This is a genomic window from uncultured Clostridium sp. (genome assembly GCF_947039605.1).
Taxonomy (GTDB): Bacteria; Bacillota; Clostridia; order Clostridiales; family Clostridiaceae; genus Sarcina.
The window spans coordinates 1-57,671 of sequence record NZ_CAMQZG010000022.1; the positions used below are offsets into that span (position 1 = coordinate 1).

At 30.2% G+C, this 57,671-nt stretch carries 58 protein-coding genes (1 of these 58 running past the window's edge); 52 read left to right on the forward strand and 6 right to left on the reverse strand.

Annotated elements, in window-relative coordinates:
• Positions 1 to 373 precede the first annotated feature (373 nt).
• The 5 genes from Q0V24_RS09580 to Q0V24_RS09600 all read left to right on the forward strand — a co-directional run bounded on the left by Q0V24_RS09580 (position 374) and on the right by Q0V24_RS09600 (position 5,593).
• Positions 374 to 1,054: a response regulator transcription factor gene (locus tag Q0V24_RS09580; RefSeq protein WP_297520860.1), complete on the forward strand. Its 681-nt coding sequence runs from the start codon at positions 374 to 376 to the stop codon at positions 1,052 to 1,054.
• A 10-nt stretch (positions 1,055 to 1,064) separates the two neighbouring features.
• Positions 1,065 to 2,459 carry a HAMP domain-containing sensor histidine kinase gene (locus Q0V24_RS09585; RefSeq protein ID WP_297520861.1) on the forward strand — a complete coding sequence of 465 codons (1,395 nt, stop codon included), beginning with the start codon at positions 1,065 to 1,067 and terminating at the stop codon, positions 2,457 to 2,459.
• Between the two features lie 19 nt (positions 2,460 to 2,478).
• Positions 2,479 to 3,933, forward strand: coding sequence for a hypothetical protein (locus Q0V24_RS09590; RefSeq protein WP_297520863.1), 1,455 nt, complete (start codon positions 2,479 to 2,481; stop codon positions 3,931 to 3,933).
• Positions 3,934 to 4,015: 82 nt separating this feature from the next.
• Positions 4,016 to 4,591 carry a sulfurtransferase-like selenium metabolism protein YedF gene (gene yedF, locus Q0V24_RS09595; protein WP_297520865.1) on the forward strand — a complete coding sequence of 192 codons (576 nt, stop codon included), beginning with the start codon at positions 4,016 to 4,018 and terminating at the stop codon, positions 4,589 to 4,591.
• A gap of 21 nt (positions 4,592 to 4,612) precedes the next feature.
• Positions 4,613 to 5,593: an NAD(P)/FAD-dependent oxidoreductase gene (locus tag Q0V24_RS09600; protein WP_297520970.1), complete on the forward strand. Its 981-nt coding sequence runs from the start codon at positions 4,613 to 4,615 to the stop codon at positions 5,591 to 5,593.
• A gap of 144 nt (positions 5,594 to 5,737) precedes the next feature.
• On the opposite strand, the gene Q0V24_RS09605 is transcribed toward Q0V24_RS09600, so the two are convergent.
• On the reverse strand, positions 5,738 to 6,295 hold the full coding sequence (locus Q0V24_RS09605; protein ID WP_297520867.1) for a GDSL-type esterase/lipase family protein: 558 nt from the start codon (positions 6,293 to 6,295) through the stop codon (positions 5,738 to 5,740).
• Positions 6,296 to 6,316: 21 nt separating this feature from the next.
• Positions 6,317 to 6,949 carry a RusA family crossover junction endodeoxyribonuclease gene (locus Q0V24_RS09610; protein ID WP_297520869.1) on the reverse strand — a complete coding sequence of 211 codons (633 nt, stop codon included), beginning with the start codon at positions 6,947 to 6,949 and terminating at the stop codon, positions 6,317 to 6,319.
• A gap of 167 nt (positions 6,950 to 7,116) precedes the next feature.
• On the opposite strand from Q0V24_RS09610, the gene tsaD reads away from it, so the two are divergent.
• The 10 genes from tsaD (at position 7,117) to eutH (ending at position 17,235) form a co-directional block, all read left to right on the forward strand.
• The gene (tsaD, locus tag Q0V24_RS09615; protein ID WP_297520871.1) at positions 7,117 to 8,136 is read left to right on the forward strand and encodes a tRNA (adenosine(37)-N6)-threonylcarbamoyltransferase complex transferase subunit TsaD; all 1,020 of its coding nucleotides are present in this window, start codon (positions 7,117 to 7,119) and stop codon (positions 8,134 to 8,136) included.
• A 68-nt stretch (positions 8,137 to 8,204) separates the two neighbouring features.
• Positions 8,205 to 9,227, forward strand: coding sequence for an alpha/beta hydrolase (locus Q0V24_RS09620; RefSeq protein ID WP_297520872.1), 1,023 nt, complete (start codon positions 8,205 to 8,207; stop codon positions 9,225 to 9,227).
• 82 nt (positions 9,228 to 9,309) lie between these two features.
• On the forward strand, positions 9,310 to 10,599 hold the full coding sequence (locus Q0V24_RS09625) for a trypsin-like peptidase domain-containing protein (protein WP_297520874.1): 1,290 nt from the start codon (positions 9,310 to 9,312) through the stop codon (positions 10,597 to 10,599).
• Positions 10,600 to 11,215: 616 nt separating this feature from the next.
• Positions 11,216 to 11,530 carry a PTS sugar transporter subunit IIB gene (locus tag Q0V24_RS09630; protein ID WP_297520876.1) on the forward strand — a complete coding sequence of 105 codons (315 nt, stop codon included), beginning with the start codon at positions 11,216 to 11,218 and terminating at the stop codon, positions 11,528 to 11,530.
• 28 nt (positions 11,531 to 11,558) lie between these two features.
• Positions 11,559 to 11,858 (forward strand): PTS lactose/cellobiose transporter subunit IIA, encoded by a 300-nt coding sequence (locus Q0V24_RS09635; protein ID WP_297520878.1) that lies wholly within the window; start codon positions 11,559 to 11,561, stop codon positions 11,856 to 11,858.
• Positions 11,859 to 11,951: 93 nt separating this feature from the next.
• Positions 11,952 to 12,851 carry an N-acetylglucosamine kinase gene (locus Q0V24_RS09640; RefSeq protein WP_297520879.1) on the forward strand — a complete coding sequence of 300 codons (900 nt, stop codon included), beginning with the start codon at positions 11,952 to 11,954 and terminating at the stop codon, positions 12,849 to 12,851.
• Positions 12,852 to 12,887: 36 nt separating this feature from the next.
• Complete coding sequence (locus Q0V24_RS09645) at positions 12,888 to 13,979, forward strand: MupG family TIM beta-alpha barrel fold protein (RefSeq protein WP_297520881.1); 1,092 nt, start codon at positions 12,888 to 12,890, stop codon at positions 13,977 to 13,979.
• A gap of 13 nt (positions 13,980 to 13,992) precedes the next feature.
• Positions 13,993 to 15,330, forward strand: a complete 1,338-nt coding sequence (locus Q0V24_RS09650) for a 6-phospho-beta-glucosidase (protein WP_297520883.1) — start codon at positions 13,993 to 13,995, stop codon at positions 15,328 to 15,330.
• Positions 15,331 to 15,525: 195 nt separating this feature from the next.
• Positions 15,526 to 16,134 carry a GNAT family N-acetyltransferase gene (locus Q0V24_RS09655; RefSeq protein WP_297520885.1) on the forward strand — a complete coding sequence of 203 codons (609 nt, stop codon included), beginning with the start codon at positions 15,526 to 15,528 and terminating at the stop codon, positions 16,132 to 16,134.
• Between the two features lie 18 nt (positions 16,135 to 16,152).
• The gene (eutH, locus tag Q0V24_RS09660; protein WP_297520887.1) at positions 16,153 to 17,235 is read left to right on the forward strand and encodes an ethanolamine utilization protein EutH; all 1,083 of its coding nucleotides are present in this window, start codon (positions 16,153 to 16,155) and stop codon (positions 17,233 to 17,235) included.
• Between the two features lie 54 nt (positions 17,236 to 17,289).
• On the opposite strand, the gene Q0V24_RS09665 is transcribed toward eutH, so the two are convergent.
• Positions 17,290 to 18,420, reverse strand: a complete 1,131-nt coding sequence (locus Q0V24_RS09665; RefSeq protein ID WP_297520889.1) for a glycosyltransferase family 1 protein — start codon at positions 18,418 to 18,420, stop codon at positions 17,290 to 17,292.
• A gap of 153 nt (positions 18,421 to 18,573) precedes the next feature.
• Between Q0V24_RS09665 and Q0V24_RS09670 the strand changes: the two genes are divergently transcribed.
• The 3 genes from Q0V24_RS09670 to Q0V24_RS09680 are packed head-to-tail and all read left to right on the forward strand — an operon-like array spanning position 18,574 to position 21,332.
• Entirely contained in the window at positions 18,574 to 19,584 is a 1,011-nt protein-coding gene (locus Q0V24_RS09670; RefSeq protein WP_297520891.1) for a CotS family spore coat protein, read from the forward strand.
• 5 nt (positions 19,585 to 19,589) lie between these two features.
• Complete coding sequence (locus Q0V24_RS09675; RefSeq protein WP_297520893.1) at positions 19,590 to 20,270, forward strand: hypothetical protein; 681 nt, start codon at positions 19,590 to 19,592, stop codon at positions 20,268 to 20,270.
• 9 nt (positions 20,271 to 20,279) lie between these two features.
• Positions 20,280 to 21,332 (forward strand): CotS family spore coat protein, encoded by a 1,053-nt coding sequence (locus Q0V24_RS09680; RefSeq protein WP_297520895.1) that lies wholly within the window; start codon positions 20,280 to 20,282, stop codon positions 21,330 to 21,332.
• Positions 21,333 to 21,381: 49 nt separating this feature from the next.
• Here Q0V24_RS09680 and Q0V24_RS09685 read toward each other — a convergent pair whose 3' ends face one another.
• A complete protein-coding gene (locus tag Q0V24_RS09685) occupies positions 21,382 to 22,506 on the reverse strand; it encodes a glycosyltransferase family 1 protein (protein ID WP_297520897.1) in 1,125 nt (374 codons plus the stop codon).
• Positions 22,507 to 22,612: 106 nt separating this feature from the next.
• On the opposite strand from Q0V24_RS09685, the gene Q0V24_RS09690 reads away from it, so the two are divergent.
• The 10 genes from Q0V24_RS09690 (at position 22,613) to rho (ending at position 34,470) form a co-directional block, all read left to right on the forward strand.
• The gene (locus Q0V24_RS09690; RefSeq protein WP_297520899.1) at positions 22,613 to 23,617 is read left to right on the forward strand and encodes a CotS family spore coat protein; all 1,005 of its coding nucleotides are present in this window, start codon (positions 22,613 to 22,615) and stop codon (positions 23,615 to 23,617) included.
• Between the two features lie 191 nt (positions 23,618 to 23,808).
• Positions 23,809 to 24,741 (forward strand): sporulation peptidase YabG, encoded by a 933-nt coding sequence (gene yabG / locus Q0V24_RS09695; protein WP_297520901.1) that lies wholly within the window; start codon positions 23,809 to 23,811, stop codon positions 24,739 to 24,741.
• Positions 24,742 to 24,906: 165 nt separating this feature from the next.
• On the forward strand, positions 24,907 to 25,143 hold the full coding sequence (locus Q0V24_RS09700) for a Veg family protein (protein ID WP_297520903.1): 237 nt from the start codon (positions 24,907 to 24,909) through the stop codon (positions 25,141 to 25,143).
• Positions 25,144 to 25,475: 332 nt separating this feature from the next.
• On the forward strand, positions 25,476 to 27,038 hold the full coding sequence (locus Q0V24_RS09705) for an SPOCS domain-containing protein (RefSeq protein WP_297520905.1): 1,563 nt from the start codon (positions 25,476 to 25,478) through the stop codon (positions 27,036 to 27,038).
• A 110-nt stretch (positions 27,039 to 27,148) separates the two neighbouring features.
• Positions 27,149 to 27,964, forward strand: a complete 816-nt coding sequence (locus tag Q0V24_RS09710; RefSeq protein WP_297520907.1) for a cyanophycinase — start codon at positions 27,149 to 27,151, stop codon at positions 27,962 to 27,964.
• Positions 27,965 to 27,968: 4 nt separating this feature from the next.
• Positions 27,969 to 30,581: a cyanophycin synthetase gene (cphA, locus tag Q0V24_RS09715; protein WP_297520909.1), complete on the forward strand. Its 2,613-nt coding sequence runs from the start codon at positions 27,969 to 27,971 to the stop codon at positions 30,579 to 30,581.
• Positions 30,582 to 30,697: 116 nt separating this feature from the next.
• Positions 30,698 to 31,549, forward strand: a complete 852-nt coding sequence (gene ispE / locus Q0V24_RS09720; protein ID WP_297520911.1) for a 4-(cytidine 5'-diphospho)-2-C-methyl-D-erythritol kinase — start codon at positions 30,698 to 30,700, stop codon at positions 31,547 to 31,549.
• Between the two features lie 75 nt (positions 31,550 to 31,624).
• Positions 31,625 to 32,245, forward strand: coding sequence for a stage II sporulation protein R (gene spoIIR, locus Q0V24_RS09725; protein ID WP_297520913.1), 621 nt, complete (start codon positions 31,625 to 31,627; stop codon positions 32,243 to 32,245).
• A 41-nt stretch (positions 32,246 to 32,286) separates the two neighbouring features.
• Positions 32,287 to 32,703: a DUF1934 domain-containing protein gene (locus Q0V24_RS09730; RefSeq protein ID WP_297520915.1), complete on the forward strand. Its 417-nt coding sequence runs from the start codon at positions 32,287 to 32,289 to the stop codon at positions 32,701 to 32,703.
• 198 nt (positions 32,704 to 32,901) lie between these two features.
• Complete coding sequence (gene rho, locus Q0V24_RS09735) at positions 32,902 to 34,470, forward strand: transcription termination factor Rho (RefSeq protein WP_297520917.1); 1,569 nt, start codon at positions 32,902 to 32,904, stop codon at positions 34,468 to 34,470.
• A gap of 28 nt (positions 34,471 to 34,498) precedes the next feature.
• Here rho and Q0V24_RS09740 read toward each other — a convergent pair whose 3' ends face one another.
• Together Q0V24_RS09740 and rpmE are read right to left on the reverse strand one after the other, a co-directional pair.
• On the reverse strand, positions 34,499 to 35,596 hold the full coding sequence (locus Q0V24_RS09740) for a glycosyltransferase (protein ID WP_297520919.1): 1,098 nt from the start codon (positions 35,594 to 35,596) through the stop codon (positions 34,499 to 34,501).
• Between the two features lie 138 nt (positions 35,597 to 35,734).
• Entirely contained in the window at positions 35,735 to 35,941 is a 207-nt protein-coding gene (rpmE, locus tag Q0V24_RS09745) for a 50S ribosomal protein L31 (protein ID WP_297520921.1), read from the reverse strand.
• 172 nt (positions 35,942 to 36,113) lie between these two features.
• On the opposite strand from rpmE, the gene Q0V24_RS09750 reads away from it, so the two are divergent.
• The 24 genes from Q0V24_RS09750 to mreB form a co-directional block, all read left to right on the forward strand.
• Positions 36,114 to 36,695 (forward strand): thymidine kinase, encoded by a 582-nt coding sequence (locus tag Q0V24_RS09750; RefSeq protein WP_297520923.1) that lies wholly within the window; start codon positions 36,114 to 36,116, stop codon positions 36,693 to 36,695.
• Positions 36,696 to 36,725: 30 nt separating this feature from the next.
• Positions 36,726 to 38,477 (forward strand): peptide chain release factor N(5)-glutamine methyltransferase, encoded by a 1,752-nt coding sequence (prmC, locus tag Q0V24_RS09755; RefSeq protein WP_297520925.1) that lies wholly within the window; start codon positions 36,726 to 36,728, stop codon positions 38,475 to 38,477.
• Positions 38,478 to 38,545: 68 nt separating this feature from the next.
• A complete protein-coding gene (gene prfA / locus Q0V24_RS09760; protein ID WP_297520927.1) occupies positions 38,546 to 39,628 on the forward strand; it encodes a peptide chain release factor 1 in 1,083 nt (360 codons plus the stop codon).
• A gap of 63 nt (positions 39,629 to 39,691) precedes the next feature.
• Positions 39,692 to 40,279, forward strand: coding sequence for a hypothetical protein (locus Q0V24_RS09765; RefSeq protein WP_297520929.1), 588 nt, complete (start codon positions 39,692 to 39,694; stop codon positions 40,277 to 40,279).
• A gap of 29 nt (positions 40,280 to 40,308) precedes the next feature.
• Positions 40,309 to 41,361 carry an L-threonylcarbamoyladenylate synthase gene (locus Q0V24_RS09770; RefSeq protein WP_297520930.1) on the forward strand — a complete coding sequence of 351 codons (1,053 nt, stop codon included), beginning with the start codon at positions 40,309 to 40,311 and terminating at the stop codon, positions 41,359 to 41,361.
• Between the two features lie 100 nt (positions 41,362 to 41,461).
• Entirely contained in the window at positions 41,462 to 41,911 is a 450-nt protein-coding gene (rpiB, locus tag Q0V24_RS09775; RefSeq protein WP_297520932.1) for a ribose 5-phosphate isomerase B, read from the forward strand.
• 27 nt (positions 41,912 to 41,938) lie between these two features.
• Entirely contained in the window at positions 41,939 to 42,568 is a 630-nt protein-coding gene (gene upp / locus Q0V24_RS09780; RefSeq protein ID WP_297520934.1) for a uracil phosphoribosyltransferase, read from the forward strand.
• 85 nt (positions 42,569 to 42,653) lie between these two features.
• Positions 42,654 to 43,808 (forward strand): non-hydrolyzing UDP-N-acetylglucosamine 2-epimerase, encoded by a 1,155-nt coding sequence (gene wecB, locus Q0V24_RS09785; RefSeq protein WP_297520936.1) that lies wholly within the window; start codon positions 42,654 to 42,656, stop codon positions 43,806 to 43,808.
• A gap of 179 nt (positions 43,809 to 43,987) precedes the next feature.
• The gene (locus tag Q0V24_RS09790; protein ID WP_297520937.1) at positions 43,988 to 45,166 is read left to right on the forward strand and encodes an acetyl-CoA C-acetyltransferase; all 1,179 of its coding nucleotides are present in this window, start codon (positions 43,988 to 43,990) and stop codon (positions 45,164 to 45,166) included.
• Positions 45,167 to 45,742: 576 nt separating this feature from the next.
• Positions 45,743 to 46,102 carry an ATP synthase subunit I gene (locus Q0V24_RS09795; RefSeq protein WP_297520939.1) on the forward strand — a complete coding sequence of 120 codons (360 nt, stop codon included), beginning with the start codon at positions 45,743 to 45,745 and terminating at the stop codon, positions 46,100 to 46,102.
• 46 nt (positions 46,103 to 46,148) lie between these two features.
• Positions 46,149 to 46,826, forward strand: coding sequence for a F0F1 ATP synthase subunit A (locus tag Q0V24_RS09800; RefSeq protein WP_297520942.1), 678 nt, complete (start codon positions 46,149 to 46,151; stop codon positions 46,824 to 46,826).
• A gap of 84 nt (positions 46,827 to 46,910) precedes the next feature.
• Positions 46,911 to 47,129: an ATP synthase F0 subunit C gene (gene atpE / locus Q0V24_RS09805; protein WP_297520944.1), complete on the forward strand. Its 219-nt coding sequence runs from the start codon at positions 46,911 to 46,913 to the stop codon at positions 47,127 to 47,129.
• A 194-nt stretch (positions 47,130 to 47,323) separates the two neighbouring features.
• Positions 47,324 to 47,803 carry a F0F1 ATP synthase subunit B gene (locus Q0V24_RS09810; protein ID WP_297520946.1) on the forward strand — a complete coding sequence of 160 codons (480 nt, stop codon included), beginning with the start codon at positions 47,324 to 47,326 and terminating at the stop codon, positions 47,801 to 47,803.
• 1 nt (position 47,804) lies between these two features.
• Positions 47,805 to 48,050: a F0F1 ATP synthase subunit delta gene (locus Q0V24_RS09815; protein WP_297520948.1), complete on the forward strand. Its 246-nt coding sequence runs from the start codon at positions 47,805 to 47,807 to the stop codon at positions 48,048 to 48,050.
• A 15-nt stretch (positions 48,051 to 48,065) separates the two neighbouring features.
• A complete protein-coding gene (gene atpA, locus Q0V24_RS09820; RefSeq protein WP_297520950.1) occupies positions 48,066 to 49,568 on the forward strand; it encodes a F0F1 ATP synthase subunit alpha in 1,503 nt (500 codons plus the stop codon).
• A 52-nt stretch (positions 49,569 to 49,620) separates the two neighbouring features.
• The gene (gene atpG, locus Q0V24_RS09825) at positions 49,621 to 50,499 is read left to right on the forward strand and encodes an ATP synthase F1 subunit gamma (protein WP_297520952.1); all 879 of its coding nucleotides are present in this window, start codon (positions 49,621 to 49,623) and stop codon (positions 50,497 to 50,499) included.
• Between the two features lie 27 nt (positions 50,500 to 50,526).
• Entirely contained in the window at positions 50,527 to 51,921 is a 1,395-nt protein-coding gene (gene atpD, locus Q0V24_RS09830; protein WP_297520953.1) for a F0F1 ATP synthase subunit beta, read from the forward strand.
• Positions 51,922 to 51,937: 16 nt separating this feature from the next.
• Complete coding sequence (gene atpC / locus Q0V24_RS09835) at positions 51,938 to 52,336, forward strand: ATP synthase F1 subunit epsilon (RefSeq protein ID WP_297520954.1); 399 nt, start codon at positions 51,938 to 51,940, stop codon at positions 52,334 to 52,336.
• A gap of 161 nt (positions 52,337 to 52,497) precedes the next feature.
• On the forward strand, positions 52,498 to 53,103 hold the full coding sequence (locus Q0V24_RS09840) for a hypothetical protein (RefSeq protein WP_297520955.1): 606 nt from the start codon (positions 52,498 to 52,500) through the stop codon (positions 53,101 to 53,103).
• A gap of 20 nt (positions 53,104 to 53,123) precedes the next feature.
• Entirely contained in the window at positions 53,124 to 54,386 is a 1,263-nt protein-coding gene (gene murA / locus Q0V24_RS09845) for a UDP-N-acetylglucosamine 1-carboxyvinyltransferase (protein WP_297520956.1), read from the forward strand.
• Between the two features lie 114 nt (positions 54,387 to 54,500).
• On the forward strand, positions 54,501 to 55,625 hold the full coding sequence (gene spoIID, locus Q0V24_RS09850; protein ID WP_297520959.1) for a stage II sporulation protein D: 1,125 nt from the start codon (positions 54,501 to 54,503) through the stop codon (positions 55,623 to 55,625).
• 147 nt (positions 55,626 to 55,772) lie between these two features.
• Complete coding sequence (locus Q0V24_RS09855; RefSeq protein WP_297520961.1) at positions 55,773 to 56,513, forward strand: M23 family metallopeptidase; 741 nt, start codon at positions 55,773 to 55,775, stop codon at positions 56,511 to 56,513.
• Between the two features lie 74 nt (positions 56,514 to 56,587).
• Positions 56,588 to 56,851, forward strand: a complete 264-nt coding sequence (gene spoIIID / locus Q0V24_RS09860) for a sporulation transcriptional regulator SpoIIID (protein WP_297520963.1) — start codon at positions 56,588 to 56,590, stop codon at positions 56,849 to 56,851.
• An 82-nt stretch (positions 56,852 to 56,933) separates the two neighbouring features.
• Positions 56,934 to 57,671, forward strand: partial view of a rod shape-determining protein MreB gene (mreB, locus tag Q0V24_RS09865; protein WP_297520972.1) — the 5' portion only. It continues 297 nt past the right edge of the window; 738 of the gene's 1,035 nt are visible here — the first part of the coding sequence; its start codon is at positions 56,934 to 56,936; its stop codon lies beyond the right edge, outside the window.

A 57,671-nucleotide genomic window follows, 5' to 3' on the forward strand; every position in this document is an offset into this window, starting at 1 on the left:
GCAGTCGACTGTTAATCGAAAGGTCGTGGGTTCAAATCCCACTTCTGGAGCCAATAAAGTCTAAGTAGTTTTTACTTAGACTTTTTTTTATAGATTTTTATAAATTTAAAATCATGTTAGTTATTTAATAGTATTTATTTTAGAATTATAAAAATTTATAGTAAAAATAAAAATTAAGGAAAAAATAAGAGTATTAAATTTCATATGTAATTAAATTGTAAAAAAAAATTATTATTTTATTGTAGAAAATAAGGAAATAAAACTTTATAGTAGTGATATAACAAAAATTCTATGAATTTGTATAAATATTTTTATAATATGACAATATGAGATATAATATATCTATACAGATTGCAAGCGGAGGATGAAATAAATGAAGATTTTATTAGTAGAAGATGAAGAAAGCATAAGAGGTTTTTTAAAGATAAATTTCCAAAGAGAGAAATTTACTGTCATAGAGTGTGAGAGTGGAGAAGAAGGAATTAGAAGAGCATCAATAGAAAAGCCTGATATAGCAATATTAGATGTTATGTTACCAGGAATTGATGGTTTCACAGTATGTCAGCAATTAAGAGAAAAATTCCCTAACATTGGTATTATAATGTTAACAGCTAAGGGGGAAGATATGGATAAAATCATGGGACTTCAGTATGGAGCAGATGATTATGTTGTTAAACCATTTAACCCATTAGAAATTACTTTAAGAGTTAAAGCATTAATTAGAAGATTAGAGGAATCAAAAGTAGAAGATGAGAACACAATAAAGTCAGAGGAGTTTTTATTAGATTTATACTCACAAAGTTTATTTAAGAATAATGATGAGATAGATGTTACACCTAAAGAATTTTTACTTATGAAAATATTCTTACAAAATCCAGGAAAGGCATTTACTAGAGATGAACTTTTAAATCTTGTTTGGGGAATAGATTTCTTTGGAGATCCAAAGATTGTTGATGTTAACATAAGAAGATTAAGAGCTAAAATAGAAGAGGTACCTTCAAAACCTAAGTACATAGAAACTATCTGGGGTACAGGGTATAGATGGAAAAGATAGGAGATTCTAAATGAAAAGTATAAAGAGTAGGTTAGTTAGAAGTTTTGTATTAGTTGTTTCTGCAACCATACTTATAGTTTCGGTAATGTTCTTAATGTTCATTACTAGATATTATTATCAAGGGACTGAAGATATACTTAAGAGTCAAATAAAGGTAGCTGCAGATTTTTATGATAAATATTTATCTGAAAATTCATTAGAATATAATGTGTATGAGGATAAAGATATATTTTGGCAACAAACAGATGCACAGGTGCAAATTTATAACAATAAAGGAATTCTTATTATGGACTCTTTAGGAGTTGATAAACATAGTAGTGAATCTGTAGATGTTAAAAAAGCACTTGAGGGTGGTGTTGGAGAATGGGTTGGTCATGTTAGTTATAGCGATCAAAAAGTTATGGCAATATCATATCCGCTTCAAAGCAATGGAAAAATTGTTGGCGTTGTTAGATACATAACCTCACTTGAGGGAATTAATAGATTTATATTAAAATTTGCAGCTGTCTTTATAATTATCGGTTTAGCTGTTCTTATTATTGGTATTGGAATAAGTTATTTACTTGCGAATAGTATTGTAAATCCACTTAAAACTCTTACTAGGACTTCAGAGGAGTTTGCTAAGGGAAATCTTGATGCTAAGAATAAGATAGAAACAGATGATGAAATAGGTAAGCTTGCTTATACATTGAATTTTATGGCAGATGAAATTAAGAAGAGAGAAAGACTTAAAAATGATTTTATTTCTTCTATATCACATGAGCTTAGAACACCTCTTACATCTATTAAGGGTTGGGCTATTATTTTAAATAATGATGATACTGATAAGGAAATGCTTGCTCAAGGGTTTAATATCATTGAAAAGGAAGCAGATAGACTTAGTAATATGGTTGAGGAATTATTAGATTTCTCTAAATTTGTTAGTGGTAGAATCAAGCTTAAAGATGAAAATATAGAAATTAATGATTTTGTTCAGTATATAAAAATGTATATGGAACCAAGAGCAACTAGAGAAAATAAAAAATTCCTAATTCACAAAGCTCCACAGGATGTATTTATTACAGGAGATAGGGATAGGTTAAAACAAGTATTTATTAATATTATTGATAATGCATTTAAATTCACTGATGATGGTGGTAGTATTTCTATTACTGTTAAAGAGTTAGAAAAAGATATTGTTATGATTATTGAGGATACAGGTTGTGGTATTAGTGATGAAGATTTACCAAAGGTTAAGGAGAAATTCTTTAAGGGTAAAAATTCAAAGTCACAAAATGGTATAGGTCTATCTATTTGTGATGAGATTATAAAACTACATAAGGGATCATTTGATATACAAAGTGAACTTGGTGTAGGTACAAAAATTTCAATTAGTATTCCTAAGATGCAAGAAGAGATTTTTTAGGGGTAAAGGGGATTAGGGAATGAAAAAAATTATAGTTTTACTTATAGTTTTAGTTGTTGCAATAGGATTAACAGGCTGTTTTAAAAGTGATAAACTTGAAGAAAATAAAATTATGGCACCTGTTCCTAAAAATATACAGGTTGATGGAACTTGGGAAGTTACACAGGAGTATACTATTGGGGATAATAATACTGTCAAAAAAGTTGATGAGATTAAGAAACCAATAGTTACAATTTCTAATAAGGTTGCTATTGTTGGCAATATGGAGATTGATAAACCTAATTTTAAGTTTAAGAGAGTAGTTAAAGAAAATTATTTACCAAAGGCTTTTAATAGTATTGTTAAGGATGTTCCGGTAAGTGATGGCTATATGGATATAACTACTATTTCAGATAATACTAACCTTTATGTTGATTTTATTATGAAAAATGATAATGAGGCATATATATATGCTGTTGGAGATTTATTTGTAGTTAAGAAGATTAATTCTAATTTAGATGCAAATGGAATTAAAGATAGTATTCTAGATTCAGCAACAAGTAATGTTAAAAATAAAGAGAATAGTGGTATCCTATTAGGACTTAAAAAACCTGCTACTGTAAATAGTGAAGGTGTTGTTAGTAGTGCATCATATGAAACTTTGTGGATTAAGATGATTGATGGTAAGCTAGAGGCACCAGTTAGGCTAAAAGGTTTAGTAATTCCAAGGGCTAATGGAACATTTTCTTATGCGAATGTTAGTGATGGTATTCAAGATGGAAAAAGCATTCAAACTCTTGAAATTATAAATCATAATAAAAATGGAACTCCTGTAGTTGAAAAAAATATTGTACCTTCAGCTAAGAATAGAGAGATAACTTTTATTGGTAAAGATTATATTGGTTTTGAATTTGCGGGTAGCAATAATCTTGGTGATGAGTATAAGATAAACACTCTTGATAGTATCAATAATTCTAAGGGTCTTGATATGAAGAGTCTTTTTGGGGCTAAAGGTGAAAATCAATATTTAAGTAGTAGAGATCAATTTATAGATAGTAAACCTAGTTTTATGCTAGATAAGTATAATCTAGATAGTTATGATGCTAGTGATGTAACTATGTTTAGAAAAAATGCTAGGTGGGTTGTAGAGGGCGAAATAGATTCTAATACAGTTGGAGTTAATGACTTATCTTTTGATGTAGATATTTCTCCCGTTGGAACTTTAGTCAATTATGATTCACTTCCTGTAAGTTGGAATAAGCTCAAAGAGATTAATCCAAGTATTACTGATGCTTTTAGCTCACCAAATGAGAACTTTGTTGTAGCTATTACTGATAAGTCTGTAGAAATTTATGAACTCAAGAATGGCAAAATAAATGATGAGCCTACTGAGATAATTAAACTTTCTAAGGATGAAACAGCTATAATGGGTGAATGGGCAATAGGAGATTTTGTTCCTTTATGGAATAAAGCAGTTGAAGAAAGAAATAAATAATAATAGAATAGAGTTAGTAATAAAATCTAAGTGTAGATAGTTTTTATCTATACTTAGATTTTTTAATTTTGGGGGTGTATTTATGGAAAATATAGATTGTAGAGGATTAATTTGTCCTATGCCGGTTATTAATACTAAGAAATATTTTGATTCTATAAGTGTAGGAATGGCAAAGATTATTGTGGATAATGAGATTTCACAAAAGAATTTAGAGAAGTTTGCATTAGCTAATGGATTTGCTTGTAGCATAGAGAATGGTGATGATGAATTTATTTTAACTATGGAAAAATTAAAGGAGTCTTCAAAAGAAGAGATTAATAAAGATGAGTTTTCGATTTTAATAGGTTCTAATAAACTTGGAAATGGTGATGATGCACTTGGGGAAACTCTTATGAAGGGCTATATATATGCTTTAAGTGAGAGTGATAAGCTTCCAAGAAAGATAATGTTTTTAAATGCAGGTGTTAAGCTTGTTGCTAGTACATCTTCTGTTTTAGAGTCATTAGAAAGTTTAAAGGCTAAGGGTGTAGAAATTTTAAGTTGTGGAGTTTGTTTAGACTTTTATGGCTTAAAGGAGATAGTTAGTATTGGTGAAGTTACTAATATGTATGCTATTGTAGAAGAAATGAATTCAGTTACTAAGCTTATTACTTTGTAATTTAGCATATTTGAAGAAAGGATTTTTATTATGATTTATGATATTGTAATTGTTGGTGCAGGACCATCTGGGCTTGCTGCTGCTATTGAAGCAAAAAGAGAGAATGATGAACTTAATGTACTTATTATAGAGAAGGAAGAGTATCTTGGTGGTACATTAAATCAATGTATCCATTGTGCTTTTGGAAACGATGTTTTTAATGAACCTTTAACGGGAAGTGAGTTTGCACAAAGATTTATAGATATAATTGAAGAACTTGAGGTTGAGGTTAAAACTGATACGTCAGTTATTGGGATTTCTGAGGATCGAAAACTTACTTATGTTAGTCCTAATGAGGGTGTTGTAGAAATTAATGCTAAAGCTATTATTATTTCAACTGGAATAAGAGAATTATTTTCGGGTAATATAAGTATTCCTCTTAATAAGTTTGCAGGAATATATACTGTTGGGACAGCTCACAAGTTTATAAATAATCAAGGGTATCTTCCAGGTAAAAATATTGTTATTTTAGGAACTAGTGATACAAGTCTTATTGTTGCTAGAAGACTTATTTTGGAGGGTGCAAAAATTAAGGCTATTATAGAGAGTTCTGATGAACTTCGTGCGACTTCAGAGTATGCTAAAAAAATAGTTGATGATTTTGATATTCCAGTTTTATATTCACATAAGGTAAATGAAGTAATTGGAACAGAGCGAATTGAAGAAATTAAAATTTCAAAGCTAGAAGATATTGAAGAAGATCATGGAGTGGAATCATTAGGCTGTGATTGTCTTCTTATATCAGTTAACTTTTTACCTGATAAGAGGCTTGGTGAGATACTTGGTCTTGAGATTAATCCTGAAACGCAAGGAATACATTTAAATGATGATTATACAACGAATATTGATGGGATTTTTGCATCAGGTGGAGTTGTTAGAGGTTATGATAATGCAGATGTTTGTGCTAAAGAAGGAAAAGATGTTGCAAGAGAAGTTGTTAAGTATTGTGAAAATCTAAAATAGAAAATAAACCACTAGAAAGTTAGGTTTTCTAGTGGTTTATTTTTTGTAGTTTTAATTTGTCTAAAAAGTTTGAGGTTAATGTAATTAACCAGTACATAACAGCAATATTTAATTATATAGGTAAATAAAATGGATAAAGTAGCATTAAGCTAATTTATCCATTATTTTATCAAATATTAAATCATGTCCAAGACTATCAAGATGTAAGCCATCTGTATAGTATGCACCACTTTGAGGGATTACTGAGTTGATGTCTATAAAGTCGATTTCTATTTCAGCTGCGTACTCTTTTAGAAGAGTATTTAATACTTTTATTGTTTCGTTTACTTTAGTGTAATCTAAAGTATTATCCCAACGAACCTGTGCAATTTCACCAAATATTTTTGGTGATGATATTATAATAGGTTTAATGTTATTTGCTAAAGATTCTTCTATCATAGCCTTTATATTTTTAAAAGTTATTTTAGGATTTCTGCTTTGAAGTGCATCATTAGAACCACACATAAGTGTTATAGCTGTTGCATCTAGTTTAATAACATCATTTGTAAATCTTGATAACATACTTGATGATGAGTCACCAGCGATTCCTTTATTGATTATGGTTGTATCTTTTAACTCTTCTTGAAGTTTTGCAACCCAACAAGCTTTTGGAGATACCCCGTATCCTTTTGTAAGTGAGTCCCCTATACATATTAACTTCATTTAGTACACGACCTTTCATTGTTAAAAAGTTTTTAGTAAGCATTTTCTACATATAGTAGTAGTGCCTTTATTTGCTGTAACAAATTCACCTGTTTTAAGTTCTTTGTTACATAAATAGCATATTGTTTTATTATGTGTAATATCATCAGATTTATTTATCTTTTTTGTTTGAGCCTTAGTTTTAAGAGGCTTCTTATTTTGACCATATAGAATTTTTTCATTTGGAGTCTGATTAACTTTTATTGAGTAATCTATACTATAATGACTTTCTCCAAAGAATTCAAGTTCAAATCTTGGATTTTCCTTGTCATAAAATTCTTCTATGATTATTCTTCTGATTTGCATATCATTTATTATAATACCACTTTTCTCTACACCATCAAATATACTTTTAGTAATATTACTTGTATCAGGATGTCTTTTATCACTTTTATAGTAAACTTTTAAGATAGCGATAAGAGATTCTTCTAAAACTATATTAGGGTTTTGAATTCTGGCTTCATAAGCTATTTCTTGTTCGTAGTTTGCATATTTATCATATGATTTACCCGTATTTGATGGAAGAATTGCTCTACCTTGTGCATTGTGTAGTTTGAAATTAGATTTAGTAATTGGTGAACCTTTTACAATCACCTTTGCATATGGTATTTGCATATAAACCTCCCAGATGTAAATAAGATATAAAATATAAAACTAGATTATTAAATAATTTAGATTATACGTTATATTGTACTAGGTTTTCTTGAATGTAGCAAAGCTATAAAGTATAATCAAAATAGATTATTAATTAAATAGAATTTGGATAGAATGAGGTAAAAACAATGGAGAAAAAAATTATTTTAGCAATTGAGAGTAGTTGTGATGAAACTGCAGCTGCTGTTGTTGTTAATGGTAGAAAAGTATTATCAAATATTATAAATTCACAAATAGATACACATACAAAGTTTGGGGGAGTTGTCCCAGAAGTTGCTTCAAGAATGCATATAGAAGTTATAAATAGTGTTGTTGAAGAGGCTTTAAAGGAAGCTAACATAAGTTTAGAAGATATAGATGCAGTTGGAGTTACATATGGTCCTGGGCTTGTTGGAGCATTACTAGTAGGTCTTCAATATGCAAAAGGTCTTGCTTTTGGAGCTGGTAAACCACTTATTGGTGTTAATCATATAGAGGGACATATTGCAGCAAACTTTATAGCACATGAAGAACTTGAACCACCTTTTATTTGCTTAGTTGTTTCAGGAGGACATACTTTTATTGTTTATGTTAAAGAACATGGTGAGTATGAAATTATTGGAGAGACTAGAGATGATGCAGCTGGAGAGGCATTTGATAAGGTTGCTAGAGCACTTGGTCTTGGATACCCTGGTGGCCCTAAAATTGATAAGCTTGCAAAAGAGGGAGATAGTAGTGCTATTAAATTCCCAAAAGCAAATCTTGGTAAAGATAGTTTAGACTTTTCATTTAGTGGTGTTAAATCAGCAGTTCTTAATTATTTAAATAAGGCTGATATGAAGGGTGAGGAAGTTAATAAGGCAGATGTAGCAGCATGTTTCCAAAGAGCTGTTGTTGAAGTTTTAACAGAAAATGTTCTTAAGACATGTAAGTCAAGAAATGTTAATAAAATTGCAATTGCGGGCGGAGTTGCTTCAAATTCAGCACTTCGAGAGAATCTTATTAAAGAAGCTGGAAAAGAAGGAATTGAAATATTATTCCCAGCACCAATTCTTTGTACAGATAACGCTGCAATGATAGGTAGTGCTGCTTATTTTGAAATGTTAAGAGGAAGTAGAGCACAGCTTAATTTAAATGCTAGACCTAATCTTAGACTTGGTGAGAGATAGATTAAAAACTATATAAAGTTAGAAGAGTTATTTAATTAAAAAATATTTCGTTGGGGGACAGGATATTAATGAGTTTAATTTCACATTCAAATGGATTTACTACAAAAGAACCAAAGAGAAGATTTAGTTTTAAATTTATTTTTAAAGCTATTTCTATCTTAACTATATTAACTATAACAATAGGGTTAACAGCTAATATGCTAATTACGAGTAGAAATGAAGACAAACTTGTAAAAGATGATATGTACGTTACAATAGATGATAAAAAAAATTATTATAATATAGAAAATGGAGATGCACCAACAATAATCTTTGAGTCAAGTAGTGGTATGGGAGTATCACAATGGGACAATGCAAGGGAATTGCTTAAAGATGAATATGGTATAAGTAGTTTTGCGTATGATAGAGATGGGTTTGGGTTATCAGATTTTTTAAAAGAACAAACACCAGAAGAACAGGCTAAGGAATTAAAACTTATTTTAAGAAAAGTTGCTTTAAATGGACCATTTATATTGGTTAGTGAGGGCTATGGATCACTTATTATGACAAATTTTGCGAAATTATATCCTGAACTTGTCAAAGGAATTATTTTAATTTCACCTATAAATGAGGAAAGTTTAGGCAATACTAATTATTATAAGTATTTTGAGAGTGAAAAAATTTCTAGAAAGCTTAATATATTTGGATCATATTTAGGAATCAACAATTTAATTGATAAGTGTGTAGGATTAGATTCTCCAAGTGGGTTAGATGAATATTTATCAGAAGATGATTTTAATAATTATAAAATGTTAAGACCAACAACAGACTTTAATAAGGCTTATTATGCGGAGCTTGAAAATATTTTAAATAGGTCAAGCATTAGTCAAGTTGATGGAATGTTTAAGGATATACCATATGTTATTGTTACAAATAATCAAAATAAGGCTGAACAGAGTGCAATGAAAAGTCTTGGAAATGGGGATAATACAAAAATAATTGATAGTAATAGCGATTCGAAAATTATAGCACTTGAAAAACCAGAGCTTATTTTAGAGGCGATAACTTATATATTAAATAATCTGTCATTCAAGGAAAGTTCAAATACTTAACAAAATGTAAATATTTGTGTCATTGATATGCCATAAATGTTTATTAATATTATCTATAATAGAAAGTGTTTAGGAGGATTTTATGGGTGATTTTAATAGAAATGATAATGAGGAGTATTTTGGTTTAAAGAATGAGGGTGACCAAAGTTCAAATAAATCATATGAAATTGAAGAGGAAAGTAGCCAAACTTCAAATGAATCATATAGTGAGAATAGTTTTAGTGAGGGTTCAAATTATAAGGGGAATAATGATGAGGAGCCTAAAAAAGAAAAGAAGAGTTCTAAAAAGGGTATAGCAGGAACTCTAGCGGTTGCGCTTACAGCATCTTTAATAGGTGGTGGAATTGGTGGACTTGGAGTTTTTGCAGCTATGAATGATTCTAAAGAAGAAGAAAAAAAAGTTGAGGCAAGTGCAGTTCCTGTAACACCTCAATTTAAATCACAAGATGGTATAATGACAACAGCAGAGGCAGTTCAGGCTGTGACACCAGCGGTTGTAGGGGTTTCAACTAAAACACTTGTTAGAGATGAATATTTTAATGGGGTAAGAGAACAAGAAGGTATTGGTTCAGGCTTTATTATAAGTGAAGATGGTCTTGTAGTAACTAATTACCATGTAATTGCTGGAGCACAGGAAGTTAAGGTTATTTTAAGTGATGGAACAGAGGTTGATGCAAAAGTTGTTAATTATGATGAAAAAGCAGATTTAGCAGTTGTTGATATTACAGAGCATATGAAAATGCCAGGAGTTGCAAAACTTGGTGATTCATCAAAACTTTTAGCTGGAGAAGATGTTATTGCAATTGGAAATCCATTAGGTAAAGAATTTAGTAAGACAGTTACTAAGGGAATTATAAGTTCGCCTAATAGACTGCTTAGTGTAAATGGCTCTCCAGATGATACTGAGGAGTTCATACAGACAGATGCAGCTATTAACCCAGGTAATAGTGGAGGTCCACTTATAAATGCCAGAGGGGAAGTCATAGGCGTAAATACAGCTAAGAAAGTTGGAGAAGAGATTGAAGGTATAGGATTCTCTATTCCAATAAATACTGTGAAAGATAAACTTGATAACCTATCAAGCCCAGAACTTGTAATTGGTATAACAGGAATTGATGTTACAGCTGAGGAAGCTAAGAAAAGAAATCTTCCAGCGGGTATATATGTTAAGTCAATCGCTGATTTTAGTCCAGCTCAAAAAGCAGGATTAAAACTTGGAGATGTAATAGTTGCATATAATGGCAAGCCTATTAAAGGAATTGCAGAATTAAATATTGAAAAAGAAAAATCTAAAGAAGGCGATGTTATAGCTCTTACAGTTGTAAGAGAAGGTAAAAATGTTAATTTAGAATTAAAACTTGAAACATTTTAATTAAAACTCAGGGAGATAACTCCTTGAGTTTTTTTTCTGTTTTATAAGGAGCTTGTGAAATACCCACCACTTAGCCTAAAGGCTTGAAGTCGGGGCTTCGTATAATCCTGTCTAACCATTAAGGTAATTATTTTACAGACTATCAGTTTCCAACGCTATGGGTTTTTTTAGGAAAACCCTTCCCGTATAACCTACGGTACTGCAAGCTTAAGACTTGCGTTTGGAAACCTATAACTATATTATAACAAAATTCAGGCTATAAATACATGGGAATGCTTAACGTTTAGCTAAAGCTACATCGATTCATCTCACCACCTACCTACGGTTGAGGATGGGAGAATTCTCTCAAATTTAGTTAAAAAGGTATTTGATTTAATCATAAAGTGGATATGTAAATACATATATTGATAAAGATAAAATGGATAATTCTTTTGTTTTTCTCATGTGTATACATGTGTATATATTTTTTGAATAAAAAGTATAAAAAGTGAATAAAAAAAATCGATAAAAGGTAAGCAATTTAGTAGTTTTTTAGGAAGATTTTTTTGGCACATAAATTGCTATATTAAATTAGTGTATACAAGTGAGCTCAATAATATTTAGGAGGAAATTTTTTATGAAGAAAATATTATTAGTTTGTTCAGCTGGGATGTCAACATCTTTACTAGTTTCAAAAATGAAGATATCAGCAAAGAAAAAAGGAATTGAATGTATAATCAATGCGATTGCTGAGAGTGAGATTGAAGATTATGAAAGAGACATTGATGTACTGTTACTAGGGCCACAAGTTAGATTCTTATTTAATAAATTAAAGGGTAAATTTAGTGTTGATGGAATACCAGTGAGCGTTATAAACACTGTTGACTATGGAACAATGAATGGCGCAAAGGTACTAAAACACGCACTTGATTTAATAGAAGAACAAAAATAAATAAAGATTTTAAGGGGAGAGTTAAAAAATGGAAGAAATTATCATGAATCTTATAATGTACAGTGGGGAAGCTAGAAGTTATTGCATGGAAGGAATACATTTAGCTAAAGAAGGTAAAGTTAATGAAGCTAAGGAACTAGTAGTTAAGGCTGCAGAGCAACTTGGTGAAGCACACCGCTCACAAACAACTTTAATTCAAAATGAAGCTGCTGGTAATAAAGCAGAGGTTTCATTATTATTAGTTCATGCACAAGATCACTTAATGACATCAATCACAGTTAAAGATCTTGCTACTGAAATAATTGAGATTTATTCAAGAATAGCTTAATAATGATTTATAAATAGACTCTAGTGGGTTTCCATTAGAGTTTATTATATAAATAAAATAAATTTAAATAAAGGTTAGATGAGGTGAGGTTTTATGATGTATGTTATAGGAGTTGACGGTGGTGGTACAAAGACAGAAACAGTTGCATATGACTTAGAGGGGAATAAACTAACATCTATTTTAACAGGTTTTGGAAATCTAGTTAATGGAAAAGATGAAGCTTTAAGAAACATTCTAGATGGCATAAAACAGATATTTGAGAAGCATGGAAAAGATAATGTTAAGGGAATTTATTTAGGTTTAGCTGGGTCAGAGGTTGGCTTTAATGCGGACATAGTTTATGAAAGTGTTAAAAAAGAATTTTCTGTAGAGTCTATTGTTATGAATGATAGTGAACTTGCACTTAAAGCTCTTCTTCGTGGTGAAGATGGGATACTAGCAATAGCAGGAACAGGTTCAATTGCATTTGGACTTAATAATGGAGTTCAGTGGAAATCAGGTGGATGGGGTCATCTTCTTGGTGATGAGGGTTCTGCATATAAAATAGCGATAGAAGGTCTAAAGCATATGATATATGAGAACGATAATAATATGGAACTTGGGGCGCTTTCAAGAGAGCTTTTAACTGCGTTAGAGGTAGAGAAAGTTGATGATATTATAGGGTTTGTATATTCATCTACTAAAGATGAGATAGCAAAACTTGCTCAAATCGTTTCTAAGCTTGCAGAGAAAGGTGATGAAAAATCACTTTCAATAATGGTTTCTGAAGGTGAACTTTTAGGGGAAACAACTAGACAAGTATTCTCAAAACTTGGTTTTGAATCATGTTCTGTAGGTCTTGTTGGAGGAGTAGTAAGAAAATCTAAGATATTTAGAGATGCTTATGAAAGTTATTTAAGAGAAAAAGTTAATATAGTTTCATTTATAGATGATGATGTTTCACCAGCTAAAGGTGCATTTTATATTTATAAAAAAGAAGTTACATTGATTTAATATATATTTAATAAAAGTTTTAGGGGGAAAAATACTATGAAAAGACTTGGGATATCAGTTTATCCAAATCATACATCAATAGAGGACAATATAGCATATGTAGACCTTGCAGCAAAATATGGTTTTGCAAGAATATTTACATGTCTTTTATCAGCAGCTGATAAAGAGGTTGAGGAGATAGTTGCAGAATTTAAAGGGTTAGTTGATGTTGCTAACAAACATGGAATGGAGGTTATTGCTGACCTTGATCCTGCTGTTTTTAATAAGCTTGAAGCATCAATAACTGATTTATCGGTATTTAAAGAAATGGGTCTTGCAGGTATTAGACTTGATATGGGCTTTAGTGGAAGCGAAGAATCAATCATGTCTTATAATAAGCATGGTTTAAAAATAGAACTTAATGTAAGTAATGGTACTAAGTACGTTGATAATATACTTTCATATCAGGCTAATCTTCAAAATGTATATGGATGTCATAATTTCTATCCTCATGTTTATACAGGATTGTCATATAGCCATTTCATTAAGTGTAGTGAGCAATTTAAAGAGCTTGGAATCAAAACTGCTGCTTTTGTTAATTCACCAACAGCTGAGTTTGGACCATGGCCAGTATCAGAAGGTCTTTGTACTTTAGAAGAGCACAGAAATCTTTCTATAACAACTCAAGCTAAGCATTTATTTGCAACAGAGGCTATTGATGATGTTATTATTGCTAACTCATTTGCAAGTGAGGAAGAATTAAAAGCTCTTAGTGAGTTAAATAAAGAAATGTTAGAGTTCACTGTTGAACTTAATGATGATATTAGAGAAATTGAAAAGATTATAGTTTTAGATGAGTTCCACTATAATAGAGGGGATAACTCAGAGTATATGGCTAGAAGCACACAAAGTAGAGTTAAGTATAAGGGAACACCATTCCCAGCTTATAATACACCAGATATCAAGAGAGGGGATATATTAATAGATTCAGACCTTTACTCAAGATATGCAGGTGAACTTCAGGTTGCATTAAAAGATATGAAAAATTATGGAAAAACAAATGTTGTTGGACATATAGTTGAGGAAGAAGTTTTCTTACTTGATTATATTAAGCCATGGAGCAAATTTGGTTTTAACATTAAAAAATAGTGGGGTATTAGTTATGAATAAAGGCGTTAAGATAGTTACAATTGGAGGGGGGTCTTCTTATACTCCTGAACTTGTTGAAGGATTTATAAAAAGATATGATAAACTTCCTGTTAGAGAACTTTGGCTTGTAGATATTGAAGCTGGAAGAGAAAAACTAGAGATAGTTGGAAATCTTGCGAAAAGAATGGTTGAAAAAGCTGGAGTACCTATGGAGATTCACCTTACACTTGATAGAAGAAAAGCTTTAAAGGATGCAGATTTTGTTACAACTCAATTTAGGGTTGGTCAACTTGATGCAAGAATTAAAGATGAGAGTATTCCGTTAAGTCATGGGATGATAGGTCAAGAAACTAATGGAGCTGGTGGGATGCTTAAGGCATTTAGAACTATACCAGTTATTTTAGATATTGATAAGGATATTTCAGAGCTATGTCCAAATGCGTGGATGATAAACTTTACTAATCCAGCTGGGATGGTAACTGAGGCTCTTGTTAGATATGGTACAAATAAGAAAGTTATTGGTCTTTGTAATGTTCCAATTGGGATGGAAAAGGCTGTTGCAAGTATTATGGATGTTGAGCATAGCAGAGTTAGAGTTGATTTTGCCGGTTTAAATCATATGGTTTATGGTTTAAATATGTATGTTGATGGTAATGATGTGACTAAAGAGGTTATTGATGGGATGGCAAATGGTAAGCTTGGGCAAATAGTTAAAAACGTTTCAGATTTTGACTGGGATCCAGAGTTTATTAAGGCTTTAGGTGTTATGCCTTGTCCATATCATAAATATTATTATCAGACAGAAGAAATGTTAAATGATGAGATAGAAGAGTTCAAGAAAGGTAAAGCTAGAGGCGAATTTGTTAAAGAAGTAGAGAAGGAATTATTTGAACTTTATAAGAATCCTAATTTAGATGAAAAGCCTACACAACTTGAAAAAAGAGGTGGAGCATACTATAGTGATGCTGCTTGTAGGCTTATCACATCAATATATAATGATACAAGAGATATTCAGCCAGTAGATATTAGAAATAATGGAGCTATTCAAAATATTGATAATGATTCTGTTGTTGAGATTTCATGTATAATTACAAAGGATGGTCCAAAGCCAATAAATATTGGTGTACTTCCTGTAAGTGTTAATGGACTTGTTCAGCAAATTAAAACTTTTGAAAGATTAACTATCGAGGCTGCTATTGAGGGGAACTATGGTAAAGCACTTCTTGCTTTAGTTGGAAATCCATTAACAGCATCAGATAAGACTGCAAAGATTGTTTTAGATGAACTTTTAGAAGCTCATAAAGAATATCTTCCAAATTTCAAAAAGTATTTTGAAGAAAAAAATAGTTAATATAAATACTCTAGTTAAATAAATTTTAGCTAGGGTATTTTTAACTTAATTTGAGAGAATTCTCCCACTTCAAGCTTTAGCTAAGTGGTGAGTAGTTCACTATAAGTTGGCTACATAAAAAAGATTGTTGTAACTAGACTAGCACTTTTACATATTTTATTATTATAGATAATTTGTAAAGAGTGGTGATTAGTCTTGGAATTTAAACAAAAGAAAAATATTGATAATCTATTTTCAGCAGGCGTAATGAGAATTGAAACAGAAAATTATATTATAAGAGGAACTAGGAGTGGTGATTGGGAAGATATGATAGAGATATATCAAAATAAATATCTTCATAAGTATAGTAAAGTACAATATATTTTAACTGAAAAAATGGCAATAAATCTTATGACAAATATAAATTATAATTTCACTTTAAGAGAGGCTATTACGTGGATTATTGAAAGAAAGATAGATGGAGAAAAACTTGGAATAATTTCACTAAGTAATATTTCTCATACTGATAAGAAAGCAGAGATTGGGTATGCTGTTAAGCAAAGTGCTATGAAAAAAGGTGTAATGGGTGAGTGTTTAGAAAAGGTTATAGATATTCTTTTAGAATTAGGTTTTGTAAGACTTGAGGCAAATGTATATAGAAAAAATATTGCATCAATTAAATTATGTCAGAAAATTGGGTTTGAAAATGAAGGGTTGAGAAAAAAATATTTATTTAATCAAGATACAAACACATATTTAGATAGTTATATTTTTGCAGTTGTGGATATAAAGAAAGTAAAGGTTAAGAGGAAGGTTAATAAATAGAAATTTGGAGGAGTTAGATTGGATAAGGTTATTTTGGTTATTATGGCAATATTTTTTGTTTTAGGGGGTATTGATTATATTTTAGATAATAAGTTTGGTATTGGTGAGAAGTTTAAAGAGGGAATAAGCTCAATAGGTCTTTTAGTTTTATCTATGACTGGTATTTTTGCTATTTCACCAATTATAGGGGAATTTTTAAGAGGAATATTTGTGCCTGTTGCAGAGGTTATGGGGATAGATGCAGCTATATTTCCATCTATGTTTCTTGCTATTGATATGGGTGCTCTTGGGATTAGTAGTGAGCTTGCAGCAAGCTCTGATATGCATATAGTTTCTGGAGTTATAGTAGCTTCAACTCTTGGGGCTACACTTAGTTTTTCTATTCCACTTGCACTTGGGATAGTTGATAAAAGGCATTCTAGTGAATTATCTAAGGGGATAATTTATGGAATTGCCACTGTCCCTATAGCTGCAATATGTTCAGGGATAATGCTTGGGATGAGTTTGAAAGTTTTATTTGTAAATTTACTACCTTTATTTATTTTAACTGGAATTATAATTATTGGAATGCTTAAATTTGAAGGTGTAATGGAAAAGGTTTTTAATATTTTTTCTAAAGGGATATTAATGGTAAGTCTTAGTGCACTTATTATGCTTGGAATAAATTCTATTTTAGGAGTAGAGGTTATAAAGGGTATGATTCCAATAAATGATTCACTTGCTGTTGCAGGGAAAATTGGGATATTTTTAGCAGGTGCTTATCCATTTTTAGAGATAGTTACTAGATATTGTTCTAAATATTTTAGTAAAGTTTCAAAAAAACTTAAGATAAATGAAAGTTCTATAATAAGTTTACTTGCAGGGCTTGTATCTAATATTATAATTTTTCAAAATTTTGATAAACTTGATAGAAGAGGCAAAGTTATTTGTTCGGCATTTAGTGTTAGTGGTGCATTTGTTTTAGGAGGACAGCTTGGATTTGTTTCTGCTGAGGTTCCAAATGCTGTTACAATTTATATTGTTTCAAAGATTTTAGCAAGTATTTGTTCTATTGCATTATCATGTATTATGATAAATAAAGAGGCTGAATGTTTAAAATGAAAATTATACATAAAAATAGCTAACAAGAGCAATAGTGCTTTTGTTAGCTATTTTTTATTTTTTGCCTAATTCATAAATTTGTTGGTATGCACTAAGTGTTTTGCTTGCAGTATTTTTCCACGAGAATTCTTTTGAAAGAGTTAATGATTTTTCACTAAGTTCTTTTAAAAGTTTGTCATTGTTTAGTAGTGTTATAAGTTTTTCTTCAAGTTCTACATTTGAGTATGGATCAAATAAAAGATCTTTAATTTTAACTACTTCAGGTATTGAGGTAGTATTTGATGAGAGGGCAGGAGTTCCACAGCTCATTGCTTCAAGTGGTGGTAGCCCAAAACCTTCATAAAATGATGGGTATACAAATAAGCTACAACCATTGTAAAGAGTTGGTAAATACTCTTCTTCTATAAATCCAGTGAAAATTATTTTATCTGAATTAGTAAGTGTTTTGCTTAGTAATTCTAATCTTTTACCTTCCTCACGAAGTCCTCCAACTATAAGAAGTTTTACATCTTTGTTTAAGTTTTTGCAAATATTATCAAAAGTCTCTAGAAGTCCTTGAATATTTTTTCTTGTGCTAAAACCACCAATATACATAATGTAATCACTAGTAAAATCAAATCTTTTTTGAACATTAGCCAATGTTTGAGCTTTATCTAGTGGTTTATATTCAGTATTAGCAGCAAGTGGAGTTACAAATATTCTCTCACTTGGAAAGCTTGGGAAAAATTTTAGGATATCTTTTTTTGAGTATTCTGAAACTGTTAAAATACCATCACAGTTTTCTATTACTAGCGGTATTTTTTTTAGGAAATTTTTAAGGTAGCTAGGACCAGTTGTTTCTGGTAATACATAAGGTATTAAGTCATGTATTGTAACTATATTAAGATTATTTTCATTGGTGGTTAAACCTATTCCATTTTGTGGGACATGGAAAATTTCTATATCATTATTTTTAATATATTCTGGCATATAAAACTCTTCAAAAAAACCTTTATGCTTTCTAGAGCTCATAAGAATTGTAGTGTTTTGAGCTTTATAGTCATTAAAGGTTGCACCAGAGCAAAATAAGTGATATTCATTTGTTTTATCAATAGATATAAGACCTTGTAAAAGGTTGTGTGTATAAGTACCAATGCCAGTTCCTCTATACCAACTAGCACCTCTTGAATCGATAAGTATTTTCATAAGCCACGTCACTTCCAATCTTACTTATAATATTAATAATATTATTTAGTTACTCATAATATTATTAATATTACTTAAGTTCTATAAGTGTGAATGTAACAAGCTAGAAATCTTAGCATAGAATAAAATAAACCTATTTTAGGGGGTTATACAGTGGATTTTGATAGAGTAAGAAGAATAGTAGAAGATAATTATGGAATAAAAGTAAGTAAGATTACAAAAAGAAAGAATGTTTATAGGGTAAGAGCTGGTTTTAGAGAATATTGCTTGAAAGTTATAAACTATGAGTTTTCACATTTTTATTTTATTTTATCTGCAATTAAACATTTAGATGCAAATGGATTTAGAGGAACACCAAAGATAATACCTACAGCAACTTATAGGGATTATATAAAATTTGATGAGAAATTTGCTTATTTAACTGAATGGATGGAGGTTAGAGAGGCAGATTATGATAATACTAATGATCTTATTTTAACAGCTAAAAAAGTAGCAGAACTACATAAATGCAGTAAGGGCTTTATTGTAGATTCTAATATGAAGCCAAGGGTTGGCTGGGGAAGTTGGACAGGTGTATTTGAGACAAGGTTAGAAGAAATTTTAGATTTTGAAAATAAGATAAAAGAAAAGAAAAATAAAACAGAGTTTGATATAACATACATTAGATTTTTAAATGATGAGATTGAAAGAGGTATGCTTGCAATAGAAGATTTAAAAGAGAGAAGTAAGTACAATGAATATATGGCAAAGGAACTTATGGGACTAGGTTTTTGTCACCATGATTTAGCGCATCATAACATTTTAGTAGGAAGAAATGATGAGATAAGTATTATAGATTTTGACTATTGCATATTAGATTCACATCTTCATGATGTTGCTAGTCTTTGTATGAGGGCTATGAGAAATGGGAAGTGGAGCATTGATAAGTATGAAAGTATAACAAGGGCATATTCAGAAGATGGAAATGGTCTTACAAAGGATGAGGAGAAAATAGTTATTGGATTTTTAGAATTTCCACAAGATTATTGGCAAGTTGGACTTCAGTATTATTGGGAAAAACTTGATTGGAGTGAAGAAAGATTTATGGGAAGGCTTAGAAATTATATCGTAGATAGAAACGGGAGAAGAAGGTTTATAGAAGCATTAAAGGAAAGGAACAAGTAATTTCTATGAGAAGAGAAGATTTACTTAAAAATTTTTTGGGACATCACAATATAAATTTAATTGATAGAGGTGTTATAAAGAAAAAATTTGATATTTTAGAGGCAATTGATGATTTAACAAATTTTCATAGTTTTGTATGTGATAAAAAAGATTATAGTCTTGGGCTTATTAGTGAGGCAGGAAGAATTAGACAAGAACAAAAGAATTCACTAATTAGGATGAAGAGGCTTCAAAATGAAAGTGATTTTAATTTAACTGAATTAATAAATTATGCTAGTGGGTGTATTAGTGAGCTTAGCGACTTAGAATTTTGTTCTATGATTAATAGAAGTTATAAAAACTCTGAAATAACACTTGGGAAGATTTATCAAAATTTATATAGAGAGAAGGATATTTTACAAGTTTCAGATACGACTAGAATTAGATTTGGAATGATAGAAGATGATTTTATAAAGCTTGTTAAAAGAGTGAAAAGACGAGAGAAAGACATAGATTATTTAGCTATGACTGATGAGTTTGTAGAGAAGGCAAAGCTAGATAATCTAAGTAGGATTTATATTAAATCTGCTTTGGATTATCCAGAGGAGGCGGCAAATTATTTATCTTTTGTGTATCTTAGAGACTTTGATGATGAGAAAGTAAAAGAAAAACTTGCTGATATAGAAAGAGATTTTAGAGTTTTTTAGGAGGTTTATATGGGGAGAGTAAGATATAGAGATGCGAAGTATCTTTGCAAGTATGATTTAGATATTGAATTTTTTAGTGAATTAGCACTAAATATAAATGATTTATGGCCTACAAGAAATATTTTTATTTTAGATTGTGAAGAGGGTAAGAAAATTCTAAAGATTATTAATTATGATGAAGAAAAACTTGGGTTTATAGTTGATATTCTTGAGTATCTTAAAAAAGGTTATGATGGTATTCTTAGTATAAATAAGTTTGATGATGGTAGATATAAGGTGGAGAGAAAGGGAAATACTTATATTCTTTTAGACCTTATAGAAGGTGTGGAGTGTAATCTTAATAATCCTATGGATTTGGAGGCAACAGGAAAAGCTATTGCTAGTCTACATTTAGCAGGGCGTGGAGTTTTAGAGGTTTTAGGAGAAAAACATAAAGATAAAATATCACTGGGGAATCTTAGAGAAAGATTTGAGGAAGGTATAATAAATCTTGAAAAGTGCACGAGTCTTGCGAGTGTTAAAACATATAAAAATGAGTTTGATAAGATATTTTTAGAAAATGTAGATTATAATTTAGCACTGATGAAAAAAGCTATAGAGCTTTTAGACAAGAGTAGTTATAAAGAACTTTGTAAGGATAATGATTATATATCAGTATGTCATAATGATCTTGCTTATCACAATATGATTGTAAATGGAGGCAAAGTTAATTTTATAGATTTTGATTATGCAAATATAGATTTGAGAATTTTAGATGTATATAATTTTACTTTTAAAACCTTAAAAAAACATGCTTTTAATTTAGAAGTCTATAATAAGGTAATTTCTGATTATGATAGTGTATCAAAATTATCAGGGGCAGAACTTGAAATATTATATATTCTACTTTTATATCCAAGTGATTTTAATGCTATAAGTAGAAATTACTATTTTGCATTAAAAGATTGGAGGTATCAAAGTTATCTTAATAAACTTGAAAACAAAATTTTTCACAGAAAAGAGAAAGAGCTTTTACTTCGTGAAATAGAAAAAAACAAGAGAGAAGATCTTGTGAAGGATTAAATTTATTAAAAAAGCTACATGATGTTAATTTTAATCATGTAGCTTTTAGCTATTGTAGTTTAATTGTATTTTCATATGCGTTTATAGTTTCCCTTGCTGTTTTATGCCAACTAAATTTTGCAGATTGATTTAGCCCTTTTTGAATTAAGTTATTTTTAAAGTCTAAATCGGTAGCAAGTTTAATTATAGAATTTGAAATGTCAGAAACATCTGATGGATTTATAAGCATTGTAGAATTATCTACAACTTCGGGTATAGAAGTTAAATTAGAGGATATTACAGGCGTTCCACAAGCCATAGCCTCTATTGGTGGAAGTCCAAAACCTTCATAAAAAGAAGGATATACAAGCATCAATGCAGAGTTATAAAAGATAGGCATATGATTTGTTGGGATAAATCCAGTGAAAATAACTTTATCTTCTATACCAAGAGCGATAGCTCTATTTTTATATATTTCATATGAAACACCTTTTCTTCCAATAACAACAAGTTTAGTTAAGGGTGATAAAGATGGGTATGAAGTACAAAAAGCATCTATAAGACCAAGTATATTTTTTCTAGGACTAAAACCACCAACATATAAAATATAATCATCATTTAAATTATAATTTTCTTTTAAAAATGATTTACATGTATTTTTATCAAGTGGTTTATACTGACTTTCAGCAGCAAGATGAGTTACAAAAATTTTCTCTTTTGGAAATCCAAGAGTTTTATGTATATCATCTTTTGAGTAATTAGAAACTGTTATTATTCCACTAATGCTATTTAAAATTTTAGGCAGTTCTTTATCAAAAATACTTAAGTAGTTATCACTAACCGTTTCAGGCATTTTTAGTGGAATGATATCATGCAAAGTTATAATTTGTGGGATAGATGAGTTATTTGTTATACCGATACCATTTTGAGGTATGTGATATAAATCAGAATTTACATCTATTAAATTAGGAGATTTTATATCTTCCCAAAAATTATTTTTAGTGAATTCTTCTGAGAATTTTAAGGAAAAATTGTTTTTAAGGTTCAAATCTAACTTGGAATTTTCAGAAATATAAACATTATATTGGTGAGTTGTATCTATTTTATTTAGGTTATTTAACAATTGATAAGTATAATTTCCAATGCCGGTGCCTCTATAAAGAGTTGAGGCTCTGCCATCTATTGCTATATTCATTATAAATCCTTTCAGTATGGCTATATTATTATTATATTATTAATAGTTAAAAAATGTTAATAAATAAAAGTATATTGACATATAAATATATTGGGGGTGAATAATTATGATGAGGGAATTTGAAATAGAAAGACAATTTGACATTAAGATTGATACATTAAAACCTAGTAAGGGAATATATTATCTTAAAACTAACAAAGGTGATAGATGTTTAAAGAGAATAAATTATGGAACACAAAAACTTTTATTTGTTTACGGTGCAAAAGAACACTTAATTCAAAATGGTTTTGATAAGATAGATAGATATTTTTTAAACATAGATGAGGAGCCATATGCTTTAGTTAATGAAGATTTATATACTTTATCAGATTGGATAGAAGGTAGAGAGTGTGATTTTCATAATATAGATGAAGTAAAGCTTGCAGCACAGGCGCTTGCAAGATTACATGAGGCTAGCAAAGGGTATGATCCACCAGAAAATTCAAAACTTAAAACAGATATAGGAAGATGGCCAAGTCTTATGGATAAGAGAATAAAAGCTCTATCTAAGATGAGAGATATGGCAAGAAAGAAAAATATGAAGCAAAATTTTGACCTTACGTATATAAAAACTGTTGATTTTTATAAGGATTTAGCAATAAGAGCATCAAAGCTTTTAAATGCGTCTGAATATGAGGCAGTATGCGAAAAAAGCGAAGAAGAAAAAATATTTTGCCATCATGATTTCACATATCATAATATAGTTATAGATGATAATAACGATTTACACATTTTAGATTTTGATTACTGTAAAAGAGAGATAAGAGCTTTTGATATAGCTAATTTTATGATTAAAGTTCTTAAAAAAGTAGATTGGGATTTAGAATTTGCAAAGGCTATTATAGAGAGCTATAGCTCTGTGTCAGCAATTGAAGAAAGAGAGTACAAAATTATATTAGCATTCCTTCTTTTCCCACAAAGATATTGGAGACTTGCTAATAGACATTATTATAATGAGGTGACTTGGGGGGCGACTACCTTTACTAAGAAAATCCAAAATATAATAAATGAAAAAATTTTATATACAGAGTTTATTGAAGCATTCAAGGAAGAGTACTCTTTAAGCGAATAAGGTTATGAAAAGATTAAGTTTAAAATCATGAGAGGTTTTATTAAAACAGTTAAAATATGAAAGTATTTAACTTTTTAGTAGAACCTTTTATGTTTACTTAAATACATAATGAATAAAAAGTGACTTTAAAAGTAACAAATCTGGCTATTAGTGCATAATATAAGAATTATACAGACAAAGGGGTCACGCTTATGAAGATAGGAGATTATGTTGTAAGAGAATCTTATGGAAAAGATATTATCTTTAAAGTAATGGATGTTAAGGATAATAATGATGGTAGTAAGTCGTATGTATTAAAAGGAATTAGCATAAGAATATTAGCGGACTCAAGAGAGGATGACTTAATAGTAGTTGATGATGATTTTGAGGCTGATATAGATAGGATGTTTAATTCAAGAGTTAATAAGGCGATTAAAAATGTGATGGACAGAAGAGGAGGAGGATGTAGCTTTCCTAGCAATAAGAGAGAATCTCCCAGTACTAGAAGAGATAGTAGAAGTGAATCAAGAGGAGAAGGACGAGGAAAGTCAGGTAAAATAATTAAACAAGAAAATTTAGTTTTTGGAAGACCAGGAAAAATTCTTCATATTGATGGAGATGAGAATTACTTAGAAAATTGTTTGAAAGTTTATAAACAATTGCAGTTAGAGGCTGTTGGTAGGGCTATAAGTGAAAAAGACCAACCAAGTCAAATTTTAAACATAGTTAAAGAGGTAAAGCCAGATATTGTGGTATTAACAGGGCATGATGGCTTATTTAAAAATAATAAAAATTATTTAGATGAAAATAGTTATAGAAATTCTAAATATTTTATGGAAGCTGTAAAAGCACTCAGGGAATATAATTCTAGTTATGATGAACTTGTTATATTTGCAGGAGCTTGCCAGTCATTTTATGAAGGGATATTAGATAGTGGGGCAAACTATGCTAGTTCACCAAGTAGAGTACTTATACATTGTTTAGATCCAGTTTTTGTTTGTGAAAAAGTAGCTTATACAGCTATGGACAAGGTTGTTCAGATAACTGAGGTCATAGAAAATACTATAACAGGCATAAAAGGGGTTGGAGGGCTTCAAACTAGAGGAAAATATAGGGAAGGTTACCCAAAATCACAATATATATAGTAATTTATTCGAAATTTTGAATAATATCCTTTGAACTGGTAATAATAAATAGGAATTAGTAAAGAAATATATTGACAAAAATATTACTTTGGTGCTAAAATATTTAATTTATTTGACATCCAAAGTTTTACAGTATATACTAAAAGGAAGGAAGAAGGTGTTAAAATGGATAAGAATAGAACAGTATCATCTATCAAAAGAACACTAGAGAGCCATTTAGGCGAGAAAGTTATGCTAAAAGCAAACGGTGGTAGAAAGAGAATTTTAGTTAATGAAGGCGTATTAGAAAGTGTTTACGCAAGTATTTTTGTAATAAGATTACAAAAGGACAACCAAAGGACAGTCACATATAGTTATTCAGATGTACTTACAAATACAGTTCAATTAGATTTTGAAAGTTAGATGAATAGAAGAAAAAAGCTCCTTTGGCATAGGGGTTTTTTTATTTGCGTAAAAAAAAGAAAGATGGTGGGTTTCCATCTTTCAACTATGGTATAAAAGGGTATTGAGAATTTATGAGAGGTTATATGGTCAATAACCACTTTTATAATACGATATTTTTCGACAAGTGTCAACTATATTCAATGAAAAATTCGACAAAAAATGATAAAGAAATTAGAAAAGAACAATTAGCCTTTAAAAATTAAATATATTCTTTAAAAAATTTCAAAAAAGTGGAATTAAAATAGCTTAAGTTTTATATATTATAGTAGGTAGAATATAGGAGGTACAATATGGCTAATTTAGATCTTATAAAAGAAAATGTAGAACTTCAGATACAAGTTGGAGAGAATTCAAACGATGATATCATAAGAGAAGAATATCTTATTTCTGATACGCTTCCAGATGTAAGTGATATTTTATCAGTTGATGTTGATAAAAAAATTACAAAAGCAGAAGTCGTAGATGGAAAGGTATTAGTAGAGGCTGATATTAAATATAGCATAATTTATTTATCAGATGAGGAAGAAGGAAAAGGCGTAAATAATGTAGTTTATAAAAGTAAGTTATCAAACTTCATAGACATATTAGGAGCAGAGCAAGGAATGTTTTGCAATGTGGAGTGTGAACTAGAACATATTAATGCAAGTCTTATCAATGAAAGAAAAATAAATGTAGAGGCTTATTTTAGATCAAAAGCTGATGTTTATAAAAATGAAGAGTTTGAATTTGTTCAAAGTGTAGAAAATAGAGCTGATATACAAACAATAAAAAAAGTAGAAACTGTAGATAAATCTATTTATGGAACTACAAAAAATATATCTTATAGCTCAGAATTAAAAGTTAGTATGGATAAAAGTCAGATTGATAAAGTAGTTAAGTTTGATTACTTATTACATAAAAAGGACGTTAAGCTTTATGATGATAGAGTTTTATATTCTTGCTATGCAAAAGTAAACGTAGTATATAAATCAGAAGAGTCAAAAGAACTATGCCTTTTAGAGGATGATATATTTATATCAGATGAAGAAGAGGTAATTGGTGTATCAGCAGATTATAATTGCGATTTTGATTTTAATATTGTCAATGCTGATTATGCAGTAGGACAAGATGATTTAGGTGAGGAAAGAATTATTAATATTTCTTTTGATGTTAAATCAAATCTTAAAGTTTTAAAATCTGAAGAAATTGAAGTTATAGAAGATGCATATTCTCCAGAGAAAGAGTTAAATTTGATTAAAGAAAAATCAATTTTTAGTATTAGATATGGTGAGGGTTGCACAGAAGCTATTGCAAAAGATAATGTTAAACTTGAAGATGATGAACCGATTTTAGTAATAAGTTCAAAGGGTGAAATAGTGTCTATTGAGACAGAAGTAATTAGTGGATGTGTTAATATTGATGGTACTCTTAAAGTTAATTGTCTTTACAAATCTGCAAATGAAGATAAATGCTATGGAAGTAAAGAAATAGATTTACCATTCACAGGAGCTATAGAAATTGCAGGGTTAACAGAGGATATGGATGTAGTAGTTAAAGGAACATTAGAAAGTTTAACTACAGCAATTGAAGCAGGAACAATAGCTGTAAAGGGCATTGTCTCATTTATTGCAAAAGCATCATATAAAGAAGAAAAAGAATATATCAATACAATAGAAGAATGTGAAGAGTCAGAGGCTCCTAAAAAGAAAGCTTCAGTAACTATTTATGTTGTTGAATGTGGAGATACTATTTGGAAACTTGCTAAGAAGTATAATACAACAATGGATGCTATAGCAAGTGCTAATGGAATTGATTTGTGCGATATTCTTGAAATTGGAACAAAGTTAATAATTCCAGGAAGAGCTACAATCTAAATTTAAAAAAGAAGATTTAAACACCTAAAATAAATTATTTTAGGTGTTTTTTGCATAAAAAAATAAAAGTTGGCAAAAATAAAAGATGCGTGTTTTATGAGGTGAATTTTATGCGAAAAAAAATAGACAACAAATGTAGATTTATAATAATTGGAGGCGCAGAGGATAAGAATGGAAAAAAGAAGATATTAAAGTATGTTTCAGAACAAATTAATTCAGATGAGCTTTTGCTTATAGCCACGGTAGCAAGTGAGTGTCCAAATGAAGCTATAAAGGAATACAAAAAAATATTTAAATCATTAGGTTTAAGTAATTTAGAAGAGCTTTATGTGAATAGCAGAAATGAATGTTTAGATGAAAAAAAAATAGAACTTGTTAAAAGAGCAAAATTAATATTTTTTACAGGTGGAGACCAACTTAGAATAACAAGCATTTTAGGAGGAACACCACTTTATTATGAACTTAAAAATCAGTTTAATAATGGATGTATATATGTTGGAACATCAGCAGGTGCATCTGTTGTTAGTGAAACTATGGTTGTACAAGGTGAGGATGATAAGTCACCAAGTAAGTGCTATGTAAATATGTCTAAAGGACTTGGACTTATAAAAGATATTATAATTGACCAACATTTTGCTCAAAGAGGACGAATTGGTAGGCTTTTAGCTATGGTTGCTCAAAATCCAGAAAATTTAGGAATTGGAATAGATGAAGATACGGCAATAATCATAAATAGTGAAAATATGCTAGAGGTTATAGGTTCTGGTGCAATTTATATAGTTGATGGAAGAAATATAACTTATAGCAATGTTTCAGAACAAGAATATAAGGAACTTTTAAGTATGTACAATGTAAAGTTACATGTTTTAACACCAGGGAAAAAATATGATTTATTAAAAAAGGTACCTTTTGAGGAGGAAATTTAGAGAAATGAAGATAAAAAGTCAAAAAGTTTTTGAGGGAAAAAACATATATTCACACAGAAAAATAATTAGAGTTGATGTTGATCTTGAAGGATATTGTGAGATACCTAGTAACCATATAGAAGGATTTACAGAAAAGTTAGTTGGAATTTTACCAGAATTAAAAGATCATAGATGTGGAATTGATGAAGATCATGGTTTTTATACAAGACTTAAAGAAGGAACTTATTTGGCTCATATTTGTGAGCATATGATTATAGCTTTGCAAAATAGATTAGGAATTAATGTTGCTTATGGAAAAGCAAGAGAGATAAAAGAAGATTTTTATTATTTGATATTTGAATATAAACATAAAAAAACAGCACTTGCTTCAATAAATTTAGCTGTTGATATAATAAATTCTTTAATAAATAAAGTAAATATAGATATAGATAAAAGAATTGAGCTTATAGAGAAAATTCTTGTAAAAGAAATGATGGGACCATCAACAAAGGCTATATATAATAGTGCAAAAAGAAGTAATATGCCTGTTATGGAGATTGGGGAAGGTGTGTATCAAATTGGTTATGGAAAAAAAGGAAGAGTATTCTCAGCAACGATAGGAGCAAATACAAGCGCAATTGCAGTTGATATATGCTGTGATAAGTATTTAACTAAAAAAGTATTATCAATGAATAGTATACCAGTTGCAAATGGATGTAAGGTTCGGAATACTATTGAACTTTTAAAATCAGCACAAAAAATAGGATATCCAGTAGTTTTAAAACCACAGTTTGGAAGTAAAGGGGCTGGTGTGTGTGTAAATATAAAGACTGAGGTTGAACTTGTAAAAGCTTTCTCTAGTTTAATTGAAAAAACAAAAGATATAATTTTAGAAGAATATGTTGAGGGTCGAGATTATAGGGTTTGTATTATAGATTATAAAGTAGTTGCAGTAGCGCACAGAGTACCTCCACAAGTAGTTGGTGATGGCATTAACTCAATAAAGGATTTAATACTTGAGCTAAATAAAGATACTCGTAGAGGGAATGGACATGAAAGGCCATTGACTAAGATTAAGTTAGATGAAGAACTTGATAATAATCTTAAAAAACATAAACTTGATATTAATTCTATTCTTAAAAAAGATGAAAAACTTTGCTTAAGAGAAAATGCTAATTTATCAACAGGTGGTTTTGCAGAAGATTGTACAAATTTAATAAGTGAAGAAAATATAAAAATTTGTGAAAGAGCTGCTAAAGCACTAGGACTTGATATTTGTGGCTTAGATATATCAACTAATAATATAGCAAAGTCACTCAATGATTATGGGATAATTATTGAGGCGAATGCAGCACCAGGAATAAGAATGCATGAAATACCGGTGAATGGAGAGCAAAGAAATGTATCAGATGCTATTTTAAGTACAATGTATCCCACAGGGATATCTAACATACCGATAATTTCTATAACAGGAACTAACGGTAAGACAACTACTACAAGATTAATATCATATGTAATTTCACTTATGGGATACAATGTTGGTATGACTTCAACTGATGGAGTTGTTATTGGAAATGAATTTATTCATGTTGGTGATGATACCGGGGCAGAAAGTGCTAAATCAGTACTTTTAAATAGAGATGTTGATTATGCAGTACTTGAAACGGCTAGAGGTGGAATAGTTAAACAAGGTTTAGCCTATGAACTTGCAGATATTGGCGTTATAACAAATATTAGTGATGATCATTTAGGCATAGATGGAATTAACACTGTTGATGAGTTAGCATTTACAAAATCTTTAGTAGTTGAAGCTATTAAAAAGGATGGTTATGCAGTTATTAATGGTGATGATAAATATTGTAAGTTTATGATTGAACGTGCTAGTAAGTATGGAGTTAAAGCAATTATTTATTCAATGAATAAGAAGAATAAATTTATTCAGAATAATATAAAAGAGGGAGTTCCAGTTATTTATAAAAATGAAGAGTTTATAGTAGTTCAAAATAAAGGAAAAGAATATAAAATATGCGATTATAGATATATGCCTCTTACTATGAATGGTATGTTAAAACATAATATATATAATGCACTTGCAGCATGTGGAGCTTTAGTTGGAATTGGAATGGATTATGTGATAATTTCAAAAGGATTTTTAAAATTTAAAAGTGATGAAATTTTTAATTCAGGAAGATTTAATATTTATAATGTAGATGGTAGAGAAATTATTTTTGATTATGGACATAATATTAGTGGATACAAGGCCATAGTAGAATCGCTTGAGGCAATGGGTAGAAAAAATGTTTCGGCAATAATAGGAGTTCCAGGAGATAGGAGTAATAGTAATATTAAAACTATAGGAAAAATATCAGCCAAAAATTTTGCTAAAATATATGTAAAAGAAGATATAGATAGAAGAAATAGAGATATTAATGAAGTTGCTGAGATTTTAGTAGATGGAATTAAAAGTGTAAGAAAAAATTTAGAAAACACTTTTGTAATACTAGACGAAGCAGATGCATTAGAAACAGCTTTTAATAATAGTGATGCTGGAGATACTATTATAGTATTTTATGAGGATTATAAAAAAGTTTTAAAAAAATTAAATACTTTAAGCAAAACCCATGAGGTTAGGGCTTAAGAAGGAAAGAGATAGAAGAAATTCTATCTCTTTTTTTAAATTCTCTTTATGTTTATGGAATTAAATATTATAATAGGTTTAATAAAAGTTAACGTTATGAGGAAGGTTGAGTAAGTATGAGAAGAAAGGCATATGCAAAAATTAATATTGCTCTAGACGCTATAGGTAAAAGAGAAGATGGTTATCACTTATTAAAAATGATAATGCAAACAGTCGATATATACGATGAAATAGAACTTAATAAGAATAAAGAGAAGAAAATAAATTTAACGACTGATAAATACTATCTTCCAACAGATGAAAAAAATTTAGCCTATAAAGCAGCAAAGTTATTTATGGATACTTATAAAATAAAAGATGGTGTTGATATTCACATAAAAAAGAATATACCTGTCTCAGCAGGAATGGCTGGGGGAAGTGCAGATGCAGCAACAGTTTTATTTTTAATGAATAAAGTATTTAATCAAGGAGTAAGTAAGACTGAACTTGAAAAATTAGCAATTAAAATAGGAGCAGATGTTCCTTACTGTATAGAAGGTGGAACAGCACTTTGTGAAGGTATTGGAGAAAAAATTAAAAAGATAAAACCTTTCAAAGATAAAATTATAGTTATTGTTAAGCCAAGTTTTGGTGTTTCTACAAAAGATGTTTATGGTGATTTAGATATAACTAAAATACATAAACATGCAGATATAGAGGGTCTAATAAAATGTATGGCTAAAGAAGATTTATATGGTGTTTCAACTAGAATGAGAAATGTTCTAGAGAATGTAACTGTTAAAAAGCATAGAGTTATTAGAGAAATAAAAGATGAACTTAGAACTACTGGGGCCATAGGAACTATGATGAGTGGTAGTGGACCTACTGTCTTTGCATTTTTTGAGGATATGTTAGTAGCTCAAAAGGCTTATGATAGAATGAAAGAAGTTTATGGAAACTTTGATGTATTTATAACAAGAACTATATAATTAAAAAAAATTAAATCAAATGTATAAAAAGAACACTTCCTGGCTATGATATAGCTATCAGGGGGTGTTTTTATTATGAAAAAAACAATTATAGGTATTATAGGATTTATTATATTAATAGGGTTATTTATAGGAATAAAAAACAATAGTGTACAAGCAGCTGGTAGTATAGAAAGTATAAAAGAAAAGGTGATTAGATTCCATGTTTTAGCTAATAGTGATTCAAAAGAGGATCAAGATTTAAAGTTAAAAGTTAGAGATGAGGTTATAAATTTTGTTAGTCCAAGCTTAGAAAATTCAAAAAGTATAGAACAGTCAAGGAAGATTTTGTTAGGGCTAAAGGATGAAGTTATAGAACTTGCGGAAAATCTTATAAAAAAAGAAGGGTATGATTATAGTGTTGATGTAGAGCTTGAAATGACGAATTTTCCAGTTAAAACTTATGGGAATATTACACTTCCACAAGGTGAATATGAAGCATTTAGAGTTCTTATTGGTGAGGCAAAAGGAGAAAATTGGTGGTGTGTAATGTTTCCTCCATTATGTTTTATAGATATGACAAAAGGTCAGATAAGTTATGAAAAAAGTGAAAAAGAACTTTCAGAAGTTTTGACACAAGAGGAATATAGTTTGATAACAGATGAAGAAGATAGTAAAATAGAATTTAGATTTAAATTAGCAGATTTATTTAAATAAATTGTTATTCTAAAAATATTAAGATACTTAGAGGAGAAATTATGGAGAAAAAAGCAATAATATCTATATCAAGCATGCAGATGAACGATGAGGAACAGGTTGTTGAAGTTGTAACACCAGGTATATTTTCAATTACAGAGGATAGTTTTAAGGCTACTTATGAAGAAAGTGAAATTTCTGGAATGGAAGGTACAACTACATCAGTTACTATAGAAAGTGGGAAAGTTACTCTTGAGAGAAAAGGTACTACAGAAACAGTGATGTTATTTGAGAATAACGGAAGTAATATCTGTCTTTATAATACACCTTATGGAGTGTTAGAACTTACAACAAACACAAAAGTTTTAGATATTGATATAACAGAAACAGGTGGGACAGTTAAAATAGATTATGATTTACTAGCATCAAGTGAAAGTCCTATACATACAAGTTTAAATCTTAAAATAAAAGTTATATAACATTTGATGTTATATAACTTAATTTTTTAGGAAAACTATGCAATTTAGCTTTTAAATAAATAACTTGTTTATTTGAGATAATAAGTATTATAATTAGATTAATATTTCAAATGATTTTTAGAATACATAAAATTCTTATATCACATCTTTATATTCCCCAATAATAATATTGTTTAATAATTAGGAGGTGTTTGCTAAATGCAGACTTACGAGAAAATGACTCTAGTTGAGCTTAAAGAGATAGCGAAAGAACTAGGGATAAAGAATATATCAAAAAAGAAAAAAAGTGAATTAATAGAAGCAATTAAAGAAGAAAAATCAGAAGTTGCGAATATTGGTGATTCAGCAAATGAAGTAGAAAAGAATGGTGTTGTTTTAAGAGAAAAAATATCTCCTAGAAAAATAGCAGAAATTGATACAAGAAGTGATGTAAATACTATTTCTAATAATATGAATAATAATAATACAAGTAGCAATACAAATAATAATGCAGGCAGTAACAACTCTAATAATACAAGTAACAATAATAATACAACAAATAGATACTCTAATAATGATTCTAGTCAAAGAGAAGAAGATAATGTAGAGAAAAAAGAGCAATTTAAGTCTATGGTAAGTACATCAAGTAGTGCAAAAGGTATATTAGAGATGTTAGAAACTAATAACTTTGGATTCTTAAGATGTCATAATTATTTAACAGGAGAAGGTGATATATATGTTTCACCATCTCAAATAAGAAGATTTAACCTTAGAACTGGTGATGAAGTTGTAGGTAAAGTAAGAGAGGCTAAAGATGGAGAGAAATTTAGAGCCCTTTTATATGTTGAAAAAATTAATGATGAAAGACCAGAGATGGCACTTAGAAGAAAGAAATTTGAAACATTAACACCTATATATCCAAATGAAAGATTAAGACTTGAGACAGGATTTAGTGGAGATTTAAGTTCAAGACTTATGGATTTAATATGCCCAATAGGTAAAGGTCAAAGAGGAATAATAGTTGCACCGCCAAAGGCTGGTAAAACTACTATGCTTAAAAGAGTAGCACAGAATATAACAAAAAATAATCCGGATATAACTTTGATAGTTCTTTTAGTTGATGAAAGACCAGAGGAAGTTACAGATATGCAAAGAAGCATAAATGGAGAGGTTATATACTCAACATTTGATGAAGAACCACAAAATCATGCTAAGGTAGCAAGAATGGTTCTAGAAAGAGCAAAAAGGCTTGTAGAACATGGTAAAGATGTTGTTATACTTATGGACTCTTTAACAAGACTTGCTAGAGCATACAATCTTACAGTAACTCCTACGGGTAGAACATTATCAGGAGGTCTTGATCCAGGAGCTTTAATTATGCCAAAAAAATTCTTTGGAGCAGCTAGAAATATAGAAGAGGGTGGAAGTTTAACAATACTTGCAACGGCTCTTGTAGATACTGGTAGTAGAATGGATGATATGATATTCGAAGAATTTAAAGGAACTGGTAATATGGAAGTTCATCTTGATAGAAAACTTCAAGAAAGAAGGATATTCCCAGCCATTGATATATATAAATCGGGTACAAGAAAAGAAAATCTTCTTTTAACTGATGATGAGAGAGATATAGCTTATTCAATAAGAAAAAATATGTATGAGAGTAATGCAGAGAGAGTAACAGAGAAATTAATAGCATTATTATCAAAAACTAAAAATAATAATGAGTTTATAGAAATGTATAGAAAAGTTAGTTTAAGCCCTAATCAACCTCAAAATACAAATAGATAATAAAAATCCCCAAGTTACTTTTAATAAGTCAACATTGGGGATTTTTTAAACATAAATTCTCAAAGATATTTATCGTATCATCAATAGAATAATTTTCAGATAATCTTTGCATATTTACTTTTAAATTTAAAAGTTTTTCTGGATTTTCTATTAAAGAATCTATTACAAAATTCATAGTAGATAAATCTGTAACCCTAATTGCAGCATTTTCTTTAACTAGCAATTTAGAGTTGTCTGTTTCTTGCCCTGGGATTACAAATGGAATTATCATAGGCAGAGCCTTATGGATAGATTCAGTAGTTGTAAGGCCACCAGGTTTTGTTATAATTAGGTCCATCTGATCCATAAGACTTGAAACTTTATCAGTAAAACCTAAAATAGTTATATTTTTATAATCTTTATATTCATCAACTAAAGAAGTTTTTAGTGGCTCATTTTTACCACAAACTACTGTTAGTTTTAAATTATTCTTGTTATCAACAAGTTCTTTCAAAACTTTAGATATACCAGATAGACCCATGCTACCCCCCATAACTAAAATATTGAAATGATTTTTATTAGTATAGGGTTTTTCATAATGATTGTAGAAGTTTTGTCCGACAGGAATCCCTACGGGATAAATTCTATTAGCAATAACTCCAAATTTTAATAATTCAGATTTAGTAAAAGAACTTCCTGTTATGTAAGCATCAATTTTAGCACTATAATAAGTATAGTGAGGTTTAAAGTCAGTTATAACAGATATAGTGGGTACTTTTATAAGTTCATTTCTAACTAAATTTCCAAGAATAGAAACAGCTAGAGGATGAGTGCAAGCAATTGCATCAGGTTTAAACTCATTTATATATTCTAAAGTTTTATCTGTTGGCTTTTTTAAAAAGACTTCAATAAATCTATTTACAGATTTAAAATCACTTATTTTATAGAAAAAGCCATAAAAATAAGGGAATACTTTAGCTGATAATTCATATCCACCGACTATAAAGTCATTAACTGGTTTAGTTTTTTCTAAAAAATCGAATATTTCAACTTCATCATATTTATTTTTAAGAATTTCCTTTAATGACTTAGCTGCTTGATTATGACCTTCTCCAGTAGCTGTAGTCAAGATTAAAATTTTTCGCATAAAATTCACTCTCTTAATTTTAATATTCAACTAATATAATATCATATAAGAAGTTGTCTATAAAATATTTTTTTAAATTTTTGTTAAAAAAAAGGGGAAAGACATTGTCTTTCCCATTTTGTAATAATATTTAAAATATTATTTGTTAAGGTTAAATCTTTTGTTGAATTTATCAACTCTTCCACCAATGTCAACAAGTTTTTGTTTACCTGTGTAGAATGGGTGGCATTTAGCACATATATCAACTTTTAATTCTTCTTTAACTGATCCTGTTTCGAATGTGTTTCCACATGCACACTTAACTACCGCGTTAGCGTGGTACTCTGGATGTATGCCTTCTCTCATGATTTTCACCTCTTTAATCTCTATTTAATATGTGTCCTAAAGACACAACTACTGTAAAGTATAGCATGCGGAAAACAAATCGTCAATAGTTTAAAAGTATGTAGATTTAGGTTATAATTTAAGCAGTAAAAAGAAAAAAATATCTGTTTTAAGAGAGGGAGAGTTATATAAAATGAGTAAATTATATTTTAGATATGGCGCTATGAATTCAGGGAAATCAACACATCTTATGCAGGTTGCACATAATTATGAGGAAAGAGGGATGAATGTCCTTTTACTTAAACCAGCAACTGATAAAAAAGGTGGAGATAAAATTGTTTCAAGACTTGGTGTAGATAGAAATGTTGATATGTTAATTTCAGATGAGGATAACCTTTTATTAAAATTAGCAGAGCCTATAAAAATGAATAAACCACATTGTATTATAGTAGATGAGGTCCAGTTTTTAAAGAAACATCATATAGATGAACTATTCCAAGTTGCTATTGAAAATAACATACCTGTTATTTGTTATGGACTTAGAACAGATTTCTTAATCAATGGATTTGAAGGTAGTGAAAGATTATTACTTATTGCACATAGTATAGAAGAGATGAAAACTATTTGTACTTGTGGAAATAAGGCTATATTAAATGGTAGGAAGTTAAATGGAAAGTATATATTTGAAGGTGCACAGGTAGCTATTGATTCAGTAGATAATATTGAGTACCAATCATTATGTGGAGAGTGTTATTTTAAACATAAAGAAGATTAATTTTAATATTTAGGGGGTATTGAGAGAATCATGGATGATTGCCGAGTTGGGGGACAAGGTTTATTAGATGGTGTGATGATGAATGGTAAAAAAGGAATAGCGACTGCAATTAGAATGGAGAATAATAGTATAGACTTAAGATTTGAAAGACGATATAGAAATCAGAAAGAAACAGGTCTTAGGTCTTTGCCTTTTTTTAGAGGTATTCTTATTATTCTTGATGCGGTTAAATCAGGTATAAAGGGTTTTGATTTATCAGAAGATATAGTTAGTGATATTTTATCAAAAGATATACTAGACCCATTACAAAAGATACTTAATACTACAAAATCTAATATTAGTAGAAACTTAGTCATGGGTCTAGCATCATTTATAGCAATGTTTGCTTTTATGATTTTACCTAGTGTAATTATTTATTTTTTTAAAGATTATATTGGTAATAATATTATACTTGGAGTGCTAGAGGGTATTGCAACAATATCTATTTTGTTATTATACATGTACACAATAGGTAAGAGTGAAGAAATATCTACAATGTTTGCCTATCATGGTGCAGAACATAAGAGTATATTTTGTTATGAAAAGGGACATGAATTAAATATAGAGAATGTGAAGAAAGAAAAAAGGTTTCATTTAAGATGTGGGACAAATTTACTTTTTATGATGCTTATAAATTGTAGCATTATATATATTTTTTTAGGATGGAATTCTATTATAATTAGAATTCTATTAAAGATTTCTATAATTCCAATAGTAGCAGGAATATCTTATGAACTTGTAGAGTATACAACAAAGTCAAATAGTATAATTTCAAAAATTATTGCATGGCCAGGTTTAAAACTACAGTTACTAACAACTAAAGAACCAGATGAGAGCCAAATCGAAGTGGCAATTTTAGCATTAAAAAAAGCAGAGGGATTAAAAGTGGAAAAAACAATAAGAGAATTATTAAATGAAGCAAATCAAATATTTAAGACAGCAGGGATTGATAGCTATATATTAGATGCACAGCTTTTAATGTGCTATGTTTTAAAAGAAAATAAGCTTTGGCTTATGACAAATGCTTTTGAGAGAATTGGAATGGAAAAAGAAGAAGAATTCTGTGCATTAGTAGAGAAAAGAAAAAATAAATACCCTATAAATTATATTCTTGGAAATGTAGAATTTATGGGAATAGAATTTATAGTTAAAGATGGAGTTTTAATTCCAAGACCAGATACAGAGGTATTAGTTGAAGAAGTTTTAAAATATATAGAAAAATATGAAGAGTTAGATATATGTGATCTTTGCTGTGGTAGTGGTGCAATTGGAATTTCAATAGCTCAGTATAGAATAAATACAAAAGTAGATCTTTTAGATATTGATTCTATACCAGAAGAAGTTACAAGACTTAATATAGAAAATCAAGAATTAGAGGGAAGAACAAAGTTTATTCATAGTGATTTATTTGCTAATGCATCTAATAAAGGGTATGATATAATAGTCTCAAACCCTCCCTATATAAGAGAGGAAGTTATAGAAACTTTAATGGACGATGTTAAAAATTATGAACCACATTTAGCTTTATCAGGTGGTGAGGATGGACTTGTATTTTATAGAAAAATTATAGAAGAAAGTTCGATTTATTTAAAAGGTAAAAAGATTTTAGCTTTTGAAATAGGGTATGACCAAGGTGAAGAGGTAAAATTACTTATGGAAAATAGTAATTTTGAAAATGTGAGAATAATTAAAGATTTAGCGGGTCTTAATAGGGTTGTTATTGGGAATTTAATTATTGAATAATATAAGAAATTTATGTTATAATAAAAAAATATAAAAAATTAAAAATTTACAGTACGGAGTGATAAAAAATGCTTGATAGATTAAATTTTATCGAAACTAAATATGATGAATTGTCAGTTAAAATAAGTGATCCATCAATTATGGCTAACCAAAATGAATGGAGAAAGCTTTGTAAGGAACACTCAGACTTAGAAACAATAGTAAACAAATATAGAGAGTATAGAGATACTTTAGAAGAACTAGCTGGAAGTAAAGAAATTTTAGCAGAAGAATCAGATCAAGAAATGAGAGAAATGGTGCATGCTGAAATTAAAGAACTATCAGAAAAACAAGTAGAATTAGAAAAAGATATGCAAATATTACTTCTTCCAAAGGATCCTAATGATGATAGAAACGTATTTGTTGAAATTAGAGCTGGTGCAGGTGGAGATGAAGCAGCATTATTTGCTGGTAATTTATTCAGAATGTACACAAAATATGCTGAGGTTAACAGATGGAGCCCAGAAATTATCAGTGTAAATGAAAATGATATTGGTGGATTTAAAGAAATAGTATTCATGATTAAAGGTGATGGGGCTTACTCAAAACTTAAATATGAAAGTGGAGTTCACAGAGTTCAAAGGGTTCCAGATACAGAAAGTTCAGGAAGAATACATACATCAGCAGCTACAGTTGCAGTTTTACCAGAAGTAGATGATGTTGAGATTATTGTTGAAGATAAAGATCTTAAGATTGATGTATTTAGAGCTTCAGGAAACGGTGGACAGTGTGTAAATACAACTGATTCAGCTGTTAGAATGACTCACTTACCTAGTGGACTTGTTGTTTCATGTCAAGATGAAAAATCACAGCTTAAAAATAAGGCAAAAGCTCTTAAAGTATTAAAAGCTAGATTATTTGATATTGCTGAGAGAGAAAGACATAATGAAATAGCAGAAGATAGAAAGAGTCAGGTTGGATCTGGAGATAGAAGTGAGAAGATAAGAACTTATAACTATCCACAAGGAAGAGTTACTGACCATAGAATAAAATTAACTCTTTATAAATTAGATTCATTCTTAAATGGGGATATTGATGAAATACTTAATGCTCTTATTACAGAGGATCAAGCTCAGAAAATGCAAAACATGGGTAATAATAGCGAGTTGTAAAATTTTGAAGCCTTACATGAAAATGTAGGGCTTTATTTTTAGGTAACATCAAAGGAGAGGCAAATGTATATAGACAAAGCTTTAAAAAAACAAAAAGCAGGATACAAAAGATTTAATATTGTTATGATTTTTATGCTTATTCTTTTGCCAATAGTTGTTTTTGGGTTAGGTATGAATAAAGGTATAGCAAATACCTTTTTAGTGATACTTGAGATTGCAATTGTATTATGTATGGTTGTTATGAAGGATAGAATATCACTTAGTTATACTTGTGAGAATAATTTATTAAGGTTAAAACAAGGAATATTTAAATCATATAGAAGAATATCTTGTGATAAAATTAAATTAATACATACAGCAAATAAAAATGGTGATATTGATATTGTAATTGTTACAACTACTAGAATTGGAAATAGACAGCTTAGACTTGTAGGAAGAAGTTTTTTAAATAAATATCCTATGGCAGGGAAAGAATATAAAAAACTTAAAAAAATAAATCCAGATAAAAATTATTTTTACCTTGTTATAAAAAATGGTGGATATCAAAAATATGTAATGCTTGATGCAATATACAGAAATTCTGTGACAGCAACATTCACAGCAGATACTATAGAAAATATAAAAATATCAAGGTCACAAAGAGAAGTTTAATAAACTATAAGAAAAAAGAGGTGGTTAAAGTGGAAACTAAAAAAGCATATATAGAAGATATAATAAAAGATTCTAAATATTTAGATGAAGCTGCAAATATTATAAAAAATGGTGGTATTGTAGCATTTCCAACAGAAACAGTTTATGGTCTTGGTGCAAATGCTTTAGATTCAGATGCTGTTTTAAAAATATTTAAAGCAAAAGGTAGACCACAGGATAACCCTTTAATAGTTCATGTAGCATCAAAAGATATTTCGCAGTATGCAATCGAAATACCCAATATCGCAGGTGAACTTATGGAGAAATTTTGGCCAGGTCCTTTAACTTTAATATTTAAGAAAAAAGATATAATACCAAATAGAACATCAGCAAATCTTGATAGTATAGGACTTAGAATGCCAAGTGATGAAATTGCACTTGAACTTATTAGACGTTCAGGAAAACCAATAGCAGCACCATCAGCCAATATATCAGGAAGACCAAGTCCTACTGATATGAATAGATGTATTCAAGATTTAGATGGAAAAGCAAATTATATCTTAGGTGGAGATAGAAGTTTTGTTGGTGTTGAATCAACTATTTTAGATTTAACAGTAACACCGCCATGTATACTTAGACCAGGTGGCATAACTCTAGAAGATCTTAGAGAAATAGATGAGTCAATTTATATTGATAAAGCTCTTTTAGAGGAAAAAGCTATGGGAGATTTAAAACCTAAAGCACCAGGGATGAAATATAAACACTATGCTCCAAATGCAAAAGTTAGAGTTATTAGGGGTAAAAAAGATAAAATGCTTGAAAAAATTAGGGAAATGGTGCATAATTACAAGGATGAAGATTTAAAAGTTGGCGTTATGGCAACTGAGGAAACAAAAGACCTCTATGAAGGAGCTTTTGTCATCAGCCTTGGAAAAAGAAGTGAACCACGTGAAATAGCAAAGTCACTTTTTGAAGCTCTTAGAAGTTTTGATGATATAGGTATAGATATTATACTTAGTGAATCATTTGAAGAAAAGGGTCTTGGCATAGCTATTATGAATAGATTAAAAAAATCCTGTGGATTTGATATAATAGATGTGTAGGACAGCTTTTAGAGCTTAGTTTATGCAAAATTGAAGAAGGTAAATTTAATTTTACTCTTCTTTTTTTTATATATTTTTAAAAACTTAGGAGGGATTTTACATGAAGATAGCAGTAGGTTGTGATCATGGTGGATTTTTATTAAAAACTGAGGTTTTAGCACATTTAGAGTCAAAAGGAATCGAGTGTAAAGATTTTGGTACATATAGTGAAGAATCATGTGATTACCCAGATATATCAATAAAAGTTGCAGAGGCAGTTGCAGCAAAAGATTTTGATTTTGGAATATTAGTTTGTGGGACAGGGATAGGAATATCAATTGCAGCAAACAAAGTTCCAGGAATAAGAGCAGCTTTATGTGGAGATACATTTAGTGCAAAAGCTACAAGACAACATAATAATGCAAACATATTAGCATTAGGACAAAGAGTAGTTGGTGCAGGTCTTGCACTAGATATAGTTGATACTTTCATTGCAAATGAATATGAAGGTGGAAGACACGAGAACAGAATCGGTAAAATTTCGGCTATAGAAGAAAAATATTCAAAATAAGAAGCAGATTAAAAGGAGATTAAAAAAATGAGTAAGGTAACAGAGATAGCACACCCATTAATATTACACAAATTAACAATAATAAGAGATAAAAATACAGGTGCAAAAGATTTTAGAGAACTTGTAGAAGAAGTTTCAATGCTTATGGCATATGAAGTTACTAGAGAACTACAAATGAAAGAAGTTGAAATAGAAACTCCAGTATGTGTAACAAAGCAAAAAGTCTTAGCAGGTAAGAAAATGGCGATAGTTCCAATTCTTAGAGCTGGACTTGGAATGGTTGATGGTATGCTTAAATTAATACCAGCAGCAAAAGTTGGACATATAGGATTATACAGAGATGAAGAGACTTTACAGCCAGTAGAATATTTCTGTAAATTACCTCAAGATATAAATGAGAGAGATGTAATAGTTGTAGACCCTATGCTTGCAACTGGTGGTTCAGCAGCAGATGCTATTGGATTATTAAAGAAAAAAGGTGCTAAAAATATCAGACTTATGTGTCTAATTTCTTCACCAGAAGGTATTAAAATGGTAATGGAAGCTCACCCAGATGTAGATATCTATGTTGGTGCTATTGATGAGATGTTAAATGAGCAGGGTTATATAGTTCCAGGTCTTGGAGATGCTGGGGACAGATTATTTGGAACAAAATAGTTTATAATAAAATTAAAGTTATATTCAGTGGAGTTTGAAAAAACTCCATTGTTTGCTATACAGGTATAAATAGGAGGGGATTTTAATGGAAAAGATTAAAATATTAACTATATTTGGAACAAGACCAGAAGCTATAAAAATGGCTCCACTTGTGAAAGAATTAGAGAGAAGAGAAGCGATAGAAGCTAAAGTTTGTGTAACAGCACAACATAGAGAAATGCTTGATCAAGTTTTAGAATTATTTGAAATAACACCTGATTTTGATTTAGATATAATGAAAACAAGACAATCACTTACAGGAATAACAAATAGAATTTTAGAAGGACTTGAAGAACTTTTTGAAAATGAAAAACCAGATATGATTCTTGTTCATGGAGATACAACAACAACATTTTCAAGTGGGCTTGCAGCCTTCTATAAACAAATTAAAGTTGGTCATGTTGAAGCTGGGCTTAGAACATTTGATAAATATTTTCCATTCCCAGAAGAGATGAATAGAAAACTTACAGGGGCTTTAGCGGATTTACACTTTGCACCTACAGTTGGTTCAAGTGCAAATTTACTAAATGAGGGAATTAAAAAATCAGATATATACATAACAGGAAATACAGTTATAGATGCTATGGCTCATACAGTTGAAGAAAATTATGTATTTGATACAGAGGAACTTAACAGAATAGATTTTGAAAATAAAAAAGTTATTATGGTAACAGCACATAGAAGAGAAAACTGGGGAGAGGGAATTGATAATATATGTGATTCACTTGCTCAAATAGTTGATAACAATGAAGATGTAGAACTTGTATATCTTGTTCATTTAAATCCAGTTGTTAAAGATGTTGTTCATGCAAAACTTGGTGGAAAAGATAGAGTTCACTTATTATCACCACTTGATACAAAAGAAACTCATAATTTAATGAATAAATGCTTTATGGTCATGACAGATTCAGGTGGACTTCAAGAAGAGGCCCCACACCTTGGAAAACCAGTGTTAGTTTTAAGAGGAGTTACAGAGAGACCAGAAGCAGTTGAAGCTGGTACAGTTAAACTTGTTGGAACTAATAAGGATATGATTTTAAAAGAAGCAAATGATTTATTAAATGATGAGGCTTACTATGCAAAAATGAGTAAAGCTGTAAATCCATATGGCGATGGAAAGGCATCAGAGAGAATAGTTGATGCAATTCTTAAATATTTTGGAAAAAATGATAAAGAAGTAGAAGAGTTTATAAGTAAATAAGTATTAGTAAAAAGTACCTCAATAGAGGTGCTTTTTTTTTGAGAAAATTCAAGAAAAAGATTGTATATTTTTTAACAAATAACTTGAATATAAGAAATTATATGGTTATAATGGAATTATATTGTAAATATTCAATATAAAGTTAAATAAAGGTATTAGGATTTAGGAGGAGAACTTAAATGAGAGATGTAGTAATAGTAAGTGCAGTAAGAACTGCGTTAGGTACTTTTGGTGGGAGTTTAAAAGATATTTCTGCTGCTGATTTAGGAGCTTTAGTAATTAAAGAAGCTGTAAATAGAGCTGGTATTGCACCAGAAAAAATTGATGAAGTATTAATGGGAAATGTTGTACAAGCTGGTCTTGGACAAAATATAGCTAGACAAGCAGCTGTAAAGGCTGGTCTTCCAGTAGAAGTTCCTGCAATGACAATAAATAAAGTTTGCGGATCAGGACTTAGAACTGTTTCACTTGCAGCTCAAATGATAAAAGCTGGTGATGCAGATATTATAGTAGCTGGTGGTATGGAGAACATGTCACAAGGACCTTATGTATTAAAAACAGCTAGATATGGTCAAAGAATGGGTGATGGTAAAATGATAGATACAATGGTAAATGATGCCTTAACAGATGCTTTTGAAGGTTATCATATGGGAATTACTGCTGAAAATATAGCAGAGAAATGGGAGTTAACAAGAGAAATGCAAGATGAATTTGCAGCTAAATCACAAAATAAAGCTGAAGAAGCAATTAAAGCTGGTAAATTTAAAGATGAGATAGTTCCAGTTGTAATTCCTCAAAGAAGAGGAGAACCTGTTATATTTGATACAGATGAATTCCCAAGATTTGGGTCAACAACTGCATCACTTGGAAAGTTAAGACCAGCTTTCAAAAAAGATGGGACAGTAACAGCCGGTAATGCTTCAGGAATTAATGATGGGGCTGCCGCAGTGGTTGTAATGAGTGCTGAAAAAGCTGAAGAGTTAGGATTAAAGCCAATGGCTAAAATTTTATCATATGGTTCAAAAGGACTTGATCCATCAATAATGGGATATGGACCATTTGCTGCAACTAAAAAAGCTCTTGAAAATACAGGGTTATCAGTTGGAGATTTAGATTTAATAGAAGCAAATGAAGCTTTTGCTGCTCAAAGTTTAGCAGTAGCTAAAGATTTAGAGTTTGATATGGAAAAAGTTAATGTAAATGGTGGAGCTATTGCAATTGGACACCCAGTAGGGGCTTCAGGAACAAGAATTCTTGTTACATTATTACACGAAATGCAAAGAAGAGATGCAAAAACTGGCCTTGCTACACTTTGTATTGGTGGTGGAATGGGAACTGCATTAATATTAGGTAGATAAAAGTTAATAATATAAGATATAGAAGAAGTTCACTTTTAAAGTGAGCTTCTTTTTTTATAAATATTTTAAAAAAAAGACTAAAAAACTGAAAGAAATTAAAAAAAAAGCTACTTTATTTAATAAAAATAACAAAAAAAAGACTAAAAGTTAAAAAAAGAGTAAAAAAAAGCAGAAAAAAATGAAGCTATAAAGAAAAAAACATGCATATTTTAATATATACAAAAAAAACCAAAAAAAACAAGGTAGTAAATAATTTATTAAAATACATTTTAAATGTTAAAATGTTAAAGAAATTGCATATGTAGTATTGAAAAGGAAATTAAAGCATAGCTAGTACATATGTTGAAATAAAAATAAATCAGAATATTCTGATAATTGCAAGTTAGAAGTGTTGTAAAATCTTTTTGAACAATATATTAAGGAATAATGAATAAAAGGGAGTAATATTATCAGATTAGCAATCTAAGTTCGTTTAATTGATAAATATTCAAAAATATAAGGTTTACATAGGTTTTTAAAAAGTTGATTTTCAACATATAATAACTTAAGGATAATGATTAGGCAAGGAGGTAAGATGTGGACAAGAGGAATAAAGATATGATTTTAACTGTAACTAGGACAAACATAATATTAGCTTTTCTTGTGGCTCTTATGCTTATCTTTGTAAAGTTTTCATTTGCAATAGCATTTTTAGTGGGAACTACCACAGCAATTATTAATTTTATAATTAATTCTTATGTTATTAATAGATGCTTCAAAGGTAAGAATGCCAAGGTTTTTATCCCAATAAGCTTTCTAGTAAGAATGTCACTTATATTAGGTGTTGCAATTTTATTTAGAGCTAATTACATAGACCTTATAATGTATTTAATAGGGTTCATTTTTCATCAAGTAGCAATTTTTAGATATGCTTTAAAAAAACCAAAGCAAGTCTAGAGTTGTATTACATTATAAATATTTTACAAGAGAGGGAGTGAATTAAATGCATATTTTTGCACCTCAGTTTACTGTAACATTAGGGTCATTTGTTTTACCAAGTTATTTAATCATGCAATGGGCAGTTATGTTGTTAATTATAATATTAGCAGGTATCGTAACAGCTAAACTTAACATGAAACCTGGAAAACTACAGGCTGTTGCAGAAATGTTCTACGAAGCAGTTGAAAAACTTGTTAGTGGAAATATAGGTAAAGAAGGAGCAGTATTCATACCATTCATAGGTACGCTTATGATTTACATATTACTATTAAACTATGTTGGTTTAATAGGAATAGCTCCGCCAACAAATAACTTAAATATAACTGGAGCGTTTGCAATAGTTGTAGTATTAGTTGTACATGGTAATGCTATAAGAAAAAATGGTATATTAGGATATCTTAAAGGATATGCTAGTCATGGAATAGCTATGATACCACTTAATTTAATGGAAAAAGTAATTTTTCCAGTATCTTTAGCTTTACGTTTATTTGGTAATATGCTAGCAGCAGGAATAGTTTTAGAGCTAGTATATGAAGGGCTTTCACATTTTGCATGGGCAGCACAAATTGGTTTACCAATTATAGCACATGGATTCTTCGACGTATTTGACGGAACAATTCAAATGATAGTGTTTGTAATGTTAACAGTAATTAACATTAAAATTACAGCACAATCACACTAAGATTAACTAATTAACTAAATTAACTAATCAATTAAATCAAACTAATTAAAAAAATATTTTCAAAAATTTGAGGAGGTATCTATTATGGATATGACATTATTAGCAGCAGGAATAGCAGTATTAGCAGGTATAGGAGCAGGGATTGGTATAGGAATCGCAACAGGAAGAGCAACAGAGGCGATAGCTAGACAACCAGAAGCATCAGATAAAATACAAAGTTTATTTATCATGGGAGCTGGTCTTTCAGAGGCAACAGCTATTTATGGATTCGTTGTAGCAATCATATTATTATTCGTTAAGTAATTTTTAGTACATAAATTATTTTAATATATATATATAATAGCCGATTATTCGTTGAAAGATTACTAAATATCGGCTGTTTTAAATTTACGGATATTCAAAACAATAGTTTTGAGCACATAAAAATACATAGTTAATCAAGAAATGAACCGAAAAGTTACGGAGTGAAGTGAAAAACTCAAGGAGGAAAAGTAAACATGGAATTTAACTGGACAACAGTAGTAGCAGCTATAATCAACCTTGGAATATTAGTATTAATCCTAAGATATTTCTTCTGGGATAGAATCAAAAAAGCAATCAAAGAAAGACAAGATGCTATAAATGAAAAATTAGCAAGTGCTGATAGAGCAAGAGAAGAAGCTGCGAAGTTAAAAGCTAAAAATGAAGAAATCTTAAAGCAAGCTCAAGAAGAAGGAAAGAGAATCATAGCAGAAAAGAAAATTGCTGCAGAGGAACTTTATAAGAAAATAGTAGCAGAAGCTACAGCAGAAGCTGAAGATTTAAAAGTTAAGGCTAATGAGCAAATAGGAATAGATGTAGCTAGAGCACAACTTACTCTTAAAGAGCAAGTTGTAGACCTTGCTATTGTATTATCTAAAAAAGCTATAGAAGGATCAATGGATGAAGAAAAGCATCAAGCTGTGATCGATAAGTATATCGAGAAAGTAGGTATGTAATATGATTTCAGGTAATAAAAATCTTCTAGTAGGATTTGTTAAAACAGTAGTTCCACTTACAGAGGAACAATATAGCAGTTTAGTATCTAAATTAGAAGCTAAATATGGAAAAAAAATTGAACTTAAGCAAGAAATCGATAAAAGCATTGTTGGTGGACTTTTTATACAAGTTGAAAATGAGTTTATAGATGCAACTATAAATTCACAATATCAAGAAATGAAAGAGTTAATGCTTAATAGAAAATAAAGGTGGTGAGTCTATATGAATATTAAAACAGAAGGACTATCTTCAGAACTTAAAGAAGATGTTAAAGGTTATGAAAAAGAAATAAGAGTAGTAGACTCAGGGACTATAATGCAAGTTGGAGACGGAGTTGCAAGAGTTGATGGTCTTAAAAGCTGTATGCAAGGAGAACTAGTAGAGTTCGAAAATGGCGCAGTTGGTATGGCTCTTAACTTAGAAGAAGACAACGTTGGGATAGTATTATTAGGATCTGAAAAAGGATTAAGAGAAGGAACTAAAGTTCAAAGCACTGGAAAAGTTGTTGAAGTACCAGTTGGTAATGCACTTTTAGGTAGAGTTGTAGATGCTTTAGGAAATGCAATTGATGGAAAAGGTCCAATCGAAAATGATGGTTTTAGACCAGTTGAAGCAAAAGCTCCAGCAGTTTTAGATAGAACACCAGTACACCAACCATTACAGACAGGAATTAAAGCTATAGATGCTATGATACCAGTAGGTAAAGGACAAAGAGAACTTATCATTGGAGATGCAGGAACAGGTAAAACAGCTGTTGGAATCGACTCTATCATCAACCAAAAAGGTAAGAATGTTAAGTGTGTATATGTTGCTATAGGACAAAAGCAATCTACAGTTGCTAATGTTTATAATATATTAGAAGAAGCGGGCGCTATGGAATATACAATTATTGTATCAGCAGCAGCATCAGAAGCAGCAGCACTTCAATTCTTAGCACCATATGCTGGAGTTGCAATGGCTGAATACTTTATGTGGAAAGGTGAAGATGTATTAATAGTATATGATGATTTATCAAAGCAAGCAGTTGCTTATAGAACATTATCATTACTTTTAAGAAGATCACCAGGTAGAGAGGCTTACCCAGGAGATGTATTCTATATACACTCAAGATTATTAGAGAGAGCAGCGAAACTTTCAAAAGAAAATGGTGGTGGTTCAATAACTGCTTTACCAATAATTGAAACTTTAGCAGGAGATGTGTCAGCATATGTTCCTACAAATGTTATCTCAATAACAGATGGTCAAATATTCTTAGAAAAAGGATTATTTGATGCAGGTCAAAAGCCAGCTATCAATCCAGGGATTTCAGTGTCAAGAGTTGGAGGAAGTGCTCAAACTAAAGCTATGAAGCAAGTTGCTAAGAGTTTAAGACTTGACCTTGCCCAGTTCAAAGAACTTGAATCATTCTCACAATTTGGAGCTGAACTTGATAAAGATACAGCAGATAGAATTGAAAAAGGTAAAAGAGTTCAAGAAGTATTAAAACAAGATGAATTCTCACCAAGAGAAGTTTCAGAGCAAGTAGTTGTTATGTACGTTGCTATAAAAGACTACTTAAAAGATGTAGAAGTTGACAATGTAGTTAGATTTGAAAGAGAATTCTTAGAGTTCATGCATGCAAATTATCCTAATATACTTAGTTCAATAGATAATGAAGCTAAGTTATTAGAAACTACAGAAGCAGAATTAAAGAACGCAATAGTTGCATTCAAAAAAAATTTCTAAGATAAGCATAGCTTTTTAAGCTATGCCATCTTTTAAGATAGGAGGTGTAGTGATGCCAGCAGGTGGATTATTAGCTTTAAAGAATAGAGTTAAAAGTGTAAAAACAACAAAGAAGACAACTAAAGCTATGTCTCTTATATCAGCTTCAAAGATGAAGAAGGCAAGAGTTAGACTTCAAAAGAATGAGTTTTACCTAAATAACTTAAAGCATATAGGAACTAAAATCTTTAGATATGCAGATAGCCCAAAAAATAATATATTAACACAAGAGAATGGTGAAGATAAGAAATTATACATCATACTTGCTTCTGATACAGGATTATGTGGAGGTTTCAATGGTAACGGAGCTATGTATTTAGCGCGTAAATTTGCAAACGACTTTAAGAATGTAGCAGTAATAATATCTGGTAAAAGAGCAAGATATTATGTTAATAAACATGGTTTTGAAACAGTTAAAGAATATAAGGACCCTAATGATCAAATCACTATTAAAGAAGCAAGAGTAATGGCTTCTGATTTAGTAGATTTATTCTTACATAAAGGTTATGAAGAAGTTAGTCTTGTATATACAAAATTCTATAGTGCTGGAAAGCAAAGAGTGGTAGAAGAGAGAATATTACCATTTGAAGTTTTGCAGACAGAAGAAGTAGTAGAAGAATTAGACTTTGATTTAGAACCAGGTTCTGAAGAGATAGTTGCTGATTATATAATGAGACAGATAGAGGCACAACTTATAAATGCTGTATATCATTCAAAGACAAGTGAACATAGTGCTAGAATGATGGCTATGGATAATGCAACAACAAATGCAAATAAAATGGCTATTGAACTAGAGGCTAAATATAATAGATTAAGACAAAGTGTTATTACACAAGAAATTGCGGAAATTATAGGTGGATTAGAAGCAAGTAAAAAGAAAAAAAAGAAATAAATTAAGTAGGCAAAGGAGGTAGTTTAGATGTCAAAGAATATAGGTAGAGTTGTTCAAATTTTAGGACCAGTTGTTGATATGAAGTTTGAAGAATTAGTACCAAGCATATACAATGCAGTAGAGATTGAGTTAAACGGAAAAATACTTGTTTGTGAAGTAGTTCAACATATAGGAAATAAAACTGTAAGAGCAATCGCTATGGATTTAACAGAAGGACTACAAAGAGGTACAGAAGCAGTCGATACAGGAAATCCTATATCAGTACCAGTAGGTGACGTAGTATTAGGAAGAGTATTCGATGTTTTAGGTAATCCAATAGATGATAAAGGTGAAGTAAAAGCAGAAAAGAAAATGCCAATACATAGAGCAGCCCCATCTTTCTTTGAACAATCAATCAAACCAGAAATGTTTGAGACAGGAATCAAAGTAATAGATTTAATGGCACCATTCCAAAGAGGTGGTAAAACTGGACTATTTGGAGGAGCTGGAGTTGGTAAAACTGTAATGATACAGGAACTTATTCACAACATAGCTAAAGCTCACGGTGGATTATCAGTATTCGCTGGAGTTGGAGAAAGATCAAGAGAAGGTAAAGACCTTATACTTGAGATGACAGATTCAGAAGTTATCCACAAAGCTGCTTTAGTTTTTGGACAAATGAACGAATCACCAGGAGCTAGAATGAGAGTTGCATTAACAGCACTTACAATGGCAGAAAACTTTAGAGACCAAGGTCAAGATGTGTTAGTATTTATAGATAATATCTTCAGATATTCACAAGCTGGATCAGAAGTTTCAGCTTTACTTGGAAGAATACCATCAGCAGTTGGATACCAACCAACACTTGCTAATGAAATGGGAGACTTACAAGAAAGAATTACATCAACTAAGAATGGGTCTATAACATCAGTTCAAGCAGTATATGTTCCTGCTGATGACTTAACAGATCCAGCTCCAGCTAACACATTTGCGCACTTAGATGCAAAAATAGTTTTAGCAAGAGCATTAACTGAGATTGGAATATACCCTGCGGTTGATCCATTAGCATCAGCTTCAAGAATATTACAACCAAGAATAGTTGGAGATGATCATTATGATACAGCTATGAAAGTTAAGAAAATCTTAGCAAGATATACAGAACTTCAAGATATTATTGCAATTCTTGGATTAGAAGAATTATCAGATGAAGATAAAAAAGTAGTTGCAAGAGCAAGAAGAGTACAAAAATTCTTCTCACAACCACTTCACGTTGCTGAACAATTCAACGGATTCCCAGGATTATATGTTCCAGTATCAGAAACAATCAGAAGTTTTAAGGAAATCTTAGAAGGTAAATATGATGATTTACCAGAAGGATTATTCTATGACTGTGGTTCAGTTGATGATGTTGTAGAAAAAGCAAAAGCTAAGGGCTTAATGTAATAACGGGAGGTATGTTATGAAGGTATTTAACCTAATAATATCAACACCAGAAGATATATTCTTCGAGGGCGATGTTAGATCATTAAAAGCTAAAACATCTTTTGGAGAGTTCCAAATGTATGCTGATCATGAACCTTATATAGCTACTGTTAGACCTTGTGTCTTTACAATAGTTGATGAAAAAGGTGAAAAATTAGAATATGCTATATCAGAGGGAACTATTGAAACTAAAGGTGACAGTGTTGTCCTTTGTGTTAATTCAATAGATTCTAAAGATTCTATTAATTTAGAAAAAGCAGAAGAGGCGAAAGCTCGTGCAATGGAAAGAATTGATTCTAAAGATTATAAGGTAGAAACATCTAGAGCTAAGAATGCACTAGCTAGAGCTAATGCAAGAATAGAATTAGGTAAATAAGAAATAGTAGATGCAATTGCATCTACTATTTTTTTTATGTAATTTTAAGTAGAAGAATAAGCACAAAAGAATTTAAATCAGAATATATTTATAGTATAAGAAAATATATTGATTATTTTTATAAAATATGGTCAATACTTCTAAATGAGGTGGGGATTAAAATGAAAAAAGTGGTTTTATGTATGAGTATTATGATAATGACTTCAATTGTTTTTCTTGGAGGGAGTAAAAGTTTCAATATATATGATGTTTTAGTAAGAGAAAACTATGAGGTAGTAGAACAAGGTATTAAGCTACAGTATAGTGAGAAAAATATGGACATGTCTTACTTAAAGAATGTTCTTAACTTAACAGATGATTTTGAAATGTATAATAAAAACTTCTATTATTTAAAGGAAAATAATAAATATTCAATAGAGATTAAAGGGATAGATAGATTTATAGAAATTGAAATAAAAGATTTTAATAATGATATGAAAATTGAAGAAATAGAAAAAATAACAAAAAAAATGTTGAATAATAAAAAAGACCTAAAAGTTTTTACCTATGTGAAGGGAAAAACAAATGATATTCATAGCTTAAAAGAAACATCAAAATTTATAAAAACTGAGTTGCAAAGTGAAGGGAATGAAAGTTTAAAGCTTAGTAATGGAGAAACTGGAATAATAGAATTAAATAATGAAGAGTATAATTACTCGTTAATAAGCTATGAAAAGGACAACAATTATATAATTGTTGGAAGCCCTGTAATATTCATCACGTATTAGGAAGAATAATGGAGGACGATATGGAAAAAATATTAGTTAAAAGTGGACAAAAGCTAAGTGGACAAGTAGATATAAGTGCAGCAAAAAATTCTGTATTACCAATAATAGCAGCATCAATATTATCAGATGAGAAGGTTATTATTAAAAATTATCCAAGTCTTAATGATGTAAGGGTACTTACTGAAGTTTTATATGATATAGGCTGTGATATAAGTATGGATGAAATAAATTACGATTTACAGATAGACCCAACAAATATTAAAAAATATACAGCAAATTGTGAACTTGTAAAAAAGATGAGAGCTTCTTTTTTAGTAATGGGACCAATGCTTGCAAAGTATAAAAAATTTACTTTATCATGCCCAGGTGGGTGTAATATAGGGACAAGGCCTATTGATTTGCATCTTAAAGGTTTTGAAGCTTTAGGGGCAAAAATTGTGCAGGAACATGGATTTATTGAAATTATAGGAGAAAATTTAAAAGGAAATGAAATTTATTTAGATTTTCCATCAGTAGGGGCAACAGAGAACATAATGATGGCAGCGTCTAGGATAGAAGGTAGAACGGTTATAAATAATCCAGCACTTGAACCAGAAATAGAAGATTTAGCAAATTTTTTAAATAGCATGGGTGCAAAAGTTCAGTTTAATATTAATTCTACAATTATCATAGATGGGGTTAAGTCATTGAAGGGGACAACTTATCAACCTATATATGATAGGATTGAAGCCGGAACATTTATGGTTGCAGCTGCTATTACAAATTCCACAATACAAATAAATGGTGTTGAAGAAGAGCATTTAAAACCAGTTATTCAAAAGCTTATAGAGTCAGGAAGTGAGATAACTATAGATAGTAAGACAAAAATTGCGATTGTTAAGGGACCAAAAGAAATAATACCAACAGATATTATAACTAGACCACATCCAGGTTATCCAACAGATATGCAATCACAGATGATGTCATTATTAGCTATTGCAAATGGGAATTGTAATATTGAAGAAACTGTATTTGAAAATAGGTTTATGAATGTTGCAGAACTTTCAAGAATGGGAGCTGATATTAAAATAAAAGGAAATACTTCTATAATTACAGGAGTTAAGAAACTTACAGGATGTCAGGTTAAAGCAAGTGATTTAAGGTCAGGTGCTGCTCTTATATTGGCTGGACTTGTGGCTGAGGGTTACACTGAAATAGAAGATATATATCATATTGATAGAGGGTATATGAATATAGAGGATAAGTTTAGTAAACTTGGTGCACAAATTTATAGAGTTAAGTGAGATAAGTGAGTAAAAAATTTACTCACTTATTTTTATATTATGTAATATATCTTATTACAACCTACATATAAATAAATATATTGTAATGGTAAAAATTAATGAGGTAGTAATAGTATGAAAAAATTTGATTTAAAAAGATTTGAGAGAGCATTGAGAAGTTTTTGTATAAAGATGATTAGAGGGATTAAAAATATAAAATTACAAAAGTTAAAGCATTTAATAACTATATGTATAGCGGTTGTCATAATATTTTCAATACCTATAATTTTTGGAACTATAAGTAATAATAGTTATCAAAAAATTGAAGGCAATGAAAAAAAAGAAGTTAAAACTAAAAATAAAAAGGATATTATAAGTGGAGAATTACTAAGTATAGATACAAGTAGTGTAAAAGTTTATACAACGTCAGGAGTTCTAAAAACAATTCCCTTAGAGGAATATGTTCAAGGGGTAGTTAGTTCAGAATTGCCATTATCATTCGAAAAAGAAGCAATGATAGCACAGGGGATATTAGCTAGGACATATGTAGCAAGTAAGATGGTTACGCCTTGTGGTAGGGCAAAAGAGCATGGCGGAGTAATTTGTGATACAGTTCATTGTCAGGTATATAAACCTTTAGAAGAAAGAATTAATAGTGTTGGGTATGATGAGGATATATTTAGAAAAAAGGTAGTAGATGCGGTTAAAAAAACAGAGAGTGAGGTTCTAACTTATGATGGACTTTTAGTTAGATATCCTCAGTATTTTGCAATAAGTTCTGGGAAAACAGAAAATGGTTATGATGTATTTAATACTGATGCACCTTATTTGAAGTCGGTAGTTAGTATTGGTGAGGAGGAACTTCCAAGATTTAAAGATGAAACTATAATTTCTTATTCAGATTTTGCGTATAAAGTTAATTCTGCTTATCCAGGGGCTAATTTAACAAGTGCAAATATAAAAGAGAATGTAGAAATATTAGCAAGGACAGATGGTGGGAGTGTATCAAGAATAAAACTTGGGGGAGTAACAATAAAAGGAACTGAACTAAGAGTAGTATTAGGACTTGATTCAGCAAATTTTGAATTAGAGTTTGATGATAAAATTATAATAAATAGCAAAGGTTATGGGCATGGAGTTGGTATGAGCCAATGGGGTGCTAATGCAATGGCTAAGGATGGGAAAAAGTATAATGAGATATTAAAGCATTATTATACAGATGTTGAAATAACTAAATTAAAAAAAGTAAGGATTGGATAAAAGAAGGTATAGTCTATTGATTTCGATAGATTATGCCTTTTTTCTTTTTGAAGTGTAATAAAATGACGAATGAAAAAAATTAAAAAATTAAATAGATATGTATTAATTTTGTTTTTATAGGACAGACTACTAAACGGAGGTGTTGACATGGATAAATTAATAAACTTTTTAAAGAAACATAGTTTCTATGTAATTTTAGTAGGGTGCTTAGCTGTATTAGGTGTTGTTGCGGTTGCAACAGGAGGGAATAAAGCAGAGGAGTCTACTAAAAAACCGGTCGCTACTAATGTTGAAACTGAGGATGCAAAAACAGGTAATGAAATTATCGAAGGTGCTGAATTGGTGAAGGAAGAAGCAAAAGAAGAGAACAAGCAAGAGAAGGCTAAAGAAGAGGAATCTAAAAAAACAACAGTTAAAGAGGATGACTCAGTAGCTACAAATGCTAAACCTAAGTCAGAAATAATAAATCCTATAAAAGATGGACTAGTAACTAGAAAATTTAATATAGAGCCAAGACTTGAGAAGGATGGCAAAGTTGCAAATGTCTATAAAGGGATTGATATTGAAGCTATAAAGGGTAGTGATGTATTAGCAATAGCTGATGGTGAAATCATAGAAGCTCAAAGTGGAGATTCAAGAGAAGGTAATTATGTTAAAGTAAAACATTCAAATGGATTAATTGTAATGTACGGTAATTTAGAAGCAAAGTTAAATGTAAAAGTTGGAGACAAGGTCTCACAAGGAGCTGTGCTTGGTAAAACAGGTAACTCAATAAAAGTAAGTCCGGCTGACAGAAAGTCAAAAGAATACTTACTAATACATGTTGAAAAAGACAGAGAACCTATAGATCCACTAACAATTTTTAAAGAATTAAAAGTTAAAGAATAATTAAAAGCCAGCCATGTTCTGAAAGGAATATGGCTGGTTAATAATTAACCAAATTTAAGGAGGAGTATATAAAAGTGAAAGACTATATTGAGGAAAGAGTTTTAGAAGTAGCAAGGTATATAATAGAATCTAAATCAACAATAAGAAGAACAGCAAAGGTGTTTGGAGTAAGTAAGAGCACGATTCATAAGGACATGACAGAACGACTTCCAAAGATAAATCCTAATATTGCAGATGAAGCTAAGTTTATATTAGATGTCAATAAAGCTGAGAGACATATAAGAGGTGGAAAGGCCACAAAATTAAAATATAAAATAGTTGAAGGTGGACCTTTATAAGTATATAATGGATATAATGAGATAAAATGTAAAATAGTAAGATAAAGAGTAGAAAATGATAGAAATGGGGAGTGCAAAGGTTATGTGGTTTTTAAATAGGGGAGCAGATATGGGCATAGACTTAGGTACAGCTACGGTTTTAGTTCATATAAAAGGTAAGGGTGTAGTACTTCAAGAGCCTTCAGTGGTAGCAATTGACAAGACAAGAAACAAGGTACTAGCAGTTGGTGAAGAAGCTAGACAAATGATAGGAAGAACACCAGGGAATATTGTGGCAATAAGACCATTGAGAAATGGTGTTATATCTGACTATGATGTTACAGAGAAGATGTTACAGTACTTTATAAAAAAAGGTATTGGAAAAAATAGAGTTTCAGCACCAAAAGTAATGGTATGTATACCTTCACAAGCAACTGAAGTAGAAAAAAGAGCAGTAATGGATGCAGCAAGAAATTCAGGAGCTAGAAGTGTTTATTTAGTGGAAGAACCCTTAGCAGCGGCAATTGGAGCTGGTATTGATATATCAGAACCTAATGGGAGAATGGTTGTTGATATAGGGGGAGGAACTTGTGATATAGCAGTTATTTCACTAGGTGGAATAGTAGTTAGGTCATCTTTAAAGGTGGCAGGTGATACTTTTGATGAAGCAATTATAAGATACATAAGAACTAATTATAAATTAATGATAGGTGAAAGAACAGCAGAAGAACTTAAAATAAAAGTTGGATCAGTTGTTAAAGGATTAAAAGATGAAAGTCTTGCTATAAAAGGTAGAAATTTAGTTACTGGACTTCCAGATGAAGTTATAATATCATCAGAA

What these genes read in the sequence shown, in the direction of transcription:
- Q0V24_RS09700 (WP_297520903.1), top strand. Translation starts at nt 24,907, where the DNA reads ATGGATAAGAATAGAACAGTATCATCTATCAAAAGAACACTAGAGAGC.
- Q0V24_RS09750 (WP_297520923.1), top strand. Translation starts at nt 36,114, where the DNA reads ATGAGTAAATTATATTTTAGATATGGCGCTATGAATTCAGGGAAATCA.
- tsaD (WP_297520871.1), top strand. Translation starts at nt 7,117, where the DNA reads ATGGAGAAAAAAATTATTTTAGCAATTGAGAGTAGTTGTGATGAAACT.
- Q0V24_RS09605 (WP_297520867.1), bottom strand. Translation starts at nt 6,295, where the DNA reads ATGAAGTTAATATGTATAGGGGACTCACTTACAAAAGGATACGGGGTA.
- prfA (WP_297520927.1), top strand. Translation starts at nt 38,546, where the DNA reads ATGCTTGATAGATTAAATTTTATCGAAACTAAATATGATGAATTGTCA.
- Q0V24_RS09790 (WP_297520937.1), top strand. Translation starts at nt 43,988, where the DNA reads ATGAGAGATGTAGTAATAGTAAGTGCAGTAAGAACTGCGTTAGGTACT.
- Q0V24_RS09620 (WP_297520872.1), top strand. Translation starts at nt 8,205, where the DNA reads ATGAGTTTAATTTCACATTCAAATGGATTTACTACAAAAGAACCAAAG.
- murA (WP_297520956.1), top strand. Translation starts at nt 53,124, where the DNA reads ATGGAAAAAATATTAGTTAAAAGTGGACAAAAGCTAAGTGGACAAGTA.
- Q0V24_RS09740 (WP_297520919.1), bottom strand. Translation starts at nt 35,596, where the DNA reads ATGCGAAAAATTTTAATCTTGACTACAGCTACTGGAGAAGGTCATAAT.
- atpC (WP_297520954.1), top strand. Translation starts at nt 51,938, where the DNA reads ATGAAGGTATTTAACCTAATAATATCAACACCAGAAGATATATTCTTC.
- Q0V24_RS09640 (WP_297520879.1), top strand. Translation starts at nt 11,952, where the DNA reads ATGATGTATGTTATAGGAGTTGACGGTGGTGGTACAAAGACAGAAACA.
- Q0V24_RS09650 (WP_297520883.1), top strand. Translation starts at nt 13,993, where the DNA reads ATGAATAAAGGCGTTAAGATAGTTACAATTGGAGGGGGGTCTTCTTAT.
- Q0V24_RS09680 (WP_297520895.1), top strand. Translation starts at nt 20,280, where the DNA reads ATGGGGAGAGTAAGATATAGAGATGCGAAGTATCTTTGCAAGTATGAT.
- upp (WP_297520934.1), top strand. Translation starts at nt 41,939, where the DNA reads ATGAGTAAGGTAACAGAGATAGCACACCCATTAATATTACACAAATTA.
- Q0V24_RS09665 (WP_297520889.1), bottom strand. Translation starts at nt 18,420, where the DNA reads ATGAAAATACTTATCGATTCAAGAGGTGCTAGTTGGTATAGAGGAACT.
- ispE (WP_297520911.1), top strand. Translation starts at nt 30,698, where the DNA reads ATGAGAAGAAAGGCATATGCAAAAATTAATATTGCTCTAGACGCTATA.
- Q0V24_RS09635 (WP_297520878.1), top strand. Translation starts at nt 11,559, where the DNA reads ATGGAAGAAATTATCATGAATCTTATAATGTACAGTGGGGAAGCTAGA.
- Q0V24_RS09610 (WP_297520869.1), bottom strand. Translation starts at nt 6,949, where the DNA reads ATGCAAATACCATATGCAAAGGTGATTGTAAAAGGTTCACCAATTACT.
- wecB (WP_297520936.1), top strand. Translation starts at nt 42,654, where the DNA reads ATGGAAAAGATTAAAATATTAACTATATTTGGAACAAGACCAGAAGCT.
- Q0V24_RS09765 (WP_297520929.1), top strand. Translation starts at nt 39,692, where the DNA reads ATGTATATAGACAAAGCTTTAAAAAAACAAAAAGCAGGATACAAAAGA.
- cphA (WP_297520909.1), top strand. Translation starts at nt 27,969, where the DNA reads ATGAAGATAAAAAGTCAAAAAGTTTTTGAGGGAAAAAACATATATTCA.
- rpmE (WP_297520921.1), bottom strand. Translation starts at nt 35,941, where the DNA reads ATGAGAGAAGGCATACATCCAGAGTACCACGCTAACGCGGTAGTTAAG.
- Q0V24_RS09855 (WP_297520961.1), top strand. Translation starts at nt 55,773, where the DNA reads ATGGATAAATTAATAAACTTTTTAAAGAAACATAGTTTCTATGTAATT.
- Q0V24_RS09675 (WP_297520893.1), top strand. Translation starts at nt 19,590, where the DNA reads ATGAGAAGAGAAGATTTACTTAAAAATTTTTTGGGACATCACAATATA.
- atpD (WP_297520953.1), top strand. Translation starts at nt 50,527, where the DNA reads ATGTCAAAGAATATAGGTAGAGTTGTTCAAATTTTAGGACCAGTTGTT.
- Q0V24_RS09625 (WP_297520874.1), top strand. Translation starts at nt 9,310, where the DNA reads ATGGGTGATTTTAATAGAAATGATAATGAGGAGTATTTTGGTTTAAAG.
- Q0V24_RS09810 (WP_297520946.1), top strand. Translation starts at nt 47,324, where the DNA reads ATGGAATTTAACTGGACAACAGTAGTAGCAGCTATAATCAACCTTGGA.
- Q0V24_RS09585 (WP_297520861.1), top strand. Translation starts at nt 1,065, where the DNA reads ATGAAAAGTATAAAGAGTAGGTTAGTTAGAAGTTTTGTATTAGTTGTT.
- atpE (WP_297520944.1), top strand. Translation starts at nt 46,911, where the DNA reads ATGGATATGACATTATTAGCAGCAGGAATAGCAGTATTAGCAGGTATA.
- rpiB (WP_297520932.1), top strand. Translation starts at nt 41,462, where the DNA reads ATGAAGATAGCAGTAGGTTGTGATCATGGTGGATTTTTATTAAAAACT.
- Q0V24_RS09580 (WP_297520860.1), top strand. Translation starts at nt 374, where the DNA reads ATGAAGATTTTATTAGTAGAAGATGAAGAAAGCATAAGAGGTTTTTTA.
- Q0V24_RS09705 (WP_297520905.1), top strand. Translation starts at nt 25,476, where the DNA reads ATGGCTAATTTAGATCTTATAAAAGAAAATGTAGAACTTCAGATACAA.
- Q0V24_RS09815 (WP_297520948.1), top strand. Translation starts at nt 47,805, where the DNA reads ATGATTTCAGGTAATAAAAATCTTCTAGTAGGATTTGTTAAAACAGTA.
- atpA (WP_297520950.1), top strand. Translation starts at nt 48,066, where the DNA reads ATGAATATTAAAACAGAAGGACTATCTTCAGAACTTAAAGAAGATGTT.
- Q0V24_RS09840 (WP_297520955.1), top strand. Translation starts at nt 52,498, where the DNA reads ATGAAAAAAGTGGTTTTATGTATGAGTATTATGATAATGACTTCAATT.
- yedF (WP_297520865.1), top strand. Translation starts at nt 4,016, where the DNA reads ATGGAAAATATAGATTGTAGAGGATTAATTTGTCCTATGCCGGTTATT.
- prmC (WP_297520925.1), top strand. Translation starts at nt 36,726, where the DNA reads ATGGATGATTGCCGAGTTGGGGGACAAGGTTTATTAGATGGTGTGATG.
- spoIIR (WP_297520913.1), top strand. Translation starts at nt 31,625, where the DNA reads ATGAAAAAAACAATTATAGGTATTATAGGATTTATTATATTAATAGGG.
- Q0V24_RS09685 (WP_297520897.1), bottom strand. Translation starts at nt 22,506, where the DNA reads ATGAATATAGCAATAGATGGCAGAGCCTCAACTCTTTATAGAGGCACC.
- Q0V24_RS09630 (WP_297520876.1), top strand. Translation starts at nt 11,216, where the DNA reads ATGAAGAAAATATTATTAGTTTGTTCAGCTGGGATGTCAACATCTTTA.
- atpG (WP_297520952.1), top strand. Translation starts at nt 49,621, where the DNA reads ATGCCAGCAGGTGGATTATTAGCTTTAAAGAATAGAGTTAAAAGTGTA.
- spoIID (WP_297520959.1), top strand. Translation starts at nt 54,501, where the DNA reads ATGAAAAAATTTGATTTAAAAAGATTTGAGAGAGCATTGAGAAGTTTT.
- yabG (WP_297520901.1), top strand. Translation starts at nt 23,809, where the DNA reads ATGAAGATAGGAGATTATGTTGTAAGAGAATCTTATGGAAAAGATATT.
- Q0V24_RS09710 (WP_297520907.1), top strand. Translation starts at nt 27,149, where the DNA reads ATGCGAAAAAAAATAGACAACAAATGTAGATTTATAATAATTGGAGGC.
- rho (WP_297520917.1), top strand. Translation starts at nt 32,902, where the DNA reads ATGCAGACTTACGAGAAAATGACTCTAGTTGAGCTTAAAGAGATAGCG.
- Q0V24_RS09645 (WP_297520881.1), top strand. Translation starts at nt 12,888, where the DNA reads ATGAAAAGACTTGGGATATCAGTTTATCCAAATCATACATCAATAGAG.
- Q0V24_RS09690 (WP_297520899.1), top strand. Translation starts at nt 22,613, where the DNA reads ATGATGAGGGAATTTGAAATAGAAAGACAATTTGACATTAAGATTGAT.
- Q0V24_RS09590 (WP_297520863.1), top strand. Translation starts at nt 2,479, where the DNA reads ATGAAAAAAATTATAGTTTTACTTATAGTTTTAGTTGTTGCAATAGGA.
- Q0V24_RS09800 (WP_297520942.1), top strand. Translation starts at nt 46,149, where the DNA reads ATGCATATTTTTGCACCTCAGTTTACTGTAACATTAGGGTCATTTGTT.
- Q0V24_RS09730 (WP_297520915.1), top strand. Translation starts at nt 32,287, where the DNA reads ATGGAGAAAAAAGCAATAATATCTATATCAAGCATGCAGATGAACGAT.